At 44.5% G+C, this 57671-nt stretch carries 41 protein-coding genes and 4 pseudogenes (1 of these 45 only partly in view); 25 read left to right on the top strand and 20 right to left on the bottom strand.

What is annotated here, in order from left to right; all coding sequences use genetic code 11:
* Positions 1 to 230 precede the first annotated feature (230 nt).
* Positions 231 to 437: a cold-shock protein gene (locus HRU42_RS06795; protein WP_005501438.1), complete on the top strand. Its 207-nt coding sequence runs from the start codon at positions 231 to 233 to the stop codon at positions 435 to 437.
* A 528-nt stretch (positions 438 to 965) separates the two neighbouring features.
* Here HRU42_RS06795 and HRU42_RS06790 read toward each other — a convergent pair.
* From HRU42_RS06790 to HRU42_RS06775, 4 genes are all read right to left on the bottom strand, one after another.
* Complete coding sequence (locus HRU42_RS06790) at positions 966 to 1865, bottom strand: ABC transporter ATP-binding protein (RefSeq protein WP_295029732.1); 900 nt, start codon at positions 1863 to 1865, stop codon at positions 966 to 968.
* Positions 1862 to 2704: an ABC transporter permease subunit gene (locus HRU42_RS06785; RefSeq protein WP_295029730.1), complete on the bottom strand. Its 843-nt coding sequence runs from the start codon at positions 2702 to 2704 to the stop codon at positions 1862 to 1864. Before HRU42_RS06785 ends, HRU42_RS06790 begins: the two co-directional genes overlap by 4 nt.
* Positions 2705 to 2802: 98 nt before the next feature.
* A complete protein-coding gene (locus HRU42_RS06780; RefSeq protein ID WP_295029728.1) occupies positions 2803 to 3486 on the bottom strand; it encodes a YceH family protein in 684 nt (227 codons plus the stop codon).
* A 130-nt stretch (positions 3487 to 3616) separates the two neighbouring features.
* Positions 3617 to 4453, bottom strand: a complete 837-nt coding sequence (locus HRU42_RS06775; protein ID WP_295029726.1) for a S1-like domain-containing RNA-binding protein — start codon at positions 4451 to 4453, stop codon at positions 3617 to 3619.
* Positions 4454 to 4785: 332 nt separating this feature from the next.
* On the opposite strand from HRU42_RS06775, the gene speA reads away from it, so the two are divergent.
* From speA to HRU42_RS06735, 8 genes are all read left to right on the top strand, one after another.
* Positions 4786 to 6699: a biosynthetic arginine decarboxylase gene (gene speA / locus HRU42_RS06770; protein ID WP_295029724.1), complete on the top strand. Its 1914-nt coding sequence runs from the start codon at positions 4786 to 4788 to the stop codon at positions 6697 to 6699.
* A gap of 60 nt (positions 6700 to 6759) precedes the next feature.
* Positions 6760 to 7704: an adenosylmethionine decarboxylase gene (locus HRU42_RS06765; protein ID WP_295029723.1), complete on the top strand. Its 945-nt coding sequence runs from the start codon at positions 6760 to 6762 to the stop codon at positions 7702 to 7704.
* A gap of 24 nt (positions 7705 to 7728) precedes the next feature.
* Positions 7729 to 8670: an agmatinase gene (speB, locus tag HRU42_RS06760; RefSeq protein ID WP_295029722.1), complete on the top strand. Its 942-nt coding sequence runs from the start codon at positions 7729 to 7731 to the stop codon at positions 8668 to 8670.
* Positions 8671 to 8692: 22 nt separating this feature from the next.
* Entirely contained in the window at positions 8693 to 9334 is a 642-nt protein-coding gene (gene pdxH / locus HRU42_RS06755; RefSeq protein ID WP_295029720.1) for a pyridoxamine 5'-phosphate oxidase, read from the top strand.
* A 152-nt stretch (positions 9335 to 9486) separates the two neighbouring features.
* On the top strand, positions 9487 to 10062 hold the full coding sequence (locus HRU42_RS06750) for a YceI family protein (protein ID WP_295029718.1): 576 nt from the start codon (positions 9487 to 9489) through the stop codon (positions 10060 to 10062).
* Positions 10063 to 10227: 165 nt separating this feature from the next.
* Complete coding sequence (locus HRU42_RS06745) at positions 10228 to 10587, top strand: DUF3802 family protein (protein ID WP_295029717.1); 360 nt, start codon at positions 10228 to 10230, stop codon at positions 10585 to 10587.
* Positions 10588 to 11129: 542 nt separating this feature from the next.
* Entirely contained in the window at positions 11130 to 11501 is a 372-nt protein-coding gene (locus tag HRU42_RS06740; protein ID WP_295029715.1) for an STAS/SEC14 domain-containing protein, read from the top strand.
* Between the two features lie 90 nt (positions 11502 to 11591).
* Positions 11592 to 12461, top strand: a complete 870-nt coding sequence (locus HRU42_RS06735) for a RimK/LysX family protein (RefSeq protein WP_295029714.1) — start codon at positions 11592 to 11594, stop codon at positions 12459 to 12461.
* A gap of 69 nt (positions 12462 to 12530) precedes the next feature.
* Here the strand turns inward: HRU42_RS06735 and HRU42_RS06730 are convergent, their stop codons facing one another.
* Together HRU42_RS06730 and HRU42_RS06725 are read right to left on the bottom strand one after the other, a co-directional pair.
* A complete protein-coding gene (locus HRU42_RS06730) occupies positions 12531 to 15167 on the bottom strand; it encodes a PAS domain-containing protein (protein ID WP_295029712.1) in 2637 nt (878 codons plus the stop codon).
* 195 nt (positions 15168 to 15362) lie between these two features.
* Positions 15363 to 16865 (bottom strand): methyl-accepting chemotaxis protein, encoded by a 1503-nt coding sequence (locus tag HRU42_RS06725; RefSeq protein WP_295029710.1) that lies wholly within the window; start codon positions 16863 to 16865, stop codon positions 15363 to 15365.
* Positions 16866 to 17254: 389 nt separating this feature from the next.
* Here HRU42_RS06725 and pheS point away from each other — a divergent pair, with 389 nt between their 5' ends.
* From pheS to HRU42_RS06700, 5 genes are all read left to right on the top strand, one after another.
* A complete protein-coding gene (pheS, locus tag HRU42_RS06720) occupies positions 17255 to 18238 on the top strand; it encodes a phenylalanine--tRNA ligase subunit alpha (protein ID WP_295029708.1) in 984 nt (327 codons plus the stop codon).
* Between the two features lie 14 nt (positions 18239 to 18252).
* Complete coding sequence (gene pheT, locus HRU42_RS06715; protein ID WP_295029706.1) at positions 18253 to 20640, top strand: phenylalanine--tRNA ligase subunit beta; 2388 nt, start codon at positions 18253 to 18255, stop codon at positions 20638 to 20640.
* A 4-nt stretch (positions 20641 to 20644) separates the two neighbouring features.
* Positions 20645 to 20941 (top strand): integration host factor subunit alpha, encoded by a 297-nt coding sequence (gene ihfA, locus HRU42_RS06710; protein ID WP_013051789.1) that lies wholly within the window; start codon positions 20645 to 20647, stop codon positions 20939 to 20941.
* A gap of 87 nt (positions 20942 to 21028) precedes the next feature.
* Entirely contained in the window at positions 21029 to 21964 is a 936-nt protein-coding gene (lpxM, locus tag HRU42_RS06705) for a lauroyl-Kdo(2)-lipid IV(A) myristoyltransferase (protein ID WP_295029785.1), read from the top strand.
* A gap of 87 nt (positions 21965 to 22051) precedes the next feature.
* A complete protein-coding gene (locus HRU42_RS06700; protein ID WP_295029703.1) occupies positions 22052 to 23584 on the top strand; it encodes an EAL domain-containing protein in 1533 nt (510 codons plus the stop codon).
* Positions 23585 to 23866: 282 nt separating this feature from the next.
* On the opposite strand, the gene HRU42_RS06695 is transcribed toward HRU42_RS06700, so the two are convergent.
* The gene (locus HRU42_RS06695; protein WP_295029701.1) at positions 23867 to 24214 is read right to left on the bottom strand and encodes a GNAT family N-acetyltransferase; all 348 of its coding nucleotides are present in this window, start codon (positions 24212 to 24214) and stop codon (positions 23867 to 23869) included.
* Between the two features lie 246 nt (positions 24215 to 24460).
* Positions 24461 to 24900: pseudogene (locus tag HRU42_RS06690) on the bottom strand (phosphoribosylaminoimidazolesuccinocarboxamide synthase); the annotation flags it as partial.
* A gap of 1125 nt (positions 24901 to 26025) precedes the next feature.
* On the opposite strand from HRU42_RS06690, the gene HRU42_RS06685 reads away from it, so the two are divergent.
* The 6 genes from HRU42_RS06685 to HRU42_RS06660 all read left to right on the top strand — a co-directional run bounded on the left by HRU42_RS06685 (position 26026) and on the right by HRU42_RS06660 (position 35794).
* A complete protein-coding gene (locus tag HRU42_RS06685) occupies positions 26026 to 28542 on the top strand; it encodes a TonB-dependent receptor (protein WP_295029700.1) in 2517 nt (838 codons plus the stop codon).
* Between the two features lie 92 nt (positions 28543 to 28634).
* Entirely contained in the window at positions 28635 to 30236 is a 1602-nt protein-coding gene (locus tag HRU42_RS06680) for a tryptophan halogenase family protein (RefSeq protein ID WP_295029699.1), read from the top strand.
* A gap of 65 nt (positions 30237 to 30301) precedes the next feature.
* Positions 30302 to 32452, top strand: a complete 2151-nt coding sequence (locus tag HRU42_RS06675) for a hypothetical protein (protein WP_295029697.1) — start codon at positions 30302 to 30304, stop codon at positions 32450 to 32452.
* Positions 32453 to 32585: 133 nt separating this feature from the next.
* Positions 32586 to 33890, top strand: a complete 1305-nt coding sequence (fucP, locus tag HRU42_RS06670; RefSeq protein ID WP_295029695.1) for an L-fucose:H+ symporter permease — start codon at positions 32586 to 32588, stop codon at positions 33888 to 33890.
* Between the two features lie 135 nt (positions 33891 to 34025).
* A complete protein-coding gene (locus tag HRU42_RS06665) occupies positions 34026 to 34301 on the top strand; it encodes a hypothetical protein (protein ID WP_295029693.1) in 276 nt (91 codons plus the stop codon).
* A gap of 470 nt (positions 34302 to 34771) precedes the next feature.
* Entirely contained in the window at positions 34772 to 35794 is a 1023-nt protein-coding gene (locus tag HRU42_RS06660) for a LacI family DNA-binding transcriptional regulator (protein ID WP_295029692.1), read from the top strand.
* 17 nt (positions 35795 to 35811) lie between these two features.
* Here the strand turns inward: HRU42_RS06660 and HRU42_RS06655 are convergent.
* Positions 35812 to 36756: pseudogene (locus HRU42_RS06655) on the bottom strand (transposase); the annotation flags it as partial.
* A gap of 44 nt (positions 36757 to 36800) precedes the next feature.
* A pseudogene (locus HRU42_RS06650) lies at positions 36801 to 36942 on the bottom strand (ISAs1 family transposase); the annotation flags it as partial.
* Positions 36943 to 37712: 770 nt separating this feature from the next.
* On the opposite strand from HRU42_RS06650, the gene HRU42_RS06645 reads away from it, so the two are divergent.
* The 3 genes and pseudogenes from HRU42_RS06645 to HRU42_RS06635 form a co-directional block, all read left to right on the top strand.
* The gene (locus HRU42_RS06645; protein ID WP_295029691.1) at positions 37713 to 38942 is read left to right on the top strand and encodes a sugar MFS transporter; all 1230 of its coding nucleotides are present in this window, start codon (positions 37713 to 37715) and stop codon (positions 38940 to 38942) included.
* Positions 38943 to 38964: 22 nt separating this feature from the next.
* A complete protein-coding gene (gene treF / locus HRU42_RS06640) occupies positions 38965 to 40530 on the top strand; it encodes an alpha,alpha-trehalase TreF (protein ID WP_295029690.1) in 1566 nt (521 codons plus the stop codon).
* A gap of 125 nt (positions 40531 to 40655) precedes the next feature.
* Positions 40656 to 40835 (top strand): annotated as a pseudogene (locus tag HRU42_RS06635) (IS66 family transposase); the annotation flags it as partial.
* Between the two features lie 455 nt (positions 40836 to 41290).
* Here HRU42_RS06635 and HRU42_RS06630 read toward each other — a convergent pair.
* The 10 genes from HRU42_RS06630 to hisG all read right to left on the bottom strand — a co-directional run bounded on the left by HRU42_RS06630 (position 41291) and on the right by hisG (position 51035).
* Complete coding sequence (locus HRU42_RS06630; RefSeq protein ID WP_295029688.1) at positions 41291 to 42397, bottom strand: phosphoribosylaminoimidazolesuccinocarboxamide synthase; 1107 nt, start codon at positions 42395 to 42397, stop codon at positions 41291 to 41293.
* A gap of 238 nt (positions 42398 to 42635) precedes the next feature.
* Positions 42636 to 43397, bottom strand: a complete 762-nt coding sequence (locus HRU42_RS06625; RefSeq protein WP_367227145.1) for a substrate-binding periplasmic protein — start codon at positions 43395 to 43397, stop codon at positions 42636 to 42638.
* 162 nt (positions 43398 to 43559) lie between these two features.
* Positions 43560 to 44195 (bottom strand): bifunctional phosphoribosyl-AMP cyclohydrolase/phosphoribosyl-ATP diphosphatase HisIE, encoded by a 636-nt coding sequence (hisIE, locus tag HRU42_RS06620; RefSeq protein WP_295029686.1) that lies wholly within the window; start codon positions 44193 to 44195, stop codon positions 43560 to 43562.
* 92 nt (positions 44196 to 44287) lie between these two features.
* Positions 44288 to 45061, bottom strand: a complete 774-nt coding sequence (hisF, locus tag HRU42_RS06615; RefSeq protein WP_295029685.1) for an imidazole glycerol phosphate synthase subunit HisF — start codon at positions 45059 to 45061, stop codon at positions 44288 to 44290.
* Positions 45051 to 45854, bottom strand: a complete 804-nt coding sequence (hisA, locus tag HRU42_RS06610; RefSeq protein ID WP_295029683.1) for a 1-(5-phosphoribosyl)-5-[(5-phosphoribosylamino)methylideneamino]imidazole-4-carboxamide isomerase — start codon at positions 45852 to 45854, stop codon at positions 45051 to 45053. The genes hisF and hisA overlap by 11 nt, the downstream gene beginning before the upstream one ends.
* Complete coding sequence (gene hisH, locus HRU42_RS06605; protein ID WP_295029681.1) at positions 45851 to 46570, bottom strand: imidazole glycerol phosphate synthase subunit HisH; 720 nt, start codon at positions 46568 to 46570, stop codon at positions 45851 to 45853. The genes hisA and hisH overlap by 4 nt, the downstream gene beginning before the upstream one ends.
* Complete coding sequence (gene hisB / locus HRU42_RS06600; RefSeq protein ID WP_295029680.1) at positions 46567 to 47634, bottom strand: bifunctional histidinol-phosphatase/imidazoleglycerol-phosphate dehydratase HisB; 1068 nt, start codon at positions 47632 to 47634, stop codon at positions 46567 to 46569. Before hisB ends, hisH begins: the two co-directional genes overlap by 4 nt.
* Positions 47635 to 47731: 97 nt before the next feature.
* On the bottom strand, positions 47732 to 48826 hold the full coding sequence (gene hisC / locus HRU42_RS06595) for a histidinol-phosphate transaminase (protein WP_295029678.1): 1095 nt from the start codon (positions 48824 to 48826) through the stop codon (positions 47732 to 47734).
* The gene (hisD, locus tag HRU42_RS06590; protein ID WP_295029676.1) at positions 48823 to 50127 is read right to left on the bottom strand and encodes a histidinol dehydrogenase; all 1305 of its coding nucleotides are present in this window, start codon (positions 50125 to 50127) and stop codon (positions 48823 to 48825) included. The genes hisC and hisD overlap by 4 nt, the downstream gene beginning before the upstream one ends.
* Positions 50128 to 50135: 8 nt before the next feature.
* Positions 50136 to 51035: an ATP phosphoribosyltransferase gene (gene hisG / locus HRU42_RS06585; protein WP_295029675.1), complete on the bottom strand. Its 900-nt coding sequence runs from the start codon at positions 51033 to 51035 to the stop codon at positions 50136 to 50138.
* A gap of 536 nt (positions 51036 to 51571) precedes the next feature.
* Between hisG and HRU42_RS06580 the strand changes: the two genes are divergently transcribed.
* Both HRU42_RS06580 and HRU42_RS06575 read left to right on the top strand, forming a co-directional pair.
* A complete protein-coding gene (locus HRU42_RS06580; protein WP_295029674.1) occupies positions 51572 to 53506 on the top strand; it encodes an ATP-dependent DNA helicase in 1935 nt (644 codons plus the stop codon).
* Positions 53507 to 53767: 261 nt separating this feature from the next.
* Positions 53768 to 57671, top strand: the 5' portion of a protein-coding gene (locus tag HRU42_RS06575) for a PAS domain S-box protein (protein ID WP_295029673.1). The gene runs 1166 nt beyond the window's last position; the window shows 3904 of its 5070 coding nt (coding positions 1–3904); its start codon is at positions 53768 to 53770; its stop codon lies beyond the right edge, outside the window.

The following is a 57671-nucleotide window of genomic DNA, read 5'->3' as shown; positions in this document are numbered from 1 at the left end:
CTAACGACAGTTTGAACAAGCGCGAGAAAATAAAGCGAAATTAGACTGACTTATTGTGTTTGATTGTTGACATAGGCTGAGAATGATTTATAGTAAACGCAGCTTGAAGGTTGGACTTATTTTTATGTATCAATGCGATCCGTTCGTCCTGTTAACATAAGTAATACCGGCATTTTCAGCTTTACTGCCGTTTTGGCTTTATTTTTATATTTAGTTACAGGATTTATATCATGTCTCAAGTTACTGGCGTTGTTAAGTGGTTCAACTCTGACAAAGGTTTTGGATTTATCGAGCAAGAGTCTGGTCCAGACGTCTTCGTTCACTTCCGTGCGATTCAATCAGACGGTTTCAAAACTCTTGACGAAGGTCAGAAAGTTCAATTCACTGTGACTCAAGGTCAGAAAGGTCCACAAGCTGAAAACGTAACTATCGTTTAGGTTTGGACTTTCGATTAGCACTTAGCTAATCCAAAAGAATTTTTAAGAGCTGCGATTTATCGCGGCTCTTTTTTTGTCTGAAATTTAGAAAATGATAATTTAACTCAAAGTGTTAGGCTTTCTGGAACTCTCATTGCGCATAGCATTAGTGAGCCGGCCAAGGGGCACTCCTGACGCCCAATCCCCAGCTTCATTTCTCCCGATAAACAAGCAGCTTCTATAAATCTCTCTCTTTAAAGCAAAGTGCTTTATGCCGCTATATGTTCTCGATATACGACTCATGGTCAATTTTGTTCCGTACAAAATAAGGCATTCCCTCCTTGACCTACAGTGCTTTGAACTGCCGCTGAATGAACAGATACTTACTCGGAATGGTATAATACCTATGGCGATAAGTCTTGGACTGGAACTGCATAGATTGACAATAACAATAACAATAACAATAACAATAACAGGGACTAAGATAAGCTGCAGATAAAAGAAGGGCGCCTCATGGGCGCCCTGTGATTGATAGAGATAAGTATTAGCTTAAGAGAAGAGTTTGTCTTCCAGAGTACGTCCCTTGAGAATCGCCTTGTACCTCCAGCCGTGACGGGTGAATAGGGTAAATAGCTGCACCTCTATATCTTTTATCTCACTGGCTGCGTAATGAATTAAAAATTCATTCTCTTGTTTAAGAGTCACCGAGTTTATTCCTGTTAGCGCTTCAACTCGTGAAATTAACGCCTGATTGTCGCACTCCTGCATCGAAATTGTCAGGTACTCATCGAGTAAGTTCTCCTGCATAGAAACAGATTGGCCTAATTTCCCCTGATCTAAGTAGATCACCTGATCACAGAGTTTCTCTAACTCATCTAAGTTATGTGAGCTAATGACGAAGGTGATATTCGATGAAAGGGATTTGACCAGCTCACGGATCACCTTGGCATTGACAGGATCCAGCCCTGCCGTGGGTTCATCCAGTAACACCAGCTGTGGTGAACCTATTAAGGCTTGAGCTATGGATGCACGCTTACTCATTCCATGGCTTAATGCGGTTGGCTTTTGCTCGACAACATCACTCAGTCCCACCAGTGACAGGACCCGTAGCCCCTCGGCCTTAGCCTGGCTCTTGGTTAATCCCTGCAGGCTGCCAAACAGGATGAATTGGGTGATAAGGTTAAGATTGGGATCTAGGCTGGCATCTTGAGGCAAGGAGGAGACTCTACCGAGTAATTTCCTGCTGCCGGGTTTCTCACCCATTATGGTCACTTTGCCGTGGCTGGGCAGCAGGTAGCCGCATAGGAGGCTAAATAGCGTGGTCTTGCCCGCACCATTCGGGCCTACGAGGGCGATGGGTGCTCCGGGTTTCAGCTCGAGTGTGACCGCATCCAGTGCGAGTTTACTGCTGTAGGATTTACTGAGATTTTCACATTTAATCAGACTCATAGTGAACTCCTTTGCATGTAACTTCTGCCTAGGAAAAGTAACACGCCTGCTTGAATGAGCGGTATTGGGGCATATATCAGGCTAGAGATCCCTTGAGTATTGATCATCATGCTTAGCTGAGCACCGGGTAATATCCAACTTAATAGCTCGCCAACCGCGGGCAGCTGACTATTGACGATAGCGATCACAATCGCACTCACAGCCCAGAGTAAGATGGCGTAGATAGTGGCTTGTCTCGCGGAATTGGCGTACAAGGAGAGCAGGGCCATCAAGGCCGTGTATGGCAGTAAGATGATGAAGATATTAATAAACACCACCAGGCCAGAGCTTAGTGCGGGCAGTAACAGGCTTGACTCCCGTGACAGTGCCAGCAGTATCGTGGCCGCGACCGTTAACATTAATAGTAAAGATTGAATCAACATGTGGCCGATGAAGCGACCGAAAAACAAACTGTCTCGCCCAGTCCTTAAGATCAAGAAGCGAAAGCTGCCTCGGCTTTTATCTGAGGCAAATTGATCCGCGGAGACAAAAATGCTGAATAGAGGAAAGAGATACAGGGCCGCGACCCAAAATATTGCCATCTCAGCCACTTGCCACTGGAAGAGTTTATCGACCGAAGACTCGCCAAATATCCCGGCGATCAACTGCCTGAAATCCGGGCTCAGGAGAATATCCGAGGCGCCGCGAATGGGATAGAGTAAGATCAGCATCCACACGAGTGCGAAGGCGATGAGGGCGATCAAGCCCTTGGGATTAAACAGCAGCTTCTTTAATTCAAATTTGGCCAGTATGAGCGTGTTGCGCACTAAGCCGGTATTTAGGTTAGGTTCCAAAATCATCCCTTATATTGTTATTGAACACATGGACGCTAAGTTATCACCAAGGCATATGTTATTTTATCTTACTGAGTAATATGCTGTTTAATGTGTCAGCGTTATCAGTTGAGAAAATCCTGCAGTGCTTCTTTTAGTTGGGCGACGTCCCGCTCTAGCGTGGTCACTCTGGCGACTAATTCGGCTTGTGCTAAGTTCTCTTCGGTGGCTGACTCAGACTCAGTGGCTGCGATTGAGCCAGCTCTTGTTGGCGTGAATGCCATATCGGTCTCACGCGCTTGGACTGCCTCGTCTGAAAAAAGCCCGATGAAGCGTGAGTCTCGTCTGCCTGGCTCTTTGGCAAGCTGCCTGACTAATGCCGGGTCGGTGAGGGTTAACGAGTCTAAGGTCTTATCGACTTCGCTGACATCGTGGAAAGGGTGTAAACGGCCACTTCGACTCTTTAACTCTCCCGGTGTCTGGGGCCCACGTAGCAGTAATAAGCAGATGATGGCGAGTTGAGCCGAATTGAACTGTAGATCGCTAAATTCGGTATTACAGAATCTATGCTTATACTTAACCACTCGCGAACCGAAACCGGTTTGGTCTGTGACTAGCCGGCGTTTCATCAGCGCATCGATACTGGCTTGAGTCTCGGCTTCCGTCATGGCAAGAACCGGATCTCGACTCGACTTTTGGTTACAGGCCATAGTGAGTGAATTGAGGGACAAGGGATATTGATCTGGGGTGGTGACTTCTTTCTCAAGTAGACAAGCTATCACCCTTGCTTCATGGAGCGTGAGATTCATTTCAGTTAACTCATAAAAAAAGCATGACTTTGTTATAACAGAGTCATGCTTTTAATCAAAGAGCCAAGCAATAAGTTACTGGTTTTATGCGCGATAACTAGACAATTATCGACGTCTACCCTAGATGTACCTAGTCTTCTACTATTCTAATGCCATCGGGTGCTATGGTGATCTGCTTATTCTTATACAGTCCACCTATGCTTTTCTTGAAGGCTTTCTTACTCATCGACATTTTGGCATAGATGGTTTCTGCATCAGTCTTATCATTGAGAGGCAGGAAGCCACCGGCTTGGTTAAGCTTAAACATGATGGTAGTAGAATGTTTATCTAACTCGGATTTTACACCCTGTTGTAGGATAAGGTCTATCTTGTCATCGCTGCGTACTTGCTTGATGAAGCCCTTCAACCTTTGACCAAAACTTAGGGTCCGAAACACCTCATTTTTGAAGATGACGCCCCAATGGCTGTGATTGATAATAGCCTTATAGCCAAGATCTGTGGTGCCACCTATGATCAGGTTGACCGCTTCATCTTTATCATATGGAGGCGGCGTTCTGTCGAGGAATTTATCGACTTTAGCCGAGGCGACAATGCGCTCATCGACGTTGCTGGTGTAGATATAGACTAAGTAGGAGCGACCCACTTCAATCTCTCTGTGTTGTTCAGCGAAAGGGAGTAGCAGATCTTTATCTAGACCCCAGTCGAGGAAGGCACCGTATTGACCGGTAGCAACAGCTTCTAAATAGGCAAACTGACCCACTTCAGCCAGTGGCTTCTTAGTGGTCGCAATGATGGCATCTTCTGAGTCCAGATAAAGAAAAACATCGATTTCATCACCGACATTACACTCTTTTGGAACCACCTTGCTAGGCAATAGTACCTGGCCTAGGTCGTGTGCATTGAGATAAACACCAAAGTCGACGCGTTTTACGACTTCGAGGGTGCAAGATTTTCCTATTTGTATCATGTGACTCTCTGTTGCTTAGGGACTGCTTCGATGCTGGATTATAGTGGAAAACCGATTAACAATCTTTAAGTGATTTTAATCTCTGGGGCTGATTTGTTTAAAAAATCGACGTCGAGTACGGATTTGCCCCTAATCATGTTAATCTTGACTGGCTTTTTTAACCTTATATTTTTATATCTTATGCTTGCAATAGCATCGTCTGCGGTGTTTAATTACGCCCCATTTTTATGGTCTGGGTATCAGGCTTCACATTGAAACTCGGGCCAGTTTGTGCTGACGAAGGCGTCGATATCGCCTTCGTATTTTGATTTTAATTTTTAGGTTTAATAATTATGAGTGATTGGTCTATTAATGATGCCCGTAACGGGTATAACGTTAATTATTGGAGTCAAGGGCTCTATGGGATAAGTGATGCCGGAGAGGTCACCGTTTCTCCCGATCAAACTAACCCGGAATTTACTATTGGCTTAAATGAGCTTGCCCAAGACTTGGTCAAGTCTGGTGTTGCCCTTCCTGTATTGGTTCGTTTTCCGCAAATTTTGCATCATAGGGTCAACAGTATCTGTCATGCGTTTAACCTGGCGATTGAGAAATACCAGTATGAGTCAGATTATTTGCTGGTGTATCCGATTAAAGTGAACCAGCAACAGACAGTTGTAGAAGAGATACTTGCCAGCCAGAAATCGAAAGAAGTGCCGCAACTGGGCCTGGAAGCCGGCAGCAAGCCAGAGCTGATGGCGGTGTTAGCCATGGCTCAGAAAGCCAGCTCTGTGATTATCTGCAACGGTTATAAAGACATTGAATATATCCGACTGGCACTCATAGGCGAGAAATTAGGCCATAAGGTCTATATCGTCCTCGAGAAACTGTCGGAACTTAAGAGCATACTCCAGGAAGCGAAAAAACTTGGCGTGACCCCCAGACTGGGTTTACGAGTACGCCTGGCGTTTCAGGGCAAAGGAAAGTGGCAGGCCAGTGGTGGCGAGAAGTCAAAATTTGGCCTGTCAGCAGCTCAAGTTCTGACTGTGATTGAATCTCTCAAAGATGAACAAATGTTAGATTGCTTGCAATTGCTGCATTTTCATCTGGGATCGCAAATTGCCAACATCAGAGACATACGCCAAGGGGTGAATGAAGCCGGACGTTTTTATTGTGAGCTACAAAAGCTGGGCACCGATGTAAAATGTTTCGATGTCGGTGGTGGCTTAGCGGTCGATTATGATGGGACTCGCAGCCAAAGCAGTCATTCGATGAATTATGGTTTGACTGAATATGCCAATAATATCGTCAGCGTGTTGACCGATATCTGCAAAGAATATCGGCAGCCTATGCCACAAATCATCTCTGAGTCTGGCCGATACCTCACGGCCCATCATGCGGTGCTTATCTCTGATGTGATTGGGACTGAAGCCTATAAAGTCGAAGTCATTCAAGCCCCAGATGCTGCTGCGCCTGTACTGCTGCATAACATGTGGCAATCTTGGGTGGAGGTGAGTGACCGCGCAGATCAACGAGCCTTGATAGAGATCTATCATGATTGCCAGAGTGACTTGTCTGAGGCTCACTCATTGTTTGCTCTAGGTCAACTGTCTCTCTCCGAGCGGGCCTGGGCGGAGCAAGTCAACTTAAGGGTGTGTCATGAACTTCAAGGCGTAATGAGCACTAAGTATCGTTTCCACCGACCCATCATAGATGAGCTCAATGAGAAGTTAGCCGATAAGTTTTTTGTCAACTTTTCTCTGTTCCAGTCATTACCCGATGCATGGGGCATAGATCAGGTCTTCCCGGTATTGCCGTTATCGGGCCTGGATAAAAAACCTGAACGTCGCGCCGTAATGTTAGATATTACCTGCGATTCAGATGGTTCTATCGATCAGTATGTCGATGGTCAGGGCATAGAAACCACCTTGCCAGTTCCAGCCTGGAGCGCCGAGAGCCCCTATCTGATTGGCTTCTTCCTTGTGGGTGCCTATCAGGAGATCTTAGGCGATATGCATAACCTCTTCGGCGATACTAACTCTGCCGTGGTCCGAGTCGATGAGAATGGCCTGACCAATATCGAGTCTGTGTTAGCGGGGGATACGGTCGCCGATGTGCTCAAATATGTGAATTTAGACGCGGTATCATTTATGCGTACCTATGAAGAGCTGGTTAACATGCATATCGAAGAATCTGAGCGTGCTAATATCCTCGAAGAGTTGCAGTTAGGCTTGGAAGGTTATACCTATCTGGAAGACTTCACTTAATTTAACGGCCTCAAGCAGCACTGATCTTGACAGTGATACTTGAGGCCAAGGTAATCCTATATGGTATTTGAAGGTTCTGAAAAGATCATCGAGCTGGGTGTGCAGTCTGGCTCGCCTTCATTAAGACATCTCCCCTATGCTTTTTGGCAGACTCTGGTCGCGAGCGCGGGCGCCGACATCATCTCTTGTGTGAAAAATGATGCGTGCGATGCTTATCTGCTCAGTGAGTCCAGCCTATTTGTGTGGGATGGACGGATCAGAATGCTCACTTGTGGCGCGACTCTGTTATCCAACGCACTGGTGCTGTTTATCGAAAGGCTAGGGGCAGAGTCGATTGCTTACGCGACTTACCAGAGAAAAAATGAGTATCTGCTGCAGCCACAAATTCGCAGCTTCGATCAAGAGCTTGCTTATATCACCCAGACGATAGCAGGTAAGGGATACAGAATAGGGCAACTGGACAGTCATCATCATTATCTGTTTACCGCCAATGGTGAAGCGCAGTCGTCTAAGTCACAGGTTAGGGCTAAGCCTTTAGCCAGCATTGAGCTATTGATGTATCACTTAAGGGGCCCATTGGCGGAGTATTTTCGTTCCCCCCAGCAGACTGTTGAGGGGATCCGTGATGCCCTGCAGCTGAGTTCCATGTTTATCGATTTTGAATTTGATGACCACCTCTTTAGCCCATATGGTTATTCACTCAATGGCATTAAAGGTGATCGATATTTCACTCTGCACATTACCCCACAGGAGCAGAACTCCTATTGCAGTTTTGAAACCAATTTGACTGATAAGGATTTACCGGCTGACGTACTCGAGCACTTTTTACTCAAGTTACAGCCCGAGCGCTGGGACCTCATCTGTGTCGATCGGCCCATGCTCAGTGCTAATCCGCGAGATAATACCAGCATCAACACCTGTTCAATCATCACAGATATTGGTTATGATGTTCATTTTAAGCATGTTGATCAACAAGATGAATTGCTTTTTACCCAAGTTATATAAATATTTAGACCCGTTGGAGAGTGTATGACCACCATGATAGATAAACCTGATTACTCATTGTATTCCAATGCCTTTGGTTATCTAAGACAACCCCTGAATTTTAATCCCATCGCCTCGGATGCCGATGTGGTGATCTTAGGTTTGCCTTTCGATATGGCCACGACAGGACGTTCTGGTGGTCGTATGGGACCTGGCGCTATTCGGCAGGCATCGATCAACTTAGCCTGGGAAGAGACCCGTTGGCCCTGGGATTTCAAACTCAGCGATCACCTGAACATAGTCGATGCAGGCGATCTTGTGTATGACTGTGGCGATTCGGCAGATTTCACCCAAAGAGTCGAAGACTTTGCCACGGCCATTCTGGACGCCGACAAGGGCTTGCTGAGCCTAGGTGGCGATCACTTTGTCACTCTACCTCTGCTCAGAGCACATTTTAAAAAGCACGGTAAGATGGCACTACTTCATTTCGATGCACACACAGACACTTACAGCCAAGGCAGTCAGTATGATCATGGCACCATGTTTTACCATGCACCGAAAGAGGGGCTAATTTCAACCGCGCATTCAATTCAGGTAGGGATCAGAACCGAATATGATCGTGAGTCACATGAATTTCAAGTGATCGATGCCGCGACTGCCAACGATATGCACGCCGACGATATCGTGGCACAGATTAAGGCGCGTGTGGGTGACATGCCCTTGTATGTGACATTCGATATCGATTGTTTAGATCCGGCATTCGCGCCGGGCACAGGTACACCCGTGTGTGGCGGGTTAACCAGTGATAAAGCCATGAAAATTTTACGCGGCCTGCGCGGCCTGAATCTGATCGGCATGGACGTAGTCGAAGTCGCCCCAGCCTATGATTCGGCCGAGATAACGGCTCTGGCGGGGGCGACACTGGGACTCGAAATGTTGCATTTGTGGGCGGATAAAAAAAGAAACCCCATAAAAAATAGCGATTAATGACTTGTGTAGGAAAAGAAAAATGTCGAAATTGAGTGATATAAGACGTGAATATACCTTGGGCGGACTCAATGAAGAGGATCTTCCAAGCGATCCTATGGTCTTGTTTTCTAAGTGGATGGAGCAGGCAAGGGACAGTGACTTGCTGAGTGACCCTACCGCCATGGTGGTCGCCACGGTCGATGCCGATGGACAGCCATTTCAAAGAATCGTGCTGCTTAAACGTTTCGACACCGGTGGCTTCGTATTTTTTACCAATTTAGCCAGCAGAAAGTCACAGCATATCGCCGTTAACTCGAAAGTTAGTATCTTGTTTCCCTGGCATGCGCTAGAACGACAGGTGGCCATCACAGGCGAGGCTGAGGCGTTGTCGACAGCTGAGGTAATGAAATATTTTATCACTCGTCCCAAAGAGAGTCAGATAGCCGCCTGGGTCTCTAAGCAGTCGAGTAAGATCTCTGCAAGGCAGGCGCTAGAGAGCAAGTACGCCGAGATGAAAGCCAAATTTAGCCAAGGTGAGGTGCCCTTACCTAAATTTTGGGGCGGCTATATCGTTAGGCCAAGCAGTATTGAGTTTTGGCAGGGGGGAGAGAAACGCCTTCATGACCGTTTTATCTATACCAAAGAAGCGGCCAGTTGGGACATCAGCAGGCTCGCGCCATAAAGACCCACGCACATATATTCAAGTAAGGAAATGAGAGTGGCGATGACACGGTCATTTTTTACTTTATTTCAGCATTTACTTATGTAAATTCATTTATATACTATTACTAACCAATCATGTTTTGATTATGACAATTAATAGCGGGAGCAGGTATGAATAAGTTATTGATAGGGATCTTGTTATGTTCAATTGGCGGGACCGCATCGGCTGCGGCCTGGACCGTCGACAGTAAAAATTCCAATGTGAATTTTATTTCGACAAAGAAAGTCGATCTGGCTGAGGTCCATCATTTTAACTCCTTCTCTGGTCAGTTGGATGACAGTGGCAAATTCGCGCTCACGATAGACTTGGCGAGTGTATGGACCAATATTGAGATCCGTGATATTCGGATGAAAGAGCTGCTTTTTGAGGTGGGTGTGTATCCGAGATTAGTGTTGAGCTCAAATATCGACTTGTCTAAGCTCGCCGATATTGCTGTTGGCGGTACCAGTGTCATGGATATGTCTGCCGAATTATCAATGCATGGCAAGAAACAGATAATGCCTATTAGGGTCACGATTGCTAAATTGTCAGAGGATCGGCTCTTAGTGGTGAGTACGCAACCGCTAATAGTGAATGCGGCGAGTTTTGGTTTGACGCCAGGTATTGAAAAATTAAGAGACGTCGCGGGCTTGAGCTCGATAAGTCAGGCTGTCCCAGTGTCATTTGTATTGAATTTAACCCGTTAAAGGTCAAATGTAACAAATTATGTTTATCTATGATGAAAACGGTTTAAAATGTCGATAGACTGGTCGGTGAGCATGGCAACTAGCATGCTCTAACTGCATAACTGCATAACTGCATAACTGCATAACTGCATAACTGCATAACTGGATAGGTGAATAAGGGCTAAGATGGTTACAGATAAAGATGGATATATGCATCTCATTCAGTACCTCACAGAGCATTTAGGTCTGTTTGAGGGGCAAGAGGTGGTTTCTGTGGCGGGAGATACCGTGATGGAATTATTCGAACAGCTGTTATCGGCGCAGATCATCATGGTGTGTGGTCAAAATCCTTGTCTGACGTTTGCTCAAAGAAATACGGTGATCCGTGAAATTGATGCGATAGTCTACGATCTCGAAGAGATCTTAGCCAGTGTAGCCCAAAGCAATGCAACAGCCGAGCAGACCCTATTTATCACGGAATTCTCTGGCTTGATCAAAAATCTGTTCGATCAAGAAATTGCTAAACTCGTGGGCGGTTCGCAGTAAACATTCACTAAATTAAATCGCTAATGCAGGCCATAGTAGTCGCGCTATTGACTCGGTATACTCCTCTTTAGGCATTTATTTTAGCTGGACTTTATATTTAGTTACAGTATTTTACATCTCCTTTCTTGTGGTCAAATAATAAGCCACCTAATGTTATATCTATCAGTTTTTTACCCATGGGTATTAAACCAGCTAACACATTAGGGCACTCATTTGACCGTTTTCACTGGCTCGACTCACCATCAGCATCTAACTGTGTATCTGGCGCTCTTGCTATTTTGGTGGGTGATCCACACTTTTAGCGTTAATGCGTTCGACCTTGGATGGGGTTTTTTCCCATTAGTGGTGTCACTTCCGTTGGTGCCGTTTATACTTGTTTGGTTAGGTGTGCAATTTTTCCGGCATTTCAGGTCCGTTAAAGCGGGTGCAGACTTAGGCAAACACCTGATTCATTGTTTGTGTATTTTGTGCCTATTGAGTTTGTTTATGTTTCATTTTATCTACTGATAGTTCTCTATTTAATGGCTTGCAAGGAGTGCATAATGTTAGAAATCTTGGATGGGTTTAATCACGATACCGTAGCGATAAAGGCCTCAGGTGTTGTCACCGGCGATGACTATGACCAACGCTTGCTACCAGCAATTGAGGCTAGACTTAAAGATCATGCGTCGATCAAGCTTTGGTATGAGTTTGACGAAGGTTTTAAGGGCATCACGGTGGAAACATTATGGGATGATGCTATGTTAGGTTTTTTTCATTTGACGGACTTTTCCAGAGTCGTCATTATTACCGACAGCGAGTGGATCTCGGCTATGGCCAAAGCGATGGCTTATATGATCCCCTGTCCGGTTAAGGTGTTCGATAAACGTAGCAGCCATTTGGCTGAACAATGGATTGCAGATAACGAAAGTTAATCTCACGCTATGGTAATGGAAACTGAAATAGGGTCGGCTCTTGGGTCGGCCTTTTTATTGTTTGATTGATTTTTGGAGTTGGTAAGCATAATGCTGAAAAAAATAGGTTTATGTATGTTGTTTCTCTCTACATCTGCGTTAGCACAAGATAAGACCATTATAGGCCCGACGGCAGAGATGTCTGTGGTCGAGACTCAGCTTACTTATGTGGCACGAATCGATACCGGCGCAGGCAACACATCCCTGCATGCATTCGACTTAGACATCGAGGGTGGCAGCGCTAAGAAAATGAAACATAATGTGGGCAAGATAATTCATTTCACCACTGAGAATGCCTCCGGTGAGCGTCAAAGACTGTCGGCTCCCATAGTAAAAACATCCACAGTGACTAACTCACAGGGTAGAGAAACACGGTATATGGTGCAACTCGATGTGGGTTACCATGGCCAGGAACGTAAAGTTCTGGTTAATTTACGCGATAGAAGCCACATGGATTACAAACTATTAATTGGCCGTAACTGGTTAAAAGGTAAATATATCGTCGATGTCTCAGACAAGAAGCTGATAGGGCCTGTAGCATCAATTCACATAATAGAGACAGGGTTGATGTTTAAGACTCGTATCGACACCGGCGCCGTAGAAAACTCACTGCATGCGGTAGATTTGAACGTCGCCAATGGTGTCGATGACATGGACGCCAATATCGGCAAGATGCTCAGCTTTACCACGGAGAATGAGAAAGGCGTGACTCATCGCATACAGGCCATGATTGTCGAGACATCGTTGATCCGTAATGCCCAGGGCAGCGAGATCCGCTATATGGTGGAGCTCACTGTCGGCGAGCCGGATCAGGAATATAAGGTAAAAGTGAACCTCAGAGACCGAAGTAAAATGAGTTATAAGTTACTCATAGGACGAAACTGGTTGCAGGGTCATTACCTGGTGGACGTAGAGCGTTGATCATTTGAGTGTCTATTTGAGGGGGAGACTAGCCTCTGCCATTTTATCTTACCTTTGCACCTGAGCTGTCTATCTGATAGGGCATTTAATGGTGTAGTCAGCAATGGTCAGTAAACATCTTACTTCTGTGTATTTTGACCATTCAGAGCTAAGACTTAACTCTCCTTCAAATTCGATTTTCAGCCAGAGGGCTAACTCTGCTAGGGTGCCTGTACTCGTGTGTTTTTCTATCTGCTTGTTTATCTCTTCCAAGTGCGAAGGTTCGATACCTAGACCATTGTCCTTGATGCATACCACTAGCTGTTGACCGTCTTGATGCACCGAGATAGCGATCTCATTTTGCTCTGTGTCCATGGTGAAGCCATGGAATAAGGTGTTGTGTAATAGTTTATAAAACAGCAGTAACAGCGACCAGGGCGAGACTTGTAAGCTCAATTGCTCAGAACATTCCAGACTAACCTTCACCTTGTATGCATCCAATTGTGGGGCTAACACGGCCAACAGATGTTCCACAAACTGTTTGATGTGCACTGACTTAATGGCTTCGCTCTGGGGCACCACTAGGTAGAGCAGGTGACGAAGCTTATCGGTTTGTTCTGTGACAAGGCGCTTAAGCTCCACCAGCTCATTCCCCGGTTGCAATGGACTGTCATGACTCAGCTTGGTGAAGATGAGTTCATGCTCTTTGAGCTGTTCTCTCAAGATGTCGGTGAGCAGTTGGGGCATTAACTTATGATTCTGAACCCCGAGTTGTTGCAGTTGTAGCGATTCTTGCTTGTGCTTTTCTATGCTGATGCTCGACAGCTCAAGTCGGCGTAGCGTCATCTTGAGCTCTTGTACCTGCATCTCCCGGTGAACCAAGTCTTGATTGACTTGTTCAACCTGGCTGGTCAACTCCAGGGTAATTGTTTTTATATGGCTGATATCGAACGCCATGGCGCCCAAAGCAAGGATGTTTCCTTCGTTATCCTGAATGGGATATTTAGTGATCAGGTAGGTGATTTCACCTTGATTGGTGGGTATGAGTTGCTCAAAACTTTGCGGCTTTTCAGTGCTGGCAATGATCTTGTCATGGCTGGCAATGATCTCGGCGATGTGGGCAGGAAAAAGGTCGCTGTCTTTAGCCCCGATCACCTTGGCCCGCTCAAGGCCTAACACCTCACAGAACCTATCATTCACTAAGGTATAATAGCCTTCTGTGTTCTTGATACAGATAAGGTTTTGAGAGGAGTTGAGTAGATCATTGAGCTGATTTTTATGTTTGCTCAATTGAATCTGTGCGTGTTTTTGCATAGCTAGTTGCTGTTCCAGCGCTAGGTTACCGGCATCCAAACTGGCGTAAGCTATCTCAAGCTGCTGATTTCTTTGTGTAAACGCCTTGGCTAACTTGCCTATTTCATCTTTGCGTTGATTGGCGGTTAGCTCTAATTTCGCTATGTTACCCTCTTGCAGAGACTTAACCATCTTGGAGATGGGTTTGATAAATAATCTATGCTGGAACATAAATAGTACGACAAGGGCGAACAATTGAGTTAAGAGCAGAAAGAGACCTATCTTTGCCGCAACTGCATGATCCTTATTACCCACTTCACTCAGTGGAGTCACTAAGATTATTTTCCAGTAGGTTCTGGGCATGTGAAACATAGAGACTAATACAGGCTGATTGAGCAGAGGGTCTTGATCTAAGACGAAGCTAGTGGTGCGTTCAGAGTTTGGCGCTATTCCCCTAGCATTGGCATTGATGAGCGCCGATAGCCTGTCTCGTTTAGATACATCTAAGGTATTTAACAGACTATCGAGTTGGGTTTTATCATAGGCGCTGCTCGACCCCGCATGCTTGAGGAATTGCGCATCAATTTTCTCTATCTCAGTCAGGACTGAGGCGTATGCAGGATGATCTTGGGTGAATTGCTCGAATGTATGACTCAAGTAAGGCGATGTTGTGCTCGAGCCTTGATCTTCGGAATAATAGGGATGAGCCAAGAGGTTGTTATTACTGTCGAGTACCAACACATAGCCTAGATGTAGTTCTAACTTATTAAAAAAGGATTGTAGTGATGATAGCGCCAGATCGACCGTAGTTACTCCGATAAATTGATGCTCTAACCACATGGGGACCGAAGCTGTGATCATGGTCTCATCGGTATGTGGATCGATATAGGCATCGGACCAGTAGGTGGTACCGACAGGGTAAAAACGCGTCGGTTTGTACCAGAGTGCTGCATGATAGCCTGATCCATTGGTATAATTATATCCGTAGATCTGCTCAAATTTATTTTGCTCATTACGGGACCAGAAGGCACTGTTACGCAGTTTAGATGAATCGAACGCACCGGGCTCAGGCCATATTCCTCCCCCCGCTATCAGGGATTTTTGTCCATCGGTATCTAGGAGGGCGGGGACTATCTGTTGTAGCTGCGATGGAGAATTTGCATAAGTGACGCCAATAGAGGCCATAGAGGCGGCGAGAGCTTCAATTTTTGATGTAATTTGCTGCAGTTGAGCGACTATGGTCAAGCCTAAATTTTGGCTCAAGGATACCTGGGTCTCCTGATGATGCTTCTTCTCTATGGATAGGATAAGCCAGGTACTCGATACTATGATCAGGCTGACGATACAAAACTGAACAATAGAAAACTTAAAGGGTAAGCTGTTCAGCCAATGTGTGTTGAAAGAGCGCTGGTCATCGGATCCATTATTTCCCATTTAGGCATAATTCCTTTTTACTCATATCATTGAGATAGCATTCTACCATAGATGAAAAACCATCAAGTTTAAACCAGCCTAGTGAATAGCAGCATGAAAAAGACCTGCAGCATTTGCTACAGGTCTGATAAAACCGTCAACCTATTTCAGGACGGACATATTTAGAATTGTCTATCCAAGCATTAAGCCTGAGGCTTAGATCTTGAGTCCAACGAGCAATTGATCTAGCTGCTCCGCAGTGGCATACAGTTCATCGCAGCCCGATACCGAGTCATCAGCCGACTGTTCAACGTTATGGGATTGGTTACGGATCTCCATCAAGTTTGTCGCGATCTCGTTCGCCACTGCCGATTGCTCATCGGCGGAGGTGGCGATGAGCATACTCATCTCATATACACGACCACTGTGTTCGGCAATGGATTTCAAGTCATCACCCGTATCGAGAACGTGCTTCTTACCTTCGTTTGCCTTGTCTACGGTGCGCTTCATCACTTGAGTCAAGTCTTGTGCTCCCGTCTGCAGAGCCTCGATCATCGATTTGATCTCGACAGTCGCCGCTTGAGTCCGTCCCGCTAAGGTTCGGACCTCATCGGCGACAACGGCAAATCCACGACCTTGCTCACCGGCGCGAGCGGCTTCGATGGCGGCGTTGAGTGCCAACAGGTTAGTTTGTTCAGAAATCGAATTAATGGTGGTCACTACGGCGTCGATTTTTGCCGCATTTTCATTGAGAGTATTCACTGCCGTGGAGGCTTCACCTATTTCATCTGATAGCATCTCGATGGCGTTAACCGTCGTGGCAATATCCTTTGAACCCGCATCAACCTGAGCATTGGCTTCTTGCGTCTCAATCGATGACTGCTCGGCATTACGCGCCACCTCTTTGACCGCCGCCGTCATCTCTTCCATGGCCGTTGCCAGTGAGTCGAGGTGCTGTCTCTGATTAGAGGCTAGAGACTGACCTTGCTGGGCATTTTGACGAAATGATTGCACCACTTGACGGATCTGCATGCTGGCCTGGCTAAGCTCAGTCACTAAATGATGTTGGCGCTCGAGCAAGGTATCTATGCTGATGGCTAATATACTGAACTCATCTTTTACCTCAAAGAAGTTGAGTCTTGCGGTAAGATCGCCATCTGCCGCTCTCTTAAGTGCCATCACATTGGTGTAGAGGGCACCACCGACGAAAGAGGCGATATAGTAGTTGGAAATAATGATGATAAAGAAGAATGCCATCAAGCAGGCTATGACATACGTCCAAGACCCATCCATAATGCTATTGAGATCACTCACTGTCACGATAGCCACAAGGCCGTTTCGGTCCAGGGAACCTATGGCTCGAGTCTGATAATTATCACTGACTATGCCGCCCCCTTGACTGGCCGCATTAGCTTGCTCCCGAGATAAACTCTGCTCATCGATAACCAGCTGAAGTCGTGTCAGTTGGCCTCGATATTCTGCTTGTTGATCCTCAGGGATATATTGAGCGCTGAGTGTCACTATCTCGCCTATGGCGCTTGTTTGTTGCCGGGCCGCATCATGCTGGTTCTGTGTCATCTGCAGCATAAATTGGCTATATAGGATGAAGGAAAGCCCTATTAAGGTGAGAATGGGAATAATCGCCAGGATGGCGAATTTAGTTTTCAGTGTCATTTTTATAAGAAACTGGTCAACCCAACGGAATTTTACTTGTTTCATAGCACTTCTCGGTTACTGAATGTGATCACATATATATATCGGGTGTGTGGCCAATTTCTTAATATTTATTTAATAGGCATGTATTCGGTCGTTCGATGTTTGTTAGTCTTGTAGGCAAAATTCGTGTTTGGTTGTAACTTTTTTACTGTTGTGAAAGGGGGATGTTTGAGTATTATTCAGACATTGGCTAGTCAATGTCTGATGCAGAGGGGGTATATTGGGGATATGAAGGATATATCTAGGTTTTATGGGTAAAAAGCGTAAATTAGCCCTAGTCAAAATCGATGAGCTCACGTAAAATCTGTCTCTTTTTCTATTTTCGTAAGATAAATAGACAGTAACACAAAGTAATGGCCTTAATAAAAAGGTCAAATGCACTGGAAGAAATGATGTCACAGTTAACAGAGATCGTAGAACAGGCCTTGTTGGCCATCGATGGGGCGAGTGATCTTAAAGCCCTCGATGAACTTCGTGTCGAATACCTAGGCAAGAAAGGTAAAATAACCGACATGATGAAGATGATGGGTAAACTGAGCCCAGCCGAGAAACCCGCTTTCGGTCAAGCTGTGAACCAAGCCAAACAGGCCGTTCAGCAGAAATTATCTGAACGTATCGAAGGCTTAAAAGCGTCTGAGCTAGCAACTAAGCTTGCGGCTGAGAGTATAGACGTGACTCTGCCCGGTCGTTCAATGGATAACGGTGGACTACACCCGGTAACGCGTACTATCGAACGTATCGAAACCTTCTTTGGTGAACTTGGCTTTAGCGTGAAGCAGGGACCTGAAATTGAAGATGATTTCCATAACTTCGACGCACTGAACATCTCGGAACATCATCCTGCTCGTGCCGATCACGATACATTTTACTTTAATCCTAAAGTCATGTTGCGTACTCAAACTTCAGGTGTGCAGATCCGCACCATGGAAAATGAGCAGCCGCCATTGCGCATTATCTCTCCTGGCCGCGTCTACCGTAACGATTATGATCAGACTCACACGCCTATGTTTCATCAAGTGGAAGGCTTGTTGGTTGCCGAGAACGTTAATTTTGCCGAGCTCAAAGGCATATTGCACGATTTCTTGCGTAACTTCTTCGAGGAAGACTTAGAAGTGCGTTTCCGCCCTTCATACTTCCCATTCACTGAGCCATCGGCCGAAGTGGATGTGATGGGCAAGAACGGTAAATGGTTAGAAGTGTTGGGTTGCGGCATGGTCCATCCCAATGTCCTGCGCAGTGTCGGCATCGACCCTGAAAAATACTCTGGCTTTGCTTTCGGTATGGGGGTTGAACGTCTGTCTATGTTGCGTTATGGCGTTAACGATCTACGTTCATTCTTCGAAAATGACCTACGTTTCCTCAAGCAATTTAAATAACGGAGCAGTACTGCATGAAATTTAGTGAATCTTGGCTCCGTGAGTGGGTTAACCCAAGCATAAGCCGTGACGAATTGTCACATCAAATCACCATGGCCGGCCTCGAAGTCGATGGTATCGAAGCCGTCGCCGGTGAATTTTCAGGCGTTATCGTCGGCGAAGTTGTCGAATGTGGTCAGCACCCGGATGCAGATAAGCTGCGTGTCACCAAAATTAATGTCGGGCAAGATGAGCTTATCGACATTGTTTGTGGCGCCCCTAACTGTCGTCTAGGCCTGAAAGTCGCCGTTGCCATGGTCGGCGCTGTGCTGCCGGGTAATTTTAAAATCAAGAAGGCTAAGCTTCGTGGTGAACCTTCATCTGGTATGCTGTGTTCTTATGGTGAGCTTGGCATAGATATCGACAGCGATGGTATCCTTGAATTGCCAACTGATGCGCCTATAGGCGCAGATATCCGTGATTTTTTGAGTCTGGAAGATGCGATCATCGATGTCGATCTCACGGCAAACCGCGCCGATTGCCTCGGCATGTCGGGTCTGGCTCGTGAAGTTGGCGTATTGAACCGTCAAGCCGTGACAGAGCCTACATGGGAAAACGTCGTTCCTTGCATCGATGATTCGATTCAGATCGACCTTCAGGCTCCCGAGTCTTGCGCACGTTATCTTGGCCGTGTGGTTAAGAATGTCAACGTTAAGGCTCAATCGCCATTATGGATGCAAGAGAAACTGCGTCGCAGTGGTATTCGCTCTATCGATCCCATTGTCGATATCACTAACTATGTCTTGATCGAATTTGGCCAGCCTATGCATGCCTTCGACTTAGCCAAGATAAGTGGTGACATTCAGGTTCGCATGGCAACAGGCGATGAGAAGCTCACACTGCTCGATGGTAACGAGGTTACTGTGCCTGAGGACATGTTAGTCATCAGTGACCAAGAGAAGCCTCTGGCCCTTGCTGGTGTCTTTGGCGGCGAATATTCGGGTGTGAACAGTGAGACTCAAGATATCTTGCTTGAATGTGCCTTCTTCGCGCCTCTGGCTATCTTAGGTAAGACTCGTCGCCTCGGACTGCACACCGACTCATCGCATCGTTTCGAGCGTGGCGTTGACCCTGAGCTGCAGCATAAGGTGATGGATAGAGCGACACGTCTAGTGCTCGATATCTGTGGTGGTGAAGCGGGGCCGGTTGTCGAAGCTAAGTCTGATGAGCATCTGCCAAAGCCGGTATCGATCACCTTGCGTCGCAGCAAGTTAGATCGCATCTTAGGTCATCATATTTCAGATGCTGAAGTCAGCGAGATTCTTGAGCGTCTTGGGTTTGCGGTCGAGTTTACTGCCGACCAGTGGCATGTGGTTACCGCCACATATCGTTTCGATATGGCTATCGAAGAAGACTTGATCGAAGAAGTTGCTCGTATCTATGGCTACGACAATATACCTAATATCGCGCCTGTCGGTTCGTTAAGTATGCCGGACCATAAAGAGTCTGATATCAGCTTAAAGCGTGTGCGTAGCATGCTGGTGGCTCGTGGATTCCAGGAAGCCATTACCTACAGTTTCGTCGACCCTAAGCTTCAGGATAAGGTACATCCGGGCTGTGAAGCCATGGTCTTGCCTAATCCTATCTCTATCGAGATGTCGGCGATGCGTCTGTCGCTGTTCACCGGCCTGTTAGGCGCTGTGGGTTACAATCAGAGTCGTCAGCAAAACCGAGTGCGTCTGTTTGAAACTGGCCTGCGTTTCGTGCCTGATACATCTGCCGACTCCAATGTGCGTCAACAGCCCATGATTGCGGCTGTGATTTCTGGTAACCAGAATGATGAACATTGGTCGATGGAATCTAAAACCGCTGACTTTTTTGACTTAAAAGGCGATCTTGAAGCGATTATCGGCTTGACAGTTTCCGATGAAGAATTTACGTTTAGAGCCGCAAGTCATCCTGCGCTTCATCCGGGGCAATGTGCTGAAATATTAAGAAATGATCGCGTCATAGGTATCATAGGTACTGTCCATCCTAGCTTAGAAAAGCCGTTTAGCCTCAATGGCAGAACAATTATTTTTGAGCTCGAATTGGACGCTTTATTACATGCCAGTTTACCTCAAGCCCAGGCTGTATCTAAGTTTCCGGCCAATCGTCGTGATATAGCTATGGTGGTCGATGACCATATTTCGGCCGGTGATGTTGTAAAAATGATAAGAAAAGTTAGCCAAAATCAGTTGGTTGGCATAAACTTATTCGACGTATACCAAGGTAAAGGTGTTGAGTCAGGCAAAAAGAGCCTAGCGATCGCACTTACATTACAAGACAACACTCGTACACTCGCAGAAAAAGAGATAGCTGAGATGGTAGATTCAGTGGTTTCTGCACTCGAGTCCGAGTTCAACGCATTGTTGAGGAACTAAAAGTATGGCACTTACCAAGGCCGAAATGGCAGAGCATCTTTTTGAAACGCTAGGGATAAATAAGCGAGTAGCCAAGGAGATGGTTGAGACGTTTTTCGAAGAAATTCGACAAGCACTCGAGAGTGGTGAGCAGGTCAAGTTATCTGGTTTCGGCAACTTTGACCTCAGGGATAAGAATCAAAGACCGGGAAGGAATCCGAAAACAGGCGAAGATATCCCTATCTCAGCTCGTCGCGTCGTCACCTTCCGTCCCGGACAGAAGCTGAAGAGCCGCGTAGAAGAGGCTAACTCGAAGAGATAATGTCGAGTGGGTTTTAAATGAAAGCCACTCATGAAGAGTGGCTTTTTCTTTATTATCGTTTTTAATTTTCTAGCAGAGGCCAGTATCTTGTCGAGAAAGCCAAAGTATTTCGATCGTCGTTTTAAACTCGAATTATTGCACCCTAAGTATTTATTTACCTGGATAGGTATCTTCATCTTAGTCCTGTTTGGGCTCATGCCTGCTCGGTTACGTGATCCTATCGCACGGCAACTGGCAAGACTGGTGACTAAGATAGCTAAAAAGCCAATTTCGGTGGCAAGAACTAATCTCATCACCTGTTTTCCGGAAAAATCCTCAGCAGAGATCGAGTCTCTGCTCAAGGACAATATCGAAAATTTCGTGATAATCTTGCTGGCGCAATCAGAGCTTATGGTGCGATCCAAAGCCAATGTGAGGCGCAGAGTCAATCTCATGGGTTTTGAGCATGTAGAACAGGCTAGGGCAGCGGGTCAACCTGTGATCTTTATCATGCCCCATGTGTGGGGGATAGAATATGCGGGGTTGAGGCTCAACCTGGAGCTGCCCTTGGTTAGCATGGCCAAAGCCCATAGAAACGGCCTGTTTAACTGGTTTAATAATCGCATGCGCAGTTCACTCGGCGCCAACATCTATATGCGAGAGGCGGGGATCCGTGCCTTGTTAACAGAGCTTAAGCACAACCACAGCTTCTTCTATCTGCCCGACGAAGACCTAGGCCCGCAGAAGAGTATTTTTGCGCCCTTTCTTGGTACGGTAAAAGCCACCTTGCCCGTAGTAGGTCGCCTAGCACAGGCCGGAAATGCTCGGGTGCTGCCGGTTAAGATAGGTTACGATCAACACGCACGCCGCTTTGATTTGACCGTGATGCCGGCCATCGACCCAGAAGAGATGAGGGGCAAAGAGCACGAAGCCTTAGCCTTGAACCAGGCGGTTGAGCAGGTGATATTGGCTTACCCCGAACAGTACATGTGGTTTCTTAAGATGCTCAAGACACGACCTGAGGGGGAAGCCCCTCTGTATTGATGTCAGGCGCTACAATCAAGTGTTGTTAGCAGACGCGACATGTATTAACATTTACGCTCACGCTCACTAATTATAGGCAGTAGCAAGATGAAGCTATCCATGTACGGCTTTTATACGAGCAGTAAAGCCATGACTATCTTCATGCTACTCATGTTTTCTCCGCTAGTTATCTTGTTTACGTTTAAAGATATATTAGTGGAGAAGTATGTTTATGTTAAATCGGTAGAAATAGTATCTGAAATAGAAAGACAAGTAATTATCAATCGAAAGCGAGCGATTAGGTTATCCGAAGTCATACTGATAAAACAATTAGATTTCGATTGTGGCGAACTGGATAAAAAAATACTCTCCGATAGAGACCTACTGCCGGCGACAATTCGAGTGTTACAACTTGAATTGAAAAATGGCGACAAATGCTCAAGCCTAGATTCGCCTATCAAGATAAACCACTCGAAACTTATTCCCACGGCACACCACGACTTATTCATCAGTACTACGATAAATAAATTCCCCCATAAGAGACAAATATTATACATATATAAATACCAAGGGAATACTTTCACCTCTTTGATAAATAGGAGTGTGATAAATGAAAGGTTTAATGAGATCTGTTTCAACTGTTTTAAAATTGATATGACCCACAAAGGTTTACCTACAGTAATACGTGGCTCAGCAAATATTGACCAAGATGCGCATAAATATGAATATGAACGTGATTTTTTGCTCAATATAGAGGGGGAAACGTTTGAGTTTTCAATATCAATTAATGCAGGAGATCTCTTATTTGAAGAAATTCAAGACGAGCTGAACTTATTTATTCTCTTATTTGGATTGTTTGCTGGGTCCATGGCCAATATCATATACCTGGCTAGGCTAAATGCCAAAGTTTCACATAAGCGTGTGATCGCATTAGCTATCAAGAACTCAGAGTTTATCCCCTATTATCAGCCAATCATCAACAGTATATCCCATGAGGTGGTGGGTCAGGAAGTGTTGGTTCGCTGGATCACAGGCTCGGGTGAAGTCATTTATCCTGACTCGTTTATTCCTTATGCGGAGGACAGTGGCTTAATAGTGCCGATCACCGAGCAATTGTTAGACAAGGTGTATCAAGACTTGGACCATTTAGCTGGTTGGTCAAGTATAAATATAGTCGCGGCTCACTTAGAAATGGAGCTACTCTCTAAGTGGTTTGAAGGCAAACCGACAATCGATAAGGATAAAATATGTTTTGAATTAACGGAGAGGAAGAGAATAGTTAACATAGAATTAGCCAAGAAAGAAATAAATAAACTGATAGAATTAGGAACTACATTCAAACTTGATGATTTTGGCACCGGATATGGTGGTTTTAATTATCTACAAGAGTTAGGTTTACGTAGTATAAAAATTGATAAGATGTTTATTGATACCATAGGGACAGATGACCTTAAACGAAATGTACTAGACGCTATTATCGCATTTGGGAAAGAGGCTAAAATGGAAGTGATTGCCGAGGGTGTTGAAACGAAAGAGCAGGTCGACTACTTAGCCAACAAAGGCATATTTCTTATTCAGGGTTATTATTATGCTAACCCCATGCCATTTGATGAACTTATCGAGTTTTATAAGACATTTTGATACTGAATAGTAAAGAATGGATCTTGCCAATCCGTCAATATTATTATTGAGGGCACCCATTCAGCGTTGATGTAAGTCGAGACATGTGTCTATGTAGACAGACAATTAAACCGACTTACAGATCCCATAGACATAATCATCCAGATACCTGTTGGCTATCAAAGAGTTTTGTTGCAAGCAGCCTTCTCGAATAAAACCAATCTTTTCGAGAAGTTTAAATGAGCCGGTATTTTCGACTGAACATGTTGCCGTCAGCTTGTTTAATTGTAACTGTTTAAATCCCTAGTCTCTCACCAGCGTCAATGCCTCTGTTGCAACCCCCTTTCCTTGCGCGCTTTGCTTGATCATATAACCGACTTCAGCAATTTTCGCCTCATGATTAATTATTTTGAGGCCCATGTGGCCCAATTTCTCACCAGAATCGACTGCAGATATGCTAAGAGATAGCCAGCCATTACTCGCTATCGTCCAAGGTTGAGATTTTACTTCAAAGGCCGCAATAGCTTCTTCGTAGGTGAAGGGCGCATAAATGTGCTCCATGGTCTTAGGGCATATGGCAAACTCGACAAATAGTTCTTTATCCGTTTCATCGAATGGTGACAGTTTTATTCTCGGACTCGATAACGGCATAGCTTTTCCTTGGCTGATAAATATCTATTGGCGAATATTCTCACATTATTTATGAATTTACTAGTGAATGCCAACAGGGTTTATCTAATTATTTTAGTGGCTTAGCCTTAGTGTTGTTACTAAATCAAGGAGGTTTGAGACACAAAAAAAGCCGCCAACTCTTAGCAGAGTTTACGGCCTGATTTGAGTGACTTAATGCGAGTCAAGCGAGCCGATTCGTTATCCCCCATCATTAATTATCGGAGTTTAGTCAGCAATCAACTGATATTCATTGCGAAGTATATTGATGATCTCTTGCTTAGGGTTCTCGCTGATGTGGAGCTTCTCACCGATGACTTTTTCCGCGATGCCGATGTAGGTATTGGAGATATCCATCATCACTTGGGTCGGTAGCTTGTTAGCTTGTGCCAGTGCGAAACGCTCAGGCATACGCTCCTTGTTGAGCAGTATGTCCGGGTCCGGGAAGTGGTTAAGTAGCCACTGTCTGAAGCCTTGTTTTAATTGCTTCTCGTACAAGTCGATATCCGACTTAACATGGAAGTTAAAGCCCTCTAGATGACGTTCGAGATCGGCCCGTGACACGTTGATATCATCGGCCTCTGGTACGCCTCAAGGCCGGTAAGCACACCCTTGGTAGAAGGCGTGATTAACAGCTCAGGTAGCTTTTGGTCTTTCTTGAGGCCTTCGGTGAATGCTTACGGTGGGCTTGTTGCTTAACTTTCTCACTCGTAAATGCAAACGTTTGCATAGGGCTTCGTTGTATGTTAAATTATTGAAATAAAGTGTGGTTTATATGTATATATTTGTTGTTTTCGTATCCGAATGGTGTCTGCTAGCATTGAGTGTAATTTATCGAGGTTAAAGGAAATGAAAATATTGGTGAATAAGCTTAACCAGATAACAATAATGTATTATCTGTGACACCAGCTCAAAGCGAAGTCGTTCACCTGTCATTCAGGTATTAAACTTTGAAATCACCACGAATGAGTTCATTCAACGACTTTTCGATGCGTTATCGCAATGCCTACTGTCATTGTAGTCAGTTTAAATATTGGGCAAGGCAAGAGCAATAAAGAAATACAGATGTAATGACGGTTACAAAACCTTTGATAACAAGACTAAAACTCTGTTAGCAAGGCGGTATAAATGAGCGTTTTGGCAGACTATGATTACTGTATACGGTATTAATTTTTATGGAGCATAAGTTTACTATCTGTAAAGCGGATAATGTAATTATAGACTGATTCTGTTCATTATAATAAATGTTAAAACAATTATAGCATAAAAGACACAAGTAGATGTGGTGATATTTATAAGTGGACAAAAGAGTGACCGGTTGTAATTATCTTATCCATAGAACGCGTAAGTATATTATTACCCTGTTTTATCTGCCGCTATAATGGATGGAATGTTCATGCGTTTAATTCAGCATTGAATATGATTCAGTACTTTGCCGTGATGGATTTCTGGGATATGTTGCAATAGTTAAACAGAATAACTGTGAGTATAAGTGACTGGTAAATGATGAAGTGAGAGTAATAAAAAATTTATCATATCGAAACTGTCAATGGATAATCACTCACCAGAAAGACTGGGTCAATGACCAAATTAAGTGGGGTAATATTTTTACATTATCTGGCTTGTTTTTATGACAGTTACTAAAAATTAAATAATCTGCATATATTGGAATCCATGCATGGGGACCAAAATATTCTGGTACATAGCCATACATTTTCGTTGGTGTTTGTATTAACGACTGGTTAGTGGAATAGAATCCTAGATAATAACTAATATAAAATGCGAGAAATATAATGAAAAATAATAAACGATATAAAAAATCTTACACTGCATTGGCCGTTGCTTTGGCACTCTCACCTAGCTTAAATGTTCACGCTGAAACTAAACAATCGGATGAAGTAGAATCAGTATTAAAAACAAATAAAAATACTCATTTTGAACAGATCCTCATTACTGGTACTAAGTCTTCAAATATGACCGTGTTTGAATCTGCTGTAGCGGTGACCGTGGTTGATGTAAAGGATATTTTAAGAAAGTCACCAAGAAGCACCGCTGATGCTTTAGAGCTAATTCCAGGTATCACAGTTGAAGCTACAGGTGGTGAAGTTTCAAATAACTATACTGTTCGTGGTTTAGCGGGGGGAGGCCAAGGATTTATTCAGCTTTTGGAAGACGGTTTACCGGTAAAATACAACAATGCACTAGTTGATTCTATGCTTAAGGCTGATTTAGGTGTTCAGCGACTTGAGGCTATTCGTGGTGGAACATCCGGAATATTTACTGTTCAAGGAGCGGGCGCATCAATTAATTTTGTGTCTCGTAAAGCAGGAGAGGAACCTGAGGGAACTATTCGTCTTACTGGGTCATCTTACAATACCCGTAAAGTTGAATTTTTCTATGGGGCCCCTCTAGGTAATAACTGGTATAGTTCCATTGGGGGAACCCATCGTGTATCAGATTCTGTACGTGATACTGGGTTTACCGCAGATAGAGGTGGGCAATTTAAATTTACATTGGAAAATCGCTTCTCCGATGGTCTAATTGGCTTTACCTATAAGTCTGTTGATGAACACAATACCTTCCTGCTTCCCACTCCTTTCCAGAATTTTGATAATCCTGAACCTATTGCAGGTTTTGATGCCAAGAAAGGTACCATGCTTAGTCTCGATAACTCGGTGATGATAGGTCGAAATAGTGAAAATTCAGGTGCTCCATTAATAACTAAAAATGATTTAACCGATGGGTTTGCAGTTAAATCAACAGCAATTGGATTCTACTTTGAAAAAGATCTCACTGATAATGTTTCTGTGAATTTTAAAAGTCGTTACCTCGATTTTGATTTAACTGCTAATGCAGTATTTAACGTTGATAACGATTCTATTGTATCGGCCACTGATCGAATTGATATTAGTAATGATGATATCAATGACTTAATGGAACGGTTCAATCCATTAGGCGCCACTCATGCTGGTATTCAAGTCGTTTCAACTGGTGAAATTTTAACCGCAGACGAGTTGGCGAATCTTAATGGTAATGGTTTTGTTACAAATGGTGTTAGCCGATCTCCTTGGGACGCTACCCAAGAATTTATTATGGACTTAAATGTTAATTGGGAAATTGACAATCATATGTTAACAGCGGGAGTAATGACATTTGATACACGTTTTGAACGTGCTGAATCAGGAATGAATACGTTTTTGTCAGAAGTAACAAATAATCCACGTCGGCTAGATATCGTTGCATTAGATGAAGGCAACGAAGTTATCGGCTATCTAACTGAAAGCGGTGTTTTAAGTTATGGTGCTTGGGGTGAAAGTGCGGCGAGTGAAAGTAGACAATCAACATCTTTCTATGTAAACGATGAGTATCAAGTTAATGATGACTTACGGATTGATATTGGTTTTCGGCACGAGACTCTAAAAGGGCATCAAAAAGAACGCCAAGGTTACTCTCGTGTAGAAGTTGTTGGTGCATTTGATTCAGATGGCAATGATGTCGATAATATTATTGCTAATAATTATATTTTAGGTGGTACCGGTACCGATTATGTACTTAAAGAAGGCACCGTAAGAGATTTAACGTGGACTCTAGGTGGTAACTATACAATTAGCGACAATTTTTCTGTATATGGCCGCTACGTTGACGCGTTTAATATGAATGGCCCTTGGGAAGAAAATACAGCACTGACATTTTTTGAGTTAGGTTTACGTTTTCAATCCGATACTCTATGGTCTTCGTTTACGGTATTTGATACTGAGTTTATTGGTCAGCAGTTTGAGTCGCAATCAACAACATCCGATGAACTTTATCAGTTTGTTGGTGATTACAATATTTTGGGTGTGGAATTTGACTTTACTTGGGCACCAATTGATTCATTTCGTTTAAATATAATAGGAGTATTACAGGACGGAGAGCTATCAGTGGCTTCAACTGAAGGGAATAATAGTGTTTTTGATGGTAATAAACCAGCTCGTTCGCCAAATTATAACTTCACTGTCAGTCCGTCTTACATCTTTAATGATGGTGAAATTTATATGTCGTGGCAACAACTCGGAGAACGCTACGCCGACACAGGCAATTCTATAACTTTACCTTCATATTATACCATCAACGCTGGGGTTATTTGGTACCCTACAGATGAAGTGACCTTATCTCTAAATATACAAAATATTACTGATGAAATAGGTTTGACAGAGGGAAATCCTCGAGGTGGTTTTGTCGAGTTACCTGATGGCTCTGGTAGTGATATATTTTTTGCTCGCTCTATATCTGGTCGCAATATGGTGTTTAGTTTAGCTTACGACTTCTGATGAATTAATATCAATAAAATTTTGGGCTTGGATTTGTCTGAGCCCTAACCATTTTAGTGTAAAGATATAAGGCAAATTTAAGGGGAAAGAGAATGAAAAGAATTGTAGTGGTGGGTGGAGGAACAGCCGGTTGGTTAACGGCTGCATACCTTGCGGCTAAACTTGGAGAAAATTCTGATCAAAAACTCAAAATTACATTAATAGAGTCTAGTGATATTCCCACCATTAGTGTTGGTGAGGCGACAACGCCGTCTCTGCGAGCGACACTTGCAGACATAGGCTTGGATGAAAATGAGTTTATGCGTGCTTGTAATGCAACATTTAAGCATGGGATTTTATTTTCTAACTGGACACATGCGCCTAATGTGGACCCAGATGATGAATATTTTCATCCTTTTGAACGCCCACTCAGAGCTGGCACAGATGGTCTAGAAGGCTATTGGTTACGGGGACTAGATCCTCAAAATAGAAAATTTGAAGATGCTGTTAGTATTCAACATCAATTAGCCAAGTCGAATCTAGCCCCTAAATCAGTGAATGATCGGCCTTACGACAGTCCAATACCTTATGCTTATCATTTAGATGCTGGACTATTGGCCGATGTGCTTAAAAAATCAGGCAAAACACATGGTGTTGAACATGTTGTTGATACTGTTTTATCAGTTGAGTCTGCTAGCAATGGCGATATTAGCGATATTAAGTTAGCGTCAGGCAAGATAATATCAGGTGATTTTTTTATAGATTGCTCTGGTTTTTCTTCCATATTGATTGGCAAACACTATAAACAAACATTCAAAGATTGTTCCAGAGTGTTATTTTGCGATTCAGCAGTGACCATGCAAATACCCAATTCCCCTAATCAAACAATACCACCTTACACTCGCTCTACTGCTTGTGCTAACGGTTGGATTTGGGACATAGGATTGAAAAATAGGCGCGGTGTAGGCTATGTATATTCATCAACATATATCGATAAAAATGAAGCCGAAAAGGAACTCAAGAAGTATTTAGGCGACAATATGTCAGAAATTCCGGTACGACACATTAATTTTAGGGTGGGATATAGAGAAACTCAATGGCACAAAAACTGTGTTGCCGTCGGATTGTCTAGTGGCTTCATCGAACCTCTAGAGTCAACGGGTATTCATTTAGTGGAACAAGCGGTCTGGTCTTTGGTATCGATGTTGCCAAGATATTTCAATGGCATTAATCCTCAGTCTCAATTCAATAAAATAATTGCTAATCATTATGAAATGGCAATTAATTTTGTCAAATATCATTACCTATTAAGTAAGCGAGAAGATTCTCAATTCTGGCTTGATAACGTGGATGAAAAAAGCTGGACTCCGTGGCTGCGAGAGCGTGTCGAAACCTGGCAGGGCAGTTATCCAGATATCTACGACTTAGAGTACCTACATTCAATCTTTGACCATGCTAGTTATCAATTTGTGTATTTTGGTATGGAGGGTAGACCAAAGATCAATAGCCTTGGCGGTCGCAGAGATAAATTTGCTACAAAAATTTTTGATCGTGTGTCCAAAGGGGTTGTAAATGCGAAATCTCGGCTACCAAATCACAATGAATATCTTAATCAGATACACAAGGGTAGCAATGACAGCGTTCGTGTTCGGGATGTGGAAACAATGGCCACAGTGAATGCATCCATTCGAACATTACCGAATAATTATACATAGTTCATTTCAATAGATAGGACTCTTGAACATCAAATTGTAACAATATTATTGGAGTAGAAGTTATTATGAGTAAAAGTCATGTTGTTAATAAAGAGAAAATAAGCGTGATAAAGCCGCTGACATTAGGACTATTTATTTTTGTAGTATCAAGCCTGTCAGCTTGCACAGGGAAAGATAAATCAACAAATAATTCTGTTCAGCAAGAATCAAAAATTAACACCATAAAAACAGAGCTATTTACTAAACCCGAATTGAACTTTTCAATTCTTAATGGGAAAATTTACAATAAATTTTTTCGTCAAGGGAAAGTAGCTGCACATACCCTTTTGACCTCAGGAACATCACCACGTTTGATCGTTGCTTTTCCCGCTGGAAATAGTGGTGTCAGTTTGTGGTTTAAAAGCGTAGATAAGGCCGTGCAATGGCAAGAAATAAATGAAATTGTAGGCATTAGTCAACAGAACGAGCATGGCGACTTACTTTATGGAATTCGAGCTCAGCTCACCACTACCGCTAAGGAGTTAGTGGTTGAGGAAGCGGTGTTAAGTAATGTTAGGGTACTTCGTGATTACATGCATAACCGTACAGTACCCAGCGCAATCCAGAATGAGGTTGTTCTCAAAGATAACAGTATTACTTGGTATCGAGATCGTTTAGATGGAAAAGGCGGCTATAAACTTCAAGTAGATGTTTTACACGGTAGTGTTGCGGGTGGACATGGCAAGCCAGTTGTATTCACAGCTGCAGATAACGAACCTTTAACATTAAGATTGTCGGCTCTATCTGGAGATGAGTCATTGACACCAATTACTAAAAGTGAGTTATTTGTAGAGGGGTATAATGGAAACCCTTTATCGCAAAATATATTGGCTTTTCTGAGTTATAAAGAGAAAATGTTAGCAGGCTCATGGCGATTTTCCACTTATTTTGGTCGCGATACCTTGATGTCGGTGAGATTATTGATGCCGGTATTAAAGTCTGCAGTCATTGAAGCGAGTCTTGGATCGGTTATTGAGCGTCTAGCGGATAATGGTGAAGTAGCGCACGAGGAAGATTTGGCCGAGTTCGCCATCCTACGACACATGTCGGAAGTTGGTAATAAAACAGCGAGCCCGATATTTGATTATAAAATGATCGACGATAATTTCATGCTTGCCCCTATTGTTGCTGAATATTTACTCGAAAATGAGGCAGGAAAAAACAATGCAACAGCGTTTCTACAAAGAAAAACGCTCGATGGCAAACGATATGGTGATAGGTTGATTGAGAATTTTAATTTTGTTATATCGGAAACTACAGAATATGCGGCTAATCCAGAAGTTGGCAACTTAATTAAGTTAAGGGGTGATCTTGATGTTGGCGAATGGCGTGATAGCAACGAAGGTCTTGGCTTCGGAAAAATTCCTTATAATGTTAACTCGATTTTTGTACCGGCATCCTTGTCAGCTATTGCTCGTTTATATAGCAGCGGTTTATTAACAGATTATATTGGTGATGACCAATCTTTGAAACTGGCTAAGAACATTTCAAAGGTTTGGCAAGAAAAAGCATCATCACATTTTAAAGTAACCTTAACCAGTCAGCAAGTCAGGGAATCAGTCACACAATATGCCGACTACATTAGTGTATCTGATGTTGCTTCTTTGGCTGCTATCGAAGAAACACCGTTCAGTTTTTATGCAGTTTCTTTAGATAGCCAGGGTAAACCAATTCCGGTCTTAAATTCTGATTATGGATTTTCGATGCTATTTACTAATCCAAGTTCAAAGGAATTAGAAAGTACGGTAAAAAGTATGCTCCTGCCTTTCCCTTTAGGGCTTTTAACACCTGTGGGTATGGTCGTAGCGAACCCGGTTTATGCCGATAAGGAAACTCAAAAATATTTCACAAATAGTCATTATCATGGCACCGTTATTTGGTCTTGGCAGCAAGCATTGTTCGCCGCAGGACTCGAACGTCAATTACTACGTTCTGACTTAACGGTAAATACCAAAAAAATATTATTAGACGTTCAGATTCAGCTTTGGGATGTTATTAATGCCGTCAAAGAGGTCAGCAATAGTGAATTATGGTCTTGGTCATTTATGGACGGCGAATATACAATGGAACGTTTTGGTCAGCGTAATAATGATTTAAGTGAATCTAATGCGGCGCAGTTGTGGAGTACTGTATATTTGTCAATATCGGATCCTAGTGAACCTTCAGTCACAAAATAATAAGACTGTTAAAGTGTAGCGGTAAGTCATATTTTTCAAAAAATTACTATTATGTATGATGTGATTATTACCGTTAATATCAGCTGGGCCTGAATTGTCAGGTTCAGCTAGCCGCCAATGAAGAGCGTAAATCATGATAACTGGAAGTCGTCTTAATTCAGATAATACAAAATCTGTAAAAATATCAGATGTATCACAAAATTACAATTTTCCTCTAGTAATATTAACCTCGTTGTTTTTTATGTGGGGTTTTGTTGCCTGTTTAAATGATATTTTAATCCCACATTTAAAAAATGTATTTTCATTAAATTATACTCAGGCAATGTTAATCCAGTTTTTCTTTTTCGGGGCCTATTTTGTTATTTCAATGCCAGCAGCCAGTTTGATAAAGAAAATCGGGTATAAGATGACAATAGTTACAGGGTTAACGGTTGCAGGTAGTGGTTGTATATTGTTTTATCCTGCAGCAAGTTATCAGCTTTATCCGTTATTTTTATTTGCACTATTTGTTCTCGCTTCTGGTATCACTTGTTTACAAGTCGCAGCGAATCCTTATGTTGCAAGTCTTGGCGATGTGAATACAGCCTCAAGTCGTTTAAACCTCACACAAGCATTTAACTCTTTAGGAACTACGATAGCCCCTTTTTTTGGCGGCTTGTTTATTCTATCAGCGGTAAGTTTAGGGGTAGAGGAAATGAGCCAATTACCTCTTGCAGAACAAGCAGCGATTAAATTACAAGAAGCGGAAGCTGTACAAATACCTTATTTAGTCTTAGCCGGCATTTTGATTGGTCTTGCCATTGTATTTGTTTTTTTGAAATTGCCAACAATTGGTTCAATCGAGTCTGATGTAAAGTGTGATGACAATAATATTGTCTCGGCATGGAAAACCCCACATCTGATGTTAGGTGCACTTGGTATTTTTGTTTATGTAGGCGCTGAAGTTGCTATTGGTAGTTTTTTGATCTCGTTTCTTGGTGAAGATAATATTCTTGGTTTAGCTGAAGCTGATGCCGCAAATTATATTTCCTATTACTGGGGAGGGGCAATGGTTGGTCGCTTTATTGGTGCCGCAACGATGCGTTATGTAGCAGCAAATAAAATACTAGTATTCAATGCTGTTTCTTCTGTGATACTGATTACTATTGCCATGACGTCTTCTGGTCAAGTCGCAATGTGGGCAATTCTCGCCGTAGGTTTATGTAACTCGATTATGTTTCCAACTATTTTTACGTTAGCAGTGAAAGATCTAGGTAAAGTAACAGGGCAAGGGTCGGGAATATTATGTTTATCTATCGCTGGCGGCGCTATTATTCCATTATTTCAAGGTATGCTTGCAGATTTGATAGGCATACAGCTTGCATTTATTCTTCCTGTTTTTTGTTACTTATACATTATATTTTATGGTGTTAAGGGATCTACTCTTGGCATTAAATAAGCTAGAATTATGAACAGTCCCACAAAAATCCCACAAAATATTATGAATGTAAAATGAGAGAATTAAAAGAAGGGAGCATTCATGCATTTGGTGATCAAATTTAGCGCAAAAAATAACCCCGAATAAATGTCATGAATGCGAAAAACGTATATCAAAATACTTATCGATTGTCTCGACCTCCATGCACAAATTGCTGTGGTTAATCCTCTTTGCAGCAATAGAAAGCTCAATGAACGGTGGCGAGACATTCGACAGGTCTGTAAAGGAATGCATAAGAGCAAGCGTGTCATCGACAGGCATTGTGAAAATCTTAATCTGCAGAAGAAAGTTAATCATATCTATATCTGTGTTGCCTATCTGCTAGTGGGTCAATTGATGCCCGTCAAGCATGTTGATTGGTCAGATAGATGAAAGAAAGAAACATTTTATTATTCGAATAACCTTAGCTGCTCAAGGATGCTCATTGACTCTTTACAAATAACTTCATCCTCTTAACCGTAAATGAAAACCTAAAAACACAGATTATTTATAGAAAAATTGCAGGGGATGTTAGCCGATGACAGCAAGCCTATCATATGAACTTATACAGGATCCCTTGGTTTAAGCTGATAACATCTCTGGATTGGGATTATGTTTGTCGAGTCAGAAGTCACACTCATTGCATAAAAGAGTGTACAAGCAATTGGTATCAAGTAAAGTCGATGGTAAAATAGAGATAGGCCACTGGGCAGGTGATATGGTTTATGGGCCTGTCGGCTACTTGGTGACTTTAGCTGAGCGGGTGTCGTTTATTGTTGAGATCTAGCTCCTACCTATGAGTCGCTAGTTATGTAATAATTATCTGATAGTTTTATCTTTTACTAACTCAGGAAGTGAGTGCATTGGCTAACGAAAATAAATTAAATTTAGCGGGGCTAGCTAAATTAGCAGGAGTTTCTACTTCAACAGTATCTAGGGCGTTAAAAGATAGCTCCTTGATCAAAAAAGAAACTCGTCAAAGATTGCAAGCATTAGCAGCTGAACATAATTTTAGTTTAAATCGAGCTGCAAGTGTGTTACGAACTCAAAAAACAAATGTAGTTGCTGTTATTTTAAATTTAACCGACAGTACTGTTCAAAGCACGAGTGATCCTTTTTTGCTCAAAGTGGTGGGTGATTTAAATCACGCGTTAAATCAAAGAGGTTATGAGTTACTTTTATCAAATTCATTTATGGCAACACAAGATTGGGCTAACTACTTTATCAGTAGTAGTCGAGCTGATGGAATAATTGTCATAGGGCAAGGTAAGAGCACTACAAAAATTGAACAGGTTGCTGACTCTGGTGCCCCGCTTGTTGTCTGGGGTGATCCCACCACAAAAACCAATTATGCTGTGGTAGGTAGTAATAATGAATTAGGTGGTTATTTAGCTACAGAGCATTTAATAAACTCTGGTTACCAACGAATTCTTTTTCTTGGTGATCCTGAACATGCAGAAATGAGAGAACGCTATAAGGGGTATGGCAGGGCATTAAAGCAGTACAAGATTGAAATGAGCAATGAATTAATACTATCTTGTGATATTACCAGTAAGGTGGCTTATGAAAAAATAGGCAGCTTAATCTTCGAGCAAGGACTCATTTTTGATGCTATTGTTGCCGCAAGTGATATGGTTGCTCTTGGTGCGTTAAAAGCGTTAAAAGAGCGTGATGTCAATATCCCCAATGATGTGGGTATTGTTGGTTTTGATGATATTGCTATGGCAGAGTTATTTCATCCGGCACTGACTACCATCAAACAAAATACCGAAGCGGCGGCGAATATCATGGTCGAGCAATTATTGGCTCAGTTTCATGGGGAAAAGGCAAAATCCGTGGTTATAGATATTGAGTTGGTTAAGCGTAATTCGACCAGATCCAGCTAAAATATTTTAGAGGGTGTTCAATATTCTGTGATTACGCTATCTAAGCACCCTACTAAATATATCGCTAGCTGAGAAATGCACAAGCGCTCCACTTGTGGATGGACAGCGTCCATATCTCGATGGCTTTAATATGCCAGCATACCGCAGCTTCAACAAACTATTTTAGTTCTCGAATGCTCCCTTGGTCTTCGTTAGTTTTCTAAATGGGGCATGGACTAGCTAGCTAGCCTTGGTATGTATATGACCTTCCTGATGTGTTCTGGGTTCTTAAAGTGATGCGATAGATGGTGCCATTATCTATGCCAGGAGTTGATTACTAGCGAATATGACTCGCCCCATTTAGCTTCTAGTTGATCAAGTACTAATTCATCGGCTTCCTTTGTCGGCACACGATTCACGAACTTTGCAACTTCCATGAAGTCTTTTTGATCTTATATGCCACAGACCTCATTGAGTTACGAAACTGGTGAATTATACCTCGTTGCAGAACAGATGGCTGAGATCGCCTCTAGAAAGCCGGTTAACCCATCTACACAGGCTTACTGATGTAGCGATCATTTACTTGATTGATAACCAATAGCATCGAGCCATACTACCGGATAATGGCTATCCAGTGGTCTTTGCTGCATGCCTTAAGCTCAGCAATAATCTTGTCAGTCACCGCACTTACCCTTGTGGTGGCAACTTAATGCCGTACATTTCTTCAATATGGGCATTGATGACGTGATAGCTCATGTCTGAAATGAACATCGACAATACTTTGCGATCTATTTCGTCTGATAAGGTAGTGTGGCCTTTCTTGACGAGTTGAGGCTCAAATCTACCATTTCGGTCCTTGGAGTTTAGAGTTCGAAGTTTTTTGATGACTTTTCTTGTTTGGCCACTTTTATAATAGGGTGAGGCTCGTTAGCAAAATGATGCTCTAATTCGGCATTCAAAGCCACCTCTGTGAGTTGTTTAACACGAGCATGAGTATTCGCTTTTTTATATTGGCTTCTGACCGTTACATATTCAATACTATATGCTCCATACAGGCAATTACCTCGGACCATTCTCACGATAGATTTGGCATGCATCTTCATTAAGTGAGACATCTAGAACCCAATGTAGGCTATTTCGATCCCCCAGTGAGCTTGAATCGCCGCGGCAAACTATAATATCGATACTCTGACGGCTCTTCTTTAGCTTCGTAAGTAATATAACTTATCGATATAAAGACGGTTTTAACCTAATTAAGCCCTAGGTTATTGGCTGTGGAAAATGTTCCTACGATATTCTTTATCGTATGATCTTCGTCGCACCTTGCCATTAATGGCGTTCAATTCACCTTAACTAGGCTGATCAACGGACTCCATCCAGTCAATAAAGTAACTTTGGAATCCTTGTGGTTTAAGCCATGAAATCACACGAGCAATGGTGTCATGAACAGGTGAGTGATTTCTTATTAAACATATTTATATGGATCCCGTCAAAGTATTATCCATCTCGTCGACTCTCTGATCCTGCTAACGAGGCACCAACAGTTATAAACAAAATTTCGAATAATGGTAACTTTTTTCGCAGATTGGTGTGGGTCTTTAGAACTGAGATATGTTCATAAAAGTGTCGACATTCATATTTTCCATCGAAAAAAGAGAGGATAAGAAACCTATCATCAATCTAACTATAATCACTCAGATAACGTTCGCGAGCTCACCCTGTCTAGATTGCCGTCTTTGCCAGTAGGCTGATTCCTGTTTGTAAATCCGTTAATGCTTGGTCAAAATAAAATTAGCTTGTCACATGTCATTAATTTTTACATTCTACTGAAATTACACAGAATTATAATAACTTATTTTTTCAACAAGAAAATGCAATCGTTTGCATTTTCTTGTTTTTGGTTGTAAACTGCTTTAACTATTTAAATATGGGTATATTTATGTCACGTTTTGTTACCATTAGTGCTATTGCAGCAAGCTATTTTGTGTTTGCTATTCTTCTCAATAGTGTTGGTACTGTCATTCTGCAATCGATTAATACTTTTGATATCAGTAAGCCACAAGCGAGCTCATTGGAAGGTTTTAAAGACTTATCGATAGCTTTTGTTTCATTTTTTGTGGCCTCAATTATCCCCAGAATTGGTTATAAAGTTGCCTTAATGATAGGTTTGACGCTGGTCACCATAGCTTGTGCTTTCACTTCTTTACTCGGAAGTTTCATAGTAATCAAGCTATTATTTGCTTGTATTGGTGTATCATTTTCCTTTGTTAAAATAGCTGTTTATTCTATTGTTGGTCAGCTATCTGACTCGGTAAAATCTCATTCCTCATTACTTAATACCATTGAAGGAATATTTATGCTGGGTAGTTTGTCTGGTTACTGGATATTTAGTTTTTATATTGACGCTGGAACGGGAAAATCTACAGATTGGTTAGATGTTTATTATCTGCTAGCAATCCTATCCTCAGTAACATTATTACTAGTTTACTTTTCTTCGATTAAAAAAGCTGATCAAGCCTCATCCCCCAACAGTATATTTGCCGATTTTATTGAGATGATAAAAATGAGTTATCAATCTCTGGTGCTTATCTTTGTTATTTCTATCTTTCTATATGTTTTGATAGAGCAAGGAATAAGTACATGGTTACCGACATTTAACAGTGAAGTATTAGGTTTACCAACCAATGTTAGTGTGCAAATGACAAGTATTTTTGCCGCGTCCTTGGCCGTTGGTCGACTATTGGCTGGGCAAATTCTCCGTTACATAAATTGGTATGTTTTCTTAAATATTTGTCTCGTAGGCATGGCGTTAATTATTATAATGTTATTACCATTAACACAGGAGCCAGCAACGGTTGTAGTGACTAGTATACTTAATGCCCCCGCGGTAGCATATTTATTTCCGCTCATTGGTTTAATGATGGCACCCATATATCCAGTGCTCAACTCAGTAATGTTAACCAGTTTAGCTCGTTCAAAACATGCTGCTATGACGGGGTTGATTGTCGTTTTCTCTGCACTGGGCGGTACCACAGGTTCAATGATAACCGGTTTTTCCTTTCAAGCCCTTGGTGGTCAAAATGCCTTTTACCTGTCGTTAATACCTATGGGATGTCTCGTGGTTAGTTTGTACTTTTTCAAAGTGACAACAGCCAAGCATTCTGTTTAAAACATAATTACGAGGGGAAGGTATGACCAACAATGATTTATTTGATAAACAAGCTCAAGAAAGTTTACATTTTTTTGACTCAGATTTGTTTAAAACGGTACAAATGAGTGGTTTGTTTGATGACAGTAAGGATTTTGCTGATGCCATTCCACTCATAGCTTATAGTGATATTTTGCAACAATACCAGATAGAAAAACAAAACAATTCAGCCTTTGATGTTAATAATTTTGTCGAACAATACTTTGATATTGTTGCACATCAAGAAATACGGGCAGTCAGTAGAAAAGTTTGTATTAATGATCACATTGAATCTTTGTGGGAATTGCTAAAGAAACCTGCTGATGTAGATATTTCCGGTTCTTTGTTAGCGTTAAAAAATCCTTATATTGTCCCAGGAGGACGATTTAGAGAAGTTTATTATTGGGATAGTTTTTTCACTGCCTTAGGTTTAGTCGAATCTGGTCATCTAGATTTGGCAGAGTCAATGCTGAATAACTTTTTAGATCTACAGTCACGTTATGGCTGTATTCCTAATGGAAATAGAACTTATTACCTGTCAAGATCGCAACCCCCTATTTTATGTTTGCTTGTTGAATTGTTGTTGCCTTTTCAAAAGGATGAGAAAGAATTTATAAAAAATAATATGGCCGGCATAGAAGCTGAATATAATTTTTGGATGAAGGGCAAAGAACTTTTATTTGAAGATAAAACTGAACATAGTCGTGTGGTTAAAATGCCAGACGGTAACTTTCTAAATCGGTACTGGGATGATAATGCTGTTCCTAGGCCTGAGTCCTATCGAGAAGATATTCTATTATATCAAGAGTCGAAACCTGAAGATTCAACTTTATTTTATCTGAATATTCGTGCTGCATGTGAATCTGGCTGGGATTTTAGTTCACGCTGGTTGGGTGACGATCATTCATTGGCGTCTATTCGTACTACCCGCATATTACCTATTGATTTAAACTGTTTGTTGTATAAACAAGAAAAAATACTCGCACAATATCATGACATTCTTGGCGATAAGGAAACGAGTCTTGTTTATGAAAGATACGCGGCGATGAGAAAATCAGCGATTCAAGGCTATATGTGGTCAGAGGGTAATGGATTCTACATGGACTATGACGTAGATACAAAATCAAACAGTTCGGTAAAATCACTCGCGGGAATATTTCCTTTGTTTGTTGAACTGGCCGATGTAAAACAAGCTGAACAGGTCAGTCAGGTTATTAACAAAGAGTTTCTTAAGCCGGGAGGTTTAATCACTACTTTGATTGATACTAGTCAACAGTGGGATTCTCCCAATGGTTGGGCTCCATTGCATTGGTTTGTTGTACAAGGATTATTAAATTACCAACAAAACACTTTAGCTACTACTGTGCAGCAACGTTGGGTCGATACAGTAACAGAACACTTTCAACAAACAGGTAAAATTATGGAAAAGTATAATGTTTGTCAGCAAAGGAAGGAAGCCAAAGGAGGAGAATATGATGTACAAGACGGTTTTGGCTGGACTAATGGTGTTTATTTAGCCTTGAGATCACAATTTAAAAATAGTAATTATTCACCATTTCCGAGGGTATAAAGAGGTATCAATTCAACTGTGTAACGGCCCGTTTTAAATATAAGGAGCCAGCTACTCCTCAAACTAAATAATAAAACGATTTAACGCAGACTTCAAATCCCTTATCGCCATGGTACATTTTTTAGATGCGTTGTTTGTGTGGCAGCAGTTCAGATCGTGGTGACAAATTTTGCTCTCTTATCCCTTCAGTCGTTAAAACGTGCAAGAAGCGCAAGTTATCCCCGATAACAGTGATCAGCACTATCATTGCTGGCGTGGTTGCTAAGTGCGACTACCCAGACGTATTTGGGCTAACCTCAGCTTAGTCAAATCCCCTCAGAGGATGAGATAAAGGCGGTGACTATTTACTTGCAGTGAAAAGTAATCAAGGAATGCTTTCCAAAGCAACGACAGAAGCTTTTTCCGGCCGCTGTAATGTCGACAACATCCATTTTTAAAGGGCACAAGCTCACATCGAAGCTCGAAATATCCTGTACTTGCAGCCGACGAGTTAGCTGGAGAGTTTCCAGTGTGGGCTGGGCTTAAAACTACCAGACTAGTAATAAATTATCCTATTAAGTAAGCAAAAAGTCGTTATATTACCGGGTGTTTTCATGGATTAATCAATAATATTAATCACTTGTGTGGTCACTGATCCGGGTAGTTTGAGACACAAAAAAGCCGCCAACTCTTAGCAGAGTTTACGGCTTGATTTGAGTGTCATCATGCCAGCCAAGCGACTCGCTCTCAGCCGTTATCCCCCATCATTAATTACCGGAGTTTAGTCTGCAATTAACTGATATTCATTGCGAAGAATATTGATGATCTCTTGCTTAGGGTTCTCGCTGATGTGGAGCTTCTCACCGATGACTTTTTCCGCGATGCCGATGTAGGTATTGGAGATATCCATCATCACTTGGGTCGGTAGCTTGTTAGCTTGTGCCAGTGCGAAACGCTCAGGCATACGCTCCTTGTTGAGCAGTATGTCCGGGTCCGGGAAGTGGTTAAGTAGCCACTGTCTGAAGCCTTCTTTCGACTTTTCTACGATATTACCTTCACGGTGCGCAGGACCATCCCAGATGCGTGAGCTGTCAGGTGTGCCCACTTCATCCATATAGATGAGTTTCTCTTTACCATCGGCGCCTTTGACATAGCCAAACTCGAACTTGGTATCGATGAAGATTTGATCTTGCTCGGCAAGGGCTGCACTGATCACGGCAAAGCCTTCTTTCAATAGCTTCTCGTACAAGTCGATATCCGACTTAACATGGAAGTTAAAGCCCTCTAGATGACGTTCGAGATCGGCACGTGACACGTTGACATCATCGGCCTCTGGTACGCCTTCAAGGCCGGTAAGCACACCCTTGGTAGAAGGCGTGATTAACAGCTCAGGTAGCTTTTGGTCTTTCTTGAGGCCTTCTGGCAATGTGATGCCACAGAACTCACGCTCACCTTTGGTGTAGGCGCGCCACATAGAGCCAGTAATAAACTGTCTTGCGATAGCTTCAACCATCACGGGCTGAGCTTTTTGTACAATCCAAACAAATGGGTGCGGGACGTCCAGAATATGGCTATCGGCTAAACCTTTCTCCTTGAAAAGCTTGAACCAATGGCTAGAGATGGCATTGAGCGCAGCGCCTTTACCGGGTACGCCGTTGAGGCCATTTTCCGCTTGCCAGATACAATCGAATGCCGAGATCCGATCGCTGATCACCATGATGGCCAGCGGCGTATCTTTTGGTACGTCGTAACCTTTCTGTTCGATTAGGCGGGCACTATCCTCAGCCGTAAGCCAATAGACACTGCGAACCTTGCCTGAATGAACTGGCTTATCTGTGCGGATAGGCAGATCATCATTTACTGCTAAAACTTTGTTTGAATGATTCATAGGATTTTTATATTGGGGTCTATGTTATTGGTTGTAGTAGGTGTACATGATCGGGTCGATTGTAACAGAACTTACATTTCCCAACACTATGTTAAAAAGAGAACAGACTGTTCTTGGGTGACTTTTTCTGAATACTTGGCTGATCTGATTGTCTCATTTCCAGTTCGAAGTGACTAAAAAATCCGCAGCGCCTCGAGTATGTCGGGCTGCACTTCCCATTGAGCTGTCGAGCCGTGGTTTATATTCCTTGATAGAATTTGATTATTTGATTGATTTTTCCTGATTTTTTTAATTCGGCAATCGCTTCATCTATACTCAGTTTGGTCTTCTCATCGACCGTAGGGCTATAGGATAGATGAATTGGATAGGGAGGGACTATGCTAGAAAAGTCGATGATTTTAAATTTGTTGCGGTCTAAACCTGCTTTATTGATCGAATATAACACCCTGATTTTCATCGAAACAAAAGCTATTCCTCGATTGTTTTCGATCGCTGTTAAGGCGTTTTCATGACTCCTCACCGCTAGCTTATTTATTTCACCGCTAGCAAAATACTCATCAAGGCCTGGGTAGTGAAAACCATCTAGGGTTATCACATTTTCACCAAAAAGTGCTTCGATAGAATCAAAGTTAAAATTTCTGTCGGCTTTCACCACTAAGACATGGGTGACATCAAATAACGTCTCCTTGGACAGGTGCCGGCTTTGAAGATTTAGCTCTGAGGCACCTTGCCAGGCTGGAGAGCCATAACTTATCCATAAGGGATATTGATCTGAATGCATCATTCGCAGGTAACGCTTAAAAGGGTAAGCGCGTTGGGTGAAGGTGATATCTAAGTTTTGTACTGCCTCAGCCAGAATATCCGTCACTATTCCTGCGTTAGGCTGAGCTATGATTTGAAAAGGTTCGGCCTGGGAAGAGATGGCAAGGTACGTGAGTCTTTGTGCTTGGACACAAAAAGAGGATAAAAAAACACATAAAATGATACATAAGCGAATCATCACGAATCCAGTTAATCCATTACCTGTGTTGTTAGTCTATTCCCCTAAACGGAAAATAGACAGTATAATGATGGAAATGACAATTGTGTAAATGACACTTTTTACTGCTAATGTGTCATTTCAGCGGGTAGAAGAGCGCCAATGCGCTCTTCTATGACTTATTTAAGATTTTGTCGCGCTTGTGTGTCGCTGCATCAAGTTGTGGGTGATGTCATTCATGCTCAAGTCTTGATCTTCGAGCAAGACCAGCAGGTGATAGATGAGATCTGACGCCTCGTCGATCAATTCTGGCTTGTCGTTCGTGGCCGCGGCAAGGGCGGTTTCTAGACCCTCCTCGCCGACCTTCTGGGCGATACGCTTGGTGCCACGTTCGAACAGGTACGCGGTGTAACTGGACTTGGGATCGTCCCCCTTACGTGAGGCGATAAGCTGGGTCAGATTATCGATAAAAGGGTGGGCATTGCCATCGGGCCAGCAGCTCTCGCGCGCCAGATGACAGGTGGGTCCGTTAGGAATGACCTGTACCAGCAAGCTGTCGTTATCGCAATCTTTGTCGATGGCGACTAATTCTAGGGTGTTGCCGGACTCTTCTCCTTTAGTCCAGAGACGTTGCTTGGAGCGACTATAAAATGTCACTCGTTTGCTGGCCAGGGTCTTCTCCAGTGCTGCTCGATCCATATACCCTAACATCAAGACCTTGCCAGAGAGGTGGTTCTGCACGATTGCCGGGATCAAGCCCGCTTGTTTGTCCCAATCCAGTTGATTTACCAATGCTTCATTCGTATTTATTTGTGTCATATTTTTCCTACTCGCGACTATTCTATGGCTAACCCTGTCCTATGATGACAATCATAAGCTAAGACAGGATGAGTGAGCCGATTTAAAACCAGTTAACATCTGATGGCTATGTGTTGGGCGCTTAGATAGTGCTTGAGTGCTTGAATATCTATGATACCTTTATGAAATACGCTGGCTGCCAGCGCCGCGTCGACCTTAGCTATCTCAAATACATCCTTAAAATGTGCCATGGTACCGGCGCCGCCTGAAGCGATAAGCGGTACGTCACAGAGCGCTCGTACCATAGATAGCTGCTTTAGATCATACCCTTGGCGTACGCCATCTTGGTTCATCACATTGAGGACTATCTCGCCACAGCCTCGCTTTTGTACTTCTTGTACCCAATCTTGGGTCAACCACTGGGTGTCTCTGGTGGCGGCTGCATCTCCGGTAAACTGTTTCACTTTATAGCTGTTGCTAGCGGCATCATAATAAGAATCTATGCCGATGACGATACATTGCCTGCCAAACTCATCTTGCAAACGTTCAATCAGGCTGGGATCGGTCAAGGCGGGAGAGTTGATTGAGATCTTATCGGCGCCAAAGGCCAGTTTCTCCCGAGCCTGTTCTATGCTCTTTATTCCGCCTGCGACGCAGAAGGGGATATCTATCTGCTCGGCGACGCGGCTGATCCAAGACTTGTCGATAACCCTGTCGTGGGCACTGGCAGTGATATCATAAAAGACCAGTTCATCGGCGCCTTCCTTGGCATATCGCGCGGCCAATGGCACGATATCACCGACAATCTCATGATTCCTAAATTGAACGCCCTTGACGACCTTGCCATCTTTTACATCCAGGCAGGGGACGATTCGTTTAGCTAGCATCTTGCTCTCCTGGCGTGTTAGCTCCTGAGCTGTTTGTTTGCAAACTGCGACTTCCTAAGGTATTAGGCCAACATCCAATGGCTTGCTCAACGCTAAAGTTCTCGATCAAGAGGGCCTTGCCTATGATGATGCCATCGGCGCCGCTATCTCGCACGGCTGCTACATCATCTAGGGTGGCGATACCGCCTGAAGCTTGCCAGTTGATGTCTGGATAACGCGCCGTAATCTCTTTATATAACGCGTTATTGGCGCCTTTCAAGGTACCGTCGCGGCTAATATCTGTCACTAGGGCATGCTTGAGCCCGTAGGGCATAAATGCGTCGACTAACGACTCCAGTGATTTGCCACCACCGCTCTGCCAGCCGGATACTGCGACAATTTTCTCGCCGCTGGCATTGATGTTGACGTCCAATGCTAGGCAGATGGCGTCAGGGCCGTATTTCTTAAACCAGCTCTGAACCCGTTCGGTGTCTTTGACGGCGAGAGAGCCGATAACCACACGCTTCACGCCTATTGCTAACAGCTCCGCCACTTGCGCCTCGGAGCGAATGCCGCCGCCCACTTGAATGTTGGCATCGAGCGCTGCGACCAGTTCAGAGATGAGTCGAGTCTGACGTGCATCTGGATCTTTCGCGCCGGTGAGATCGACGATGTGCAACCATTTTGCCCCTTGCTCTTGATAAGACTTGAGCTGAGAAAGCGGCGACAGGTCGAAGGTGGTCTTCTGGTTATAATCGCCCTGATAGAGGCGCACCACGTCACCATCGATAAGATCGATTGCCGGAATGATCATGTTCTGCTCTCCCTATTGAGTTGCAGACTTGTTGGCTTAAGTGTCTGCATAAGTGATTGGTTAAGTGATTGGGTCGTCATGGCTAAAAAATTACTCAAGATCCGCGCGCCCACTTCGCCGCTCTTCTCTGGGTGGAACTGCACCCCCATAAGGTTATCTTTGGCGATGGCGGCGCTGAAGCGCTCGCCATATTCACAGGTCGCGATAGTAAATTCGCTCAGTGGCGCCTTATAGCTATGAACGAAATAGAGGTAACTTGCCTCGGGTATATCCTTAAATAAAGGATGCGATGAAGGACTTATCTGGTTCCAGCCCATATGGGGCAGGGGTAAGCCCTGGCTATTTAGATCTGTGATGGCAGTCGGGATCAGCCCTAAACACTCACAAGCTGACTTTTCAGCAACTGTCTTGTTACCAGAGTCGCGCCCGCCTTGCTCTTTGGATGTATCAGTCATTATCTGCATGCCTAAGCAGATCCCGAGCACAGGTTGATCTAGGCTCTGGATTAGCGCGACCAGTTGCTTATTGTTCAAGGATGCCATGGCGGCCCCCGCGGTGCCAACACCGGGGAGTACCACGCGGGTTGCAGCCTTGATGACTCGATGATCATCACTCACCACCACATCCTTGCTGAGGCGCTCGAAGGCATAGCGAACCGAGCTTAAGTTCGCGCAGCCCGTGTCGATGATAACGGTCGAATGCGTCTGTTGGCTCATAGCACACCTTTACTGGAGGGCAAGAGATCGCCCTCGACTTTAACGGCTTGGCGAAGGGTGCGGCCCAGGACCTTAAACAGGCTTTCTACCTTGTGGTGATCGTTATTACCCTGAGTCTTGAGGTGCAAGGTGCAACGTAATCCGTCTGCAAATGAACGGAAGAAGTGTGGCACCATTTCGGTGGCCATCGCGCCAACCATCTCGCGCTCAAATTCACCGCTGAATTTAATGAAGGGGCGTCCGGACAGATCCAGCAGGCATTCGGCGCTGGCTTCGTCCATGGGGATACTGAAGCCGAAACGGGCGATGCCACGCTTATCCCCCAGGGCTTGCCTCAAGGCATCGCCGATTGCCAGCGCCGTGTCTTCGACGCTGTGGTGATCGTCAATCTCGAGATCGCCATCGACCTTGACGTCCATCTTGAAGTTACCGTGGGTGGAGATCTGCTCCAGCATGTGATCGAGAAAGCCTATGCCTGTGTCTATCTTGCCTTTAGTCTGTGAGTCGAGGTCGATAGTCACGTGAATATCGGTCTCCTTGGTGGTGCGCACCACAGTCGCGATTCGCTCACGGTTTAAGAGTTGCGCTGCGATATCATCCCAGTTGAGGTTTTCACGGTCGTACAAGACGCCCTTAATCCCCATGGCCTCGGCCAGACCCATATCTGTGTGCCGATCGCCGATGACCGCAGATTGGGTGAAGTCGACCTTACCTAAGGTGAGATAGTCTTTGACTAGGCCAAGCTTAGGCTTACGGCAGCTGCAGTTATCATCATCAAAATGTGGGCAGATAAGCACTTCATCGAACTTGACGCCCTGACTCTGTAAAATCTGCATCATCATATCTTGGGGAGCATCGAAGTCATCTTGAGGAAAAGAGGCAGTGCCCAGGCCATCTTGATTACTCACCATGACTAAACGGTAACCCGCACCTTGGAGTTTAAGAAGAGCAGGGATGACCTTGGGTTCAAATACCAGCTTAGCCAGGCTATCGACCTGCTTGTCTGTCACTGGCTCTTCGATGATGGTGCCGTCACGGTCGATAAATAATATTTTCTGTTGCATGCTCTTTCCACCTTAAATTAACATCTGGTCTATCTAATGTTTTAATCGTTATTTTTATTGAGCTTATCAAGATACCTAGATTCACTAGGGGCTCAGGTCACTCTGCCACGGGCGCTAACAGCTTGATCAAATAATCGGTCTCATCCGCGTTGCTAAAGCTAAAGCGGATACACGTCGCTAAGCGTGGGTCGTTATAGGCTCTGGCGACCACGCCATTGCTAAGCAGTAGCGCTTGAATCGCCGAGATATCATCAAATTGGGCTAGCACGAAGTTGCCATTTGCCGGCAGGACCTTAGCACCATAGTCTTGTAAGGCTTCACTGAGTCGAGCACCGCAGGCCTTAAGGCGAGTGACTTGCTCAAGCATGGTGTTTATACCCTGCTCACTCAGTGCGCGAGTTGCCAATATGGCGACGGGTAATGGCACCGGGTAGGGCGCTATCACGCGCATCACCATCTGGCAGATATTCGGGTTAGCCAACAGGAAGCCACAGCGCGCCCCAGCCAATGCGAAGGCTTTCGACAGGGTTCTGAGCACGACTAAGTTATCATATTTGTCGATAAGATCTGCCACGCTATAATCTGGGCAAAACTCGATATAGGCTTCATCGACAACCACTAATGCATCGGGCAACTGAGTGATCACTCGCTCAATCGATGCCTTGTCGATAACCGTGCCGGTCGGATTGTTAGGGTTACAGATAAACACCAGTTTGGCGTTGCCTACGCGAGAGGCGATATCGTGTGGCAGTCGATGATCTGCAGTGAGATCTAACGCGTACACCCCAACGTTGAACGTCTGAGCGCTGATGGCGTACATGCCATAGGTCGGGCCGAAACAGGCAATAGTATCTTTGCCGGGCGTACAGAAAGTACGAATGAGCAGCTCTATGGCCTCATCGGCGCCGCGGCCTGTGATGATGCACTCTTTTGCCACGCCGCTGTAGTCACTATAGGCCTCGATGAGCTCGGGTGGCTGGCACTCAGGGTAACGGTTGATGTTGGCTATTAGGGCGCCCTGGATCTCGGCATTATTGAAGGGGGACTCGTTAGCATTTATCCAGATATCCCCTTGGCCGCCGATCCGTCTCGCCGACAGATAGGGCTCTAGGCTTAATAGCTCAGGACGTGCTAGGCGCTGAGCCAGGGTGTCAGTCATTAGACGCTTAGTTTCATTAGCACTCTCACTCATGATGCCTCCCTCGCGGTTAAACTGTCTAACCTGATTTTTACCGCATGCTTGTGAGCATCGAGTTGCTCTGCCGCTGCCAAAGTCATCACAGTTTCGCCGAGTCCCAATAAGCCTTCGGCGCTGAGTTCCTGCACGGTGAAGCGGCGGGAGAAATCAGCCAGAGACAGGCTAGATACTGCCCGGCTATAACCGTATGTTGGCAGCACATGATTGGTGCCGCTGGCATAATCCCCAACCGATTCTGGTGTGTAAGCTCCGAGGAATACTGAGCCGGCGGCGCGAATAGATTTTAGCAGTTCACGGGGCGCCTCAGTCTGAATGATCAGGTGCTCGGGCCCATAGCGGTTAGAGACCTGTGCTGCCTGCTGCATGTCTGCAACTAACAGGGTGCGACTGGACTCAAGCGCAAGCTGGGCTATTGCTATTCGTGGTAGGGCTTGCAGTTGACGATTGATAGCGGCATTGACCCTATCGGCCAGAGTGGCACTGTCGGTCACCAAGATCACCTGAGAATCGGGTCCGTGTTCCGCCTGAGACAGGAGATCGGCGGCGATAAATTCTGGGTTGGCCTCTTGGTCGGCAATCACCAGCACCTCGGAAGGGCCTGCCGGCATATCGATACTCACCACACAGCGACTGTCTTGAGATACCAGCCGCTTGGCCTCGGTGACGAAGCGATTACCCGGGCCGAATATCTTATCTACCGCAGGCACAGACTCGGTGCCAAAGGCCAAGGCCGCTATGGCCTGGGCGCCGCCGACCTGATAAATCTCAGTGATACCACACATTTTTGCCGCATAAATTATGGCATCGTCAATCGGCGGAGGGCTGATCAGGACCCGCCGTTCACAGCCCGCTATTCTTGCGGGCAGCGCCAGCATCATGACGGTGGATATCAGCGGCGCTGTGCCGCCAGGAATATACAGACCCACCTTCTCGATGGCTTCAGATCTTAGCTCACAACGTATGCCGTCTTGAGTCTCTATGCTGATAGGCTCAAATTTCTGTGCCAGGTGAAAGGATTCGATATTGGCCATGGCTTGCGCGATGGCCTGCTTGATATCCCCACTGACACGAGCGCAGGCCGCGTCGATCTTGTCTGTCGATACGCTAAGCTCTGTTAAGCTCACACCATCAAACTGCTGACTGTAAGAGAACAGCGCCGCATCTTTCGAGGTTCTGACCGTGTCGACGATCTCCGCGACGGTTTGCTCCAGGTTGCCGTCTCCGACGAGAGGGGAGCGGGTCAGGGCGCTGTTACGCTCGGCTTCGCTTAAACTTGGCCAATTGAGGATCTGCATATTTTTTGTTACCCCATCATCTTTTCGATGGGCATAACCAAGATGGACGTTGCGCCAAGCTCGGTCAGCTCTTCCATGGTGTCCCAGAACAGGTCTTCTGTGCTGACGGCGTGGACGGCGACGCGATTGCTGTCATCATTGAGGGGCAGTACCGTTGGGTTTTCGGCGCCAGGGAGTAGGGCAACGATTTGTTCCAGCGTCTCGGTCGGCGCGTGTAGCAAGATGTACTTGCTCTCTTTAGCACGAACAACACCGTTGATGCGGGATAAAATCTTGTCAATCAAGGCCTGTTTATCCGCCGTTTGAGTCTCCATAGACTGAATGATGCAGGCACTGGAGCGGTAGATGACTTCGGTTTCATAAAGACCATTTGCCTCTAGTGTGGCTCCGGTTGAAACCAGATCACAGATGCCATCGGCCAGACCAGCGCGTGGCGCGACTTCTACCGAGCCCTTGAGCATACAATCGCTATAGGTGATGCCTTTCTTCTGCATATAGCGGCGCAGCAGGTTAGGGTAAGATGTGGCGATACGCAATCCTTCCAGAGACTGGGCATTTTCATAGCAAAACTCATTGGGTACGGCGAGAGAGAGGCGACAGGTGCCAAAATCCAGCTCCCTAAGCTTGATACAACGCGAAGGCTTATCGAGTCTTTCACGTTCGATCTGCTCCTCTTCGAGCACGTTCTCACCTATGATGCCTAAGTCAACCACGCCGTCCATGACTAGGCCCGGGATATCATCATCACGGACCCTAAGCAGGTCGATGGGCAAGTTGTCTGAGTGGGCGATGAGGCGTTGCTCGTTGATGTTAAATTTAACCCCACAGCTTCTAAGGAGTTTCATCGACTCTTTCGACAGGCGACCCGATTTTTGAATGGCGATACGTAATCTGTTTGACTCTGACATGATGGACTTCCTTTAACTTGATTCTAATATCTGGTTTAATTTTGTTTCTAACTGATATTTATTTTTATAAATCAGCTGATTAATAACAAAAGCTCTAAAACGAAAAACCCCCGGAATTCCTTCCAGGGGTTATTGATATTCTTGAATCAACCGCCAGAAGGAAATAGTCCTTCGGCAGTGAGCTTCCGAAGGCTACCGCATATGATGGTGAAGATGGATAGTGTTCAGAAGCTGTATCATAATCTTGTCTCTTGCTTGATTGCTGAGTCTGGTGACTCAAAAATGTGTACACAAGCTTACTTGCCTGCGTTGGTGTTTAAATTAAACATTTTCGTAAATGATTGCAACCACTAATTGTGGCGGATGAATACTCTTCAAGCATAAGTTATATGATTAAGTAAGCTTGCTAAGACCATCACCAGAGTGACCTTTGTTTGTTCATCCACGCTTAAATTTATGTCCTGAGCCTTGATGCCTTGCCATAAACAAGGATAATGCCTGATTCAATGATGATTTCTAATTTTATAGCCCTATGAGTGAGCGCCTTGAGTAGCAGACTGACAATCGACAGTGAGCAAGCCTTCGATGCCGATGGCGTGCTAGCCAGGCATATTAAAGGTTACAGCACTCGAGTCGTTCAAAAGCAGATGGCCTCGGCGGTCAGCTGTGCCATCGGCGGCAAGAGCAATCTGGTTGTCGAAGCCGGAACCGGGGTGGGTAAAACCTACGCGTATTTAATTCCTGCTCTGTTAAGCGGTAAACAGATCATCGTCAGTACCGGCAGTAAAAATCTGCAGGAACAGCTGTTTTATAAAGATCTTCCAGCCTTGCTCGACATGTTAGCCCTTGCGCCGAAACTTGCGCTCCTCAAGGGGCGCAGTAACTATTTGTGCCAACTGTTATTAGATAAGCAGCTGGAGGCGTGTGGATCTCATGAGCCTAAGGTCTTAGATGACCTGCTCCGAATCAATCAGTGGGCGGGGCAGACCGCCGACGGCGATCTCGGGGGCTTGACCTCAGTTTCCGAAAACTCAGATGCCTTGTGGCTCATTGCCAGCCAAAGGGATAAATGTACCGGCAAGAAGTGTGTTCACTATGAGACCTGTTTTACCCGCAAGGCTAGAGTCCGTGCCATGGACGCTAAGATTATTGTGGTGAACCATCATCTGTTCTTCGCCGATAGGGTCCTCAAAGAAACAGGCTTTGCCGAGCTATTGCCCGATGCAGATGTGGTGATCTTCGATGAAGCACATCTGTTACCCGATATTGCAGTCATCTATTTTGGTCAGCAAATTACAACGCGAAGTTTAGATAATCTATTAGGACAGATCCTAACTGTCTATCGAACCGAGCTCAGAGATTCAGCGCAGATTGAGCAGTTAGCGGCGCTCTGTATCAGCCGGTTAAATAGCTGGCATCAACAGATGTATGATGTTTTTGAAACCGATTGGCGCCTGTTGATGGGCAACAAAAATATAGCATCGGCCTCCTGGGCAATCATTGAAGAGTTGAAGGCGTTGGAGGACTTGTTATTGGCGCACATAGGCCGCAGTGAAGCCCTCGATGAATGCACCGAAAAATTAGCGACCTTCTCGAGTAAGATGGGCGTGTTTTTTCAGTGTGAAAATAATCAGGCCGCTTACAGTATTGACTATGGTCACAGGTACCTGACGCTGAGTATTGCGCCAATCAATGTCGCCAAGGAATGCGAGGCGTTATTTGATGCTCAGACGAGCTGGATATTTACCTCGGCGACGCTACAGATTAACCGTGATCTGAGCCTGTTTACCAAGGGGCTTGGCATAGATAAGAGTCAGCAAATAATTTTAGACAGCCCCTTCGATTATCGCTCCAATGCCTTATTGTGTGTGCCGCGTCACCTCTCTAAGGTGAGTGATCATGAGGCGGCGGTGAGGGATTTACTCGATGTCGCACAGAAGGCAATCAAGGCGGCGAAGGGCCGTACCTTCATCTTGTTTACCAGTCATCGTATGATGAACGCAGTGGCAACTCGGCTTCAAAGCCGTGTTAATTATCCCCTTTTAGTTCAGGGCCAAGGCAGCAAGCAGAGTCTGATGAAAAAATTCAGACAACTTGGCAATGCCGTATTGCTAGGCACTGGTGCGTTCTGGGAGGGTGTCGATGTCCGTGGCAGGCTGCTCAGCTGCGTGATCATAGACAAGCTGCCATTTGTGTCCCCCACAGACACCCTGTACCGAGCCAGAGCCCAGAGCGCCTGCCGGGATGGACTCGATCCTTTCACCAGTATCTCTCTGCCTCAGGCGGTTATTTCACTGAATCAAGGCGTTGGTCGCCTGATCCGAGATGAAAGAGACAGGGGAGTATTGATCTTGTGTGATAACCGAATCGTCAACCGAGAATATGGTGAGGCATTTTTGAACTCTCTTCCTCCCATGAGTCGTACGCGAGACATGGACAAGGTGGTGGATTTTTTACAGCAGATTAAATAGCGCCCCGAGTTAAATATGGGCACAAAAGGGTCAGTTTTTGTGTCACTCCGCCTTCAAAATTATCTATTAATCCTAGGTTTGTGTTCACTTCCTATGCGTTGCCATTTTCTCTCGTGACTTGAATGCCTGTGTCGAAAACTTGTCTCCAGCCCAACATTTAGTTTTATTTACTATGCTTTTAAGTATTGATTGAAGGGCAGTGACTCTACTGAAGACTCAGAAGGGGTCAAGCTAGGTTAACGTACAGGTATGGGTCTTTTCATGGCTGAAATTCAAACTCGAGCATCATTAAAGTTCACCATTGCGAAAAAATTCATGCTGGCGACGGCGTTAAATTTGTCCCTGATGACCATAGTGGCTGCCTATGCCATAGTCTCATTGGGACGCATAAGCACTGAGGTAGAGGAGGTTTCTAGCATAGATTTACCCCGAGTTCACATGCTGAGTAAAATTGAAGTCCATCTGTTAGAGCAGCAAATATATTTCGAGAAAGCCCTGCGCTTAGCCGAAGAGATACAGCTGGATATCGGTGCCGAAGCCGAAGCCAATCTGCTGATAGTAGCCCAAGATTTTAATCATGTGGATGCTCTGTATCGTGAATTATCGGCCAAGGTCAGTGATGAGATAGATGAGATAACACGGCAGGTGAAACATGACATAGAGGCAGCCTCGGCGCAGACAGATATTGAAGGTGTTAAATTAGTACTGAGTGGATTAATAAGCATAAAACTGCAACACCTTCAATTTGAGCAAGACGCTTTCTCTGTTTTGGCGACCATAGAACAGGGCGAGTGGGATCACACCCTCAGTCAATCCAGAATAGATAAGGTCGACAGGGAGGGGGCCCAGCTCGGTCTTGAGCTTATGGCCCTGCGCGAGCAAGTGAAACATTTTATACCAGTGCTGCTGTCTGATGCCGGGGTAAATGGCAGAGAGGGGGCGCTGGGGATCATTATCTTAGTGAGCATTTCACTGCTGGTGAGTATGGTGATCTCCTTGGTTCTGGCCAGAGTGATTATCAAGCCTATTACCGAGATAAAAACGGTCACAGATGGTCTCGCTGCTGGTGATCTGACCCTTAGCGTTACATGGAAAAGCGCCGACGAAATTGGCGACTTGTCGGCTTCCATTAATGCCATGGTTAGTACACTCAAACATGTAGCAGATCTGGCCGATGCCATCGCCAGTGGTGACTTCTCTAAGGAGATAGTCACCAAGAGTGACAAGGACAGACTAGGTACAGCATTGCATGAGATGAAAAGTCAGATAGAGCAGCGTAACACTTCTCTATCTCGCAGCCTGAATCTTAACCAAGCAATAGTCAACACAGCCGTCGATAGCATCATCTCCATCACGGATGATGGCAGCATACTTTCGGTTAATTCGGCTACCGAGAGGATGTTTAAGTATTCGGCAAAATCACTCATAGGCAAGAATATTAAGATGTTGATGCCTGATCCCTTTCATTCTGAACATGACGCATATTTAAGTCGATATAAGACCACTGGAAGCAAGAATGTGATCGGTAAGGGCCGAGAAGTTGTCGCCTTGTGTAGCGACGGCAGTACCTTTCCTATCTTTCTCTCCGTGGGCGAGGTGAAGCAAGGTGAAGAGGTCATGTATACCGGCTTCATTCGTGATATTAGCGCACAGAAAAAGTTTGAGATGGAGATCTTAAAGAGTGAAGCTCTCAATAAGGGACTGGTTAATACTTCCCTGGACGCCATCATTTCTATCAGTCCAGAAGGCATCATACTGTCATGTAATCAGGCAACCGAGACCATGTTTCAATATTTGAGCAAGGAACTGGTTGGCGAAAAAATTAACATGTTAATGCCGAGCCCTTATACCGAAGAACACGATACTTATCTTAGCAATTACCTGACCACGGGAGTGAAAAAAGTCATAGGCAAAGGCAGGGAACTTGTTGGCTTGAGAAAGGATGGTGATCAGTTTCCTATTTTTCTGTCTGTTGGAGAGGTCCAGCTCGGTTCTGGCGTGGTGTTTACTGGTTTCATTCGTGACATCAGTGAGCAGAAAAAGTTTGAGCGAGAGATGATCAAGAGTGAAACACTCAATCGGGGCATGGTAAACACCTGCTTAGATGCCATCTTGTCCATTTCGAGTCAAGGCGTGATCATCGCTTGCAACACCGCGGCCGAAGCGCTGTTTCAATATCGAGCGGATGAGATGATAGGTGAGAAGATTAATACCTTGATGCCCAGCCCTTTTACCGAGGAGCACGATGGGTACTTGCATAACTATCTGACCACAGGGGTGAAGAAGGTGATAGGCAAGGGCAGAGAGGTGGTAGGTTTGAAGAAAGATGGCAGCACTTTTCCCATGTACCTGACTGTGGGGGAAGTGAAGCAAGGAGATGAAGTCGTCTTTACCGGATTTGTGCGCGATATTACTCAAGAGAAACAATATCAACAAGATCTAAAAAAGACCAATGAAGATCTCTTGAAGCAAAATGAACTCAAGAGTCGAGTCTCCATAATTAATCAGTTGACCCAAGGGGCTAACGATTTGGATTCAATGGCGAATGAAATCATCTCGGCGTTAGCCGAAATGATGAATGCTGGTCACGGTGTCCTCTATACCTACATCAATTCCGGCGAACAAGTGGGGCTGACTTTATCGGGGAGTTACGCATTTAAGAAACGTAAAGCCGTTTTGCCCTTGATTCCGCTTGGTGAGGGACTTGTGGGCCAATGTGGTAAAGAGCAGAAAACAATTTTGCTCACACATGTGCCGGCAGACTATATACAAATTAACTCAGGACTGGGGGAGAAAGAGCCATTGAATGTGCTGGTGGTTCCAGTGCTGTTTGAAACTGAGCTAATGGGGGTCATAGAGTTAGCCTCATTCCAGACATTTCATGATGAGCAACTGGAAGTGATGGAGTTGATTAGTTCAAGTTTGGGTGTCGTTATTAATAATTTACGCAATCAGCAACAGACACAACAATTATTGTTGGAGACCCAGAGGCAGACGGAAGAATTACAGGCTCAGCAAGAGGAACTGAAAAGTTCAAATGAGAGCCTACTGGAACAGACGCAACTGCTTAAAACCTCCGAAGAAGAGCTCAGACAGCAGAGTGAGGAGCTCAAGGTGTCCAACGAAGAGTTGCAAGAGAAGCAAGTGTTTCTTAAACGCCAAAAAGATGAGATAGAGGCGGCTAAGGTCGATCTCACCATCAAGGCCAATGAACTGGCGCTGGCGAGTAAATACAAGTCAGAATTTCTGGCTAACATGAGTCATGAACTCAGGACGCCTCTCAATAGCTTACTCTTGCTAGCCAAAGGGTTAGCCGACAATAGGAGCCAACACTTAGATGAGACGGAAGTGGAAGATGCTAAGGTGATTTTCGATGGGGGCAACAATCTCCTCAGCCTCATAAATGACATCATGGATCTCTCTAAGGTCGAAGCCGGTAAGCTCACCATACATATCGAAGCGGTGAATTTGAGGGTGCTTAGCCGTAACCTGAAGCAGGTATTTGATCCTATTGCCAAGAGTCGCAACCTGGAGTTTATCATTAATCTGGATGACAAATTGCCACAGAGCATCACCAGTGACGGTCAGAGGGTCGAGCAGGTACTGAGAAACTTATTGTCGAATGCGCTGAAATTTACCGAGGCCGGTTCTGTCTCTCTCAATATTGGCTTTGCCACATCCGATACTCTCTTTTCTCACAGTAGCCTAAATGCTAACCAGGCTGTGTCACTTGCCGTTGTCGATACCGGTATCGGCATACCTTCAGACAAGCTACAGGCCATTTTTGAGGCATTTCAGCAACAAGATGGTTCTACCAGCAGGAAGTATGGCGGCACGGGTCTGGGTCTTACCATCGCCAGGGAGCTGACGCGTCTGTTGGGCGGCGAGATCCAGCTCGAGAGCACTCAGGAACAGGGCAGCACCTTCACCCTATACTTGCCCAGTAAGTTTGACCCAGACGGCATAGACCCTAAGTCTCAGGGGCACAATGAAGCCCTGCTGTCTGAGGTTAACTATTCGAGCGCAGCAGATGAATCCGCTTCCCCATCAAACGTCAGCCACTCCTCCACAGGTGAGCGTGCCAAGCATGATCCTGCGATGCAGATCCATCCCGAGTTCATTGCCGATGACAGAAATAACATACAGCAGGGAGATCGCTCCTTGC

Origin of the sequence: Shewanella sp., from assembly GCF_013214165.1 — a bacterium.
Taxonomy (GTDB): Bacteria; Pseudomonadota; Gammaproteobacteria; order Enterobacterales; family Shewanellaceae; genus Shewanella.
The sequence above is the reverse complement of the archived record's forward strand: the minus strand, read 5'-3'. Positions and strand labels throughout refer to the sequence as shown.

Bases quoted from the DNA above. Each gene is read 5' to 3' on its own strand.
- HRU42_RS06775 (WP_295029726.1), bottom strand. From the start codon at position 4,453: ATGATACAAATAGGAAAATCTTGCACCCTCGAAGTCGTAAAACGCGTC.
- HRU42_RS06735 (WP_295029714.1), top strand. From the start codon at position 11,592: ATGCTGAAAAAAATAGGTTTATGTATGTTGTTTCTCTCTACATCTGCG.
- HRU42_RS06785 (WP_295029730.1), bottom strand. From the start codon at position 2,704: ATGATTTTGGAACCTAACCTAAATACCGGCTTAGTGCGCAACACGCTC.
- HRU42_RS06795 (WP_005501438.1), top strand. From the start codon at position 231: ATGTCTCAAGTTACTGGCGTTGTTAAGTGGTTCAACTCTGACAAAGGT.
- HRU42_RS06685 (WP_295029700.1), top strand. From the start codon at position 26,026: ATGAAAAATAATAAACGATATAAAAAATCTTACACTGCATTGGCCGTT.
- HRU42_RS06780 (WP_295029728.1), bottom strand. From the start codon at position 3,486: ATGAATCTCACGCTCCATGAAGCAAGGGTGATAGCTTGTCTACTTGAG.
- pdxH (WP_295029720.1), top strand. From the start codon at position 8,693: ATGTCGAAATTGAGTGATATAAGACGTGAATATACCTTGGGCGGACTC.
- hisB (WP_295029680.1), bottom strand. From the start codon at position 47,634: ATGCAACAGAAAATATTATTTATCGACCGTGACGGCACCATCATCGAA.
- HRU42_RS06625 (WP_367227145.1), bottom strand. From the start codon at position 43,397: ATGATTCGCTTATGTATCATTTTATGTGTTTTTTTATCCTCTTTTTGT.
- pheT (WP_295029706.1), top strand. From the start codon at position 18,253: ATGAAATTTAGTGAATCTTGGCTCCGTGAGTGGGTTAACCCAAGCATA.
- fucP (WP_295029695.1), top strand. From the start codon at position 32,586: ATGATAACTGGAAGTCGTCTTAATTCAGATAATACAAAATCTGTAAAA.
- HRU42_RS06700 (WP_295029703.1), top strand. From the start codon at position 22,052: ATGAAGCTATCCATGTACGGCTTTTATACGAGCAGTAAAGCCATGACT.
- hisA (WP_295029683.1), bottom strand. From the start codon at position 45,854: ATGATCATTCCGGCAATCGATCTTATCGATGGTGACGTGGTGCGCCTC.
- HRU42_RS06695 (WP_295029701.1), bottom strand. From the start codon at position 24,214: ATGCCGTTATCGAGTCCGAGAATAAAACTGTCACCATTCGATGAAACG.
- HRU42_RS06725 (WP_295029710.1), bottom strand. From the start codon at position 16,865: ATGAAACAAGTAAAATTCCGTTGGGTTGACCAGTTTCTTATAAAAATG.
- pheS (WP_295029708.1), top strand. From the start codon at position 17,255: ATGTCACAGTTAACAGAGATCGTAGAACAGGCCTTGTTGGCCATCGAT.
- HRU42_RS06740 (WP_295029715.1), top strand. From the start codon at position 11,130: ATGTTAGAAATCTTGGATGGGTTTAATCACGATACCGTAGCGATAAAG.
- hisG (WP_295029675.1), bottom strand. From the start codon at position 51,035: ATGTCAGAGTCAAACAGATTACGTATCGCCATTCAAAAATCGGGTCGC.
- hisD (WP_295029676.1), bottom strand. From the start codon at position 50,127: ATGCAGATCCTCAATTGGCCAAGTTTAAGCGAAGCCGAGCGTAACAGC.
- HRU42_RS06745 (WP_295029717.1), top strand. From the start codon at position 10,228: ATGGTTACAGATAAAGATGGATATATGCATCTCATTCAGTACCTCACA.
- hisIE (WP_295029686.1), bottom strand. From the start codon at position 44,195: ATGACACAAATAAATACGAATGAAGCATTGGTAAATCAACTGGATTGG.
- HRU42_RS06675 (WP_295029697.1), top strand. From the start codon at position 30,302: ATGAGTAAAAGTCATGTTGTTAATAAAGAGAAAATAAGCGTGATAAAG.
- hisF (WP_295029685.1), bottom strand. From the start codon at position 45,061: ATGCTAGCTAAACGAATCGTCCCCTGCCTGGATGTAAAAGATGGCAAG.
- treF (WP_295029690.1), top strand. From the start codon at position 38,965: ATGACCAACAATGATTTATTTGATAAACAAGCTCAAGAAAGTTTACAT.
- HRU42_RS06645 (WP_295029691.1), top strand. From the start codon at position 37,713: ATGTCACGTTTTGTTACCATTAGTGCTATTGCAGCAAGCTATTTTGTG.
- HRU42_RS06680 (WP_295029699.1), top strand. From the start codon at position 28,635: ATGAAAAGAATTGTAGTGGTGGGTGGAGGAACAGCCGGTTGGTTAACG.
- HRU42_RS06765 (WP_295029723.1), top strand. From the start codon at position 6,760: ATGGTATTTGAAGGTTCTGAAAAGATCATCGAGCTGGGTGTGCAGTCT.
- HRU42_RS06665 (WP_295029693.1), top strand. From the start codon at position 34,026: ATGCGAAAAACGTATATCAAAATACTTATCGATTGTCTCGACCTCCAT.
- speB (WP_295029722.1), top strand. From the start codon at position 7,729: ATGACCACCATGATAGATAAACCTGATTACTCATTGTATTCCAATGCC.
- HRU42_RS06750 (WP_295029718.1), top strand. From the start codon at position 9,487: ATGAATAAGTTATTGATAGGGATCTTGTTATGTTCAATTGGCGGGACC.
- HRU42_RS06790 (WP_295029732.1), bottom strand. From the start codon at position 1,865: ATGAGTCTGATTAAATGTGAAAATCTCAGTAAATCCTACAGCAGTAAA.
- speA (WP_295029724.1), top strand. From the start codon at position 4,786: ATGAGTGATTGGTCTATTAATGATGCCCGTAACGGGTATAACGTTAAT.
- hisH (WP_295029681.1), bottom strand. From the start codon at position 46,570: ATGAGCCAACAGACGCATTCGACCGTTATCATCGACACGGGCTGCGCG.
- hisC (WP_295029678.1), bottom strand. From the start codon at position 48,826: ATGAGTGAGAGTGCTAATGAAACTAAGCGTCTAATGACTGACACCCTG.
- ihfA (WP_013051789.1), top strand. From the start codon at position 20,645: ATGGCACTTACCAAGGCCGAAATGGCAGAGCATCTTTTTGAAACGCTA.
- HRU42_RS06730 (WP_295029712.1), bottom strand. From the start codon at position 15,167: ATGGGAAATAATGGATCCGATGACCAGCGCTCTTTCAACACACATTGG.
- HRU42_RS06630 (WP_295029688.1), bottom strand. From the start codon at position 42,397: ATGAATCATTCAAACAAAGTTTTAGCAGTAAATGATGATCTGCCTATC.